This is a genomic window from Limnochorda sp., assembly GCF_047459355.1.
In the GTDB taxonomy this organism is placed as follows: Bacteria; Bacillota; Limnochordia; order Limnochordales; family Limnochordaceae; genus Limnochorda.
In genome coordinates, this window is record NZ_VSCV01000016.1 from 1 (window position 1) to 56394 (window position 56394).

The 56394-nt window shown below is 70.9% G+C and carries 51 protein-coding genes, 6 tRNA genes and 2 pseudogenes; 14 read left to right on the forward strand and 45 right to left on the reverse strand.

Annotation, left to right across the window (positions count from 1 at the left end):
- Positions 1-92: 92 nt before the first annotated feature.
- A pseudogene (locus FWJ67_RS06975) lies at positions 93-899 on the forward strand (EamA family transporter); the annotation flags it as partial.
- Between the two features lie 54 nt (positions 900-953).
- Here FWJ67_RS06975 and yunB read toward each other — a convergent pair.
- The gene (yunB, locus tag FWJ67_RS06980) at positions 954-1667 is read right to left on the reverse strand and encodes a sporulation protein YunB (RefSeq protein WP_304171662.1); all 714 of its coding nucleotides are present in this window, start codon (positions 1665-1667) and stop codon (positions 954-956) included.
- A 52-nt stretch (positions 1668-1719) separates the two neighbouring features.
- Positions 1720-2952 carry a tyrosine--tRNA ligase gene (gene tyrS, locus FWJ67_RS06985; RefSeq protein ID WP_304171660.1) on the reverse strand — a complete coding sequence of 411 codons (1233 nt, stop codon included), beginning with the start codon at positions 2950-2952 and terminating at the stop codon, positions 1720-1722.
- A gap of 155 nt (positions 2953-3107) precedes the next feature.
- Here tyrS and FWJ67_RS06990 point away from each other — a divergent pair, with 155 nt between their 5' ends.
- Entirely contained in the window at positions 3108-5249 is a 2142-nt protein-coding gene (locus FWJ67_RS06990; RefSeq protein WP_304171658.1) for a transglycosylase domain-containing protein, read from the forward strand.
- On the opposite strand, the gene FWJ67_RS06995 is transcribed toward FWJ67_RS06990, so the two are convergent.
- From FWJ67_RS06995 to FWJ67_RS07085, 19 genes are all read right to left on the reverse strand, one after another.
- Positions 5227-7614 (reverse strand): endonuclease MutS2, encoded by a 2388-nt coding sequence (locus FWJ67_RS06995; protein WP_414482657.1) that lies wholly within the window; start codon positions 7612-7614, stop codon positions 5227-5229. The genes FWJ67_RS06990 and FWJ67_RS06995 overlap by 23 nt on opposite strands.
- 88 nt (positions 7615-7702) lie before the next feature.
- Complete coding sequence (locus FWJ67_RS07000) at positions 7703-8431, reverse strand: N-acetylmuramoyl-L-alanine amidase family protein (protein WP_304171653.1); 729 nt, start codon at positions 8429-8431, stop codon at positions 7703-7705.
- 149 nt (positions 8432-8580) lie between these two features.
- Positions 8581-10314, reverse strand: coding sequence for a DNA polymerase/3'-5' exonuclease PolX (polX, locus tag FWJ67_RS07005; protein WP_414482658.1), 1734 nt, complete (start codon positions 10312-10314; stop codon positions 8581-8583).
- Between the two features lie 24 nt (positions 10315-10338).
- A complete protein-coding gene (locus FWJ67_RS07010; RefSeq protein ID WP_414481994.1) occupies positions 10339-10827 on the reverse strand; it encodes a CvpA family protein in 489 nt (162 codons plus the stop codon).
- Positions 10824-13259 (reverse strand): phenylalanine--tRNA ligase subunit beta, encoded by a 2436-nt coding sequence (gene pheT / locus FWJ67_RS07015; RefSeq protein ID WP_304171647.1) that lies wholly within the window; start codon positions 13257-13259, stop codon positions 10824-10826. The genes FWJ67_RS07010 and pheT overlap by 4 nt, the downstream gene beginning before the upstream one ends.
- Positions 13256-14335: a phenylalanine--tRNA ligase subunit alpha gene (gene pheS, locus FWJ67_RS07020; RefSeq protein ID WP_369686537.1), complete on the reverse strand. Its 1080-nt coding sequence runs from the start codon at positions 14333-14335 to the stop codon at positions 13256-13258. Before pheS ends, pheT begins: the two co-directional genes overlap by 4 nt.
- Before the next feature lie 336 nt (positions 14336-14671).
- A complete protein-coding gene (locus tag FWJ67_RS07025; RefSeq protein ID WP_414482659.1) occupies positions 14672-14788 on the reverse strand; it encodes a YqzL family protein in 117 nt (38 codons plus the stop codon).
- Positions 14789-14861: 73 nt separating this feature from the next.
- Entirely contained in the window at positions 14862-15692 is an 831-nt protein-coding gene (locus tag FWJ67_RS07030) for a TrmH family RNA methyltransferase (protein ID WP_414481993.1), read from the reverse strand.
- A 78-nt stretch (positions 15693-15770) separates the two neighbouring features.
- Complete coding sequence (gene rplT, locus FWJ67_RS07035) at positions 15771-16133, reverse strand: 50S ribosomal protein L20 (protein ID WP_304171643.1); 363 nt, start codon at positions 16131-16133, stop codon at positions 15771-15773.
- A 92-nt stretch (positions 16134-16225) separates the two neighbouring features.
- Positions 16226-16429, reverse strand: coding sequence for a 50S ribosomal protein L35 (gene rpmI, locus FWJ67_RS07040; RefSeq protein WP_304171641.1), 204 nt, complete (start codon positions 16427-16429; stop codon positions 16226-16228).
- Between the two features lie 40 nt (positions 16430-16469).
- Positions 16470-17054, reverse strand: a complete 585-nt coding sequence (gene infC / locus FWJ67_RS07045; RefSeq protein ID WP_369686538.1) for a translation initiation factor IF-3 — start codon at positions 17052-17054, stop codon at positions 16470-16472.
- 148 nt (positions 17055-17202) lie between these two features.
- On the reverse strand, positions 17203-19122 hold the full coding sequence (gene thrS / locus FWJ67_RS07050) for a threonine--tRNA ligase (protein ID WP_414481992.1): 1920 nt from the start codon (positions 19120-19122) through the stop codon (positions 17203-17205).
- A gap of 384 nt (positions 19123-19506) precedes the next feature.
- Entirely contained in the window at positions 19507-20106 is a 600-nt protein-coding gene (locus FWJ67_RS07055; RefSeq protein WP_304171637.1) for a DUF445 domain-containing protein, read from the reverse strand.
- A 115-nt stretch (positions 20107-20221) separates the two neighbouring features.
- Positions 20222-20297: transfer RNA gene (locus tag FWJ67_RS07060), tRNA-Val, on the reverse strand.
- 4 nt (positions 20298-20301) lie between these two features.
- A tRNA-Cys gene (locus FWJ67_RS07065) sits at positions 20302-20377 on the reverse strand.
- Between the two features lie 40 nt (positions 20378-20417).
- Positions 20418-20493 (reverse strand) — tRNA-Gly (locus FWJ67_RS07070).
- Positions 20494-20497: 4 nt separating this feature from the next.
- Positions 20498-20573, reverse strand: a tRNA-Phe gene (locus FWJ67_RS07075).
- 5 nt (positions 20574-20578) lie between these two features.
- Positions 20579-20655, reverse strand: a tRNA-Asp gene (locus FWJ67_RS07080).
- Positions 20656-20763: 108 nt separating this feature from the next.
- Positions 20764-20840: transfer RNA gene (locus FWJ67_RS07085), tRNA-Val, on the reverse strand.
- Positions 20841-20957: 117 nt separating this feature from the next.
- On the opposite strand from FWJ67_RS07085, the gene FWJ67_RS07090 reads away from it, so the two are divergent.
- From FWJ67_RS07090 to FWJ67_RS07105, 4 genes are all read left to right on the forward strand, one after another.
- The gene (locus FWJ67_RS07090) at positions 20958-21746 is read left to right on the forward strand and encodes a Ku protein (protein WP_414481991.1); all 789 of its coding nucleotides are present in this window, start codon (positions 20958-20960) and stop codon (positions 21744-21746) included.
- Complete coding sequence (gene ligD, locus FWJ67_RS07095) at positions 21746-22705, forward strand: non-homologous end-joining DNA ligase (protein WP_304171633.1); 960 nt, start codon at positions 21746-21748, stop codon at positions 22703-22705. Before FWJ67_RS07090 ends, ligD (FWJ67_RS07095) begins: the two co-directional genes overlap by 1 nt.
- The gene (gene ligD, locus FWJ67_RS07100; protein ID WP_414481990.1) at positions 22698-23777 is read left to right on the forward strand and encodes a non-homologous end-joining DNA ligase; all 1080 of its coding nucleotides are present in this window, start codon (positions 22698-22700) and stop codon (positions 23775-23777) included. Before ligD (FWJ67_RS07095) ends, ligD (FWJ67_RS07100) begins: the two co-directional genes overlap by 8 nt.
- A gap of 262 nt (positions 23778-24039) precedes the next feature.
- Positions 24040-24549, forward strand: a complete 510-nt coding sequence (locus tag FWJ67_RS07105) for a flavin reductase family protein (protein WP_414481989.1) — start codon at positions 24040-24042, stop codon at positions 24547-24549.
- Here FWJ67_RS07105 and FWJ67_RS07110 read toward each other — a convergent pair.
- Positions 24530-25006, reverse strand: a complete 477-nt coding sequence (locus FWJ67_RS07110) for an Hsp20/alpha crystallin family protein (RefSeq protein WP_304171627.1) — start codon at positions 25004-25006, stop codon at positions 24530-24532. The two genes, FWJ67_RS07105 and FWJ67_RS07110, sit on opposite strands and share 20 nt — an antisense overlap.
- Before the next feature lie 212 nt (positions 25007-25218).
- Here FWJ67_RS07110 and FWJ67_RS07115 point away from each other — a divergent pair, with 212 nt between their 5' ends.
- Positions 25219-26439: an MFS transporter gene (locus FWJ67_RS07115; protein WP_414482660.1), complete on the forward strand. Its 1221-nt coding sequence runs from the start codon at positions 25219-25221 to the stop codon at positions 26437-26439.
- Between the two features lie 15 nt (positions 26440-26454).
- Here FWJ67_RS07115 and FWJ67_RS07120 read toward each other — a convergent pair.
- Together FWJ67_RS07120 and ytvI are read right to left on the reverse strand one after the other, a co-directional pair.
- Positions 26455-27522 (reverse strand): annotated as a pseudogene (locus FWJ67_RS07120) (A/G-specific adenine glycosylase); the annotation flags it as partial.
- Entirely contained in the window at positions 27519-28598 is a 1080-nt protein-coding gene (gene ytvI, locus FWJ67_RS07125) for a sporulation integral membrane protein YtvI (RefSeq protein ID WP_304171623.1), read from the reverse strand. The pseudogene FWJ67_RS07120 and the gene ytvI, both read right to left, overlap by 4 nt.
- Before the next feature lie 135 nt (positions 28599-28733).
- Here ytvI and FWJ67_RS07130 point away from each other — a divergent pair, with 135 nt between their 5' ends.
- The gene (locus FWJ67_RS07130; protein WP_414482661.1) at positions 28734-29819 is read left to right on the forward strand and encodes a 6-phosphofructokinase; all 1086 of its coding nucleotides are present in this window, start codon (positions 28734-28736) and stop codon (positions 29817-29819) included.
- Positions 29820-29997: 178 nt separating this feature from the next.
- Positions 29998-30792 (forward strand): cell wall hydrolase, encoded by a 795-nt coding sequence (locus FWJ67_RS07135; RefSeq protein WP_414481986.1) that lies wholly within the window; start codon positions 29998-30000, stop codon positions 30790-30792.
- 38 nt (positions 30793-30830) lie between these two features.
- Here the strand turns inward: FWJ67_RS07135 and fbp are convergent, their stop codons facing one another.
- The 4 genes from fbp to FWJ67_RS07155 all read right to left on the reverse strand — a co-directional run bounded on the left by fbp (position 30831) and on the right by FWJ67_RS07155 (position 37072).
- The gene (fbp, locus tag FWJ67_RS07140) at positions 30831-31982 is read right to left on the reverse strand and encodes a fructose-1,6-bisphosphate aldolase/phosphatase (protein ID WP_304171617.1); all 1152 of its coding nucleotides are present in this window, start codon (positions 31980-31982) and stop codon (positions 30831-30833) included.
- 234 nt (positions 31983-32216) lie between these two features.
- Positions 32217-34163, reverse strand: a complete 1947-nt coding sequence (locus tag FWJ67_RS07145) for a bifunctional homocysteine S-methyltransferase/methylenetetrahydrofolate reductase (protein ID WP_304171614.1) — start codon at positions 34161-34163, stop codon at positions 32217-32219.
- Positions 34160-34537 (reverse strand): RidA family protein, encoded by a 378-nt coding sequence (locus FWJ67_RS07150; protein ID WP_304171612.1) that lies wholly within the window; start codon positions 34535-34537, stop codon positions 34160-34162. Before FWJ67_RS07150 ends, FWJ67_RS07145 begins: the two co-directional genes overlap by 4 nt.
- Positions 34538-34690: 153 nt before the next feature.
- The gene (locus tag FWJ67_RS07155; RefSeq protein ID WP_414481985.1) at positions 34691-37072 is read right to left on the reverse strand and encodes a glycoside hydrolase family 31 protein; all 2382 of its coding nucleotides are present in this window, start codon (positions 37070-37072) and stop codon (positions 34691-34693) included.
- A gap of 376 nt (positions 37073-37448) precedes the next feature.
- Here FWJ67_RS07155 and FWJ67_RS07160 point away from each other — a divergent pair, with 376 nt between their 5' ends.
- Positions 37449-38717 (forward strand): MFS transporter, encoded by a 1269-nt coding sequence (locus FWJ67_RS07160; RefSeq protein WP_414482662.1) that lies wholly within the window; start codon positions 37449-37451, stop codon positions 38715-38717.
- Between the two features lie 85 nt (positions 38718-38802).
- Here FWJ67_RS07160 and FWJ67_RS07165 read toward each other — a convergent pair whose 3' ends face one another.
- From FWJ67_RS07165 to trxA, 3 genes are all read right to left on the reverse strand, one after another.
- Positions 38803-39039: a small, acid-soluble spore protein, alpha/beta type gene (locus FWJ67_RS07165; protein WP_304171605.1), complete on the reverse strand. Its 237-nt coding sequence runs from the start codon at positions 39037-39039 to the stop codon at positions 38803-38805.
- A 26-nt stretch (positions 39040-39065) separates the two neighbouring features.
- On the reverse strand, positions 39066-39380 hold the full coding sequence (locus FWJ67_RS07170; protein ID WP_304171603.1) for an alpha/beta-type small acid-soluble spore protein: 315 nt from the start codon (positions 39378-39380) through the stop codon (positions 39066-39068).
- A 94-nt stretch (positions 39381-39474) separates the two neighbouring features.
- Complete coding sequence (gene trxA, locus FWJ67_RS07175) at positions 39475-39804, reverse strand: thioredoxin (protein ID WP_304171602.1); 330 nt, start codon at positions 39802-39804, stop codon at positions 39475-39477.
- Between the two features lie 249 nt (positions 39805-40053).
- Between trxA and FWJ67_RS07180 the strand changes: the two genes are divergently transcribed.
- Entirely contained in the window at positions 40054-41034 is a 981-nt protein-coding gene (locus tag FWJ67_RS07180; protein WP_304171600.1) for an amidohydrolase family protein, read from the forward strand.
- Positions 41035-41079: 45 nt separating this feature from the next.
- Here FWJ67_RS07180 and trxB read toward each other — a convergent pair whose 3' ends face one another.
- From trxB to sleB, 10 genes are all read right to left on the reverse strand, one after another.
- Positions 41080-42039: a thioredoxin-disulfide reductase gene (gene trxB / locus FWJ67_RS07185; protein ID WP_304171598.1), complete on the reverse strand. Its 960-nt coding sequence runs from the start codon at positions 42037-42039 to the stop codon at positions 41080-41082.
- A 100-nt stretch (positions 42040-42139) separates the two neighbouring features.
- A complete protein-coding gene (locus FWJ67_RS07190; protein WP_304171595.1) occupies positions 42140-42787 on the reverse strand; it encodes a DivIVA domain-containing protein in 648 nt (215 codons plus the stop codon).
- A gap of 62 nt (positions 42788-42849) precedes the next feature.
- Positions 42850-43113 carry a YggT family protein gene (locus tag FWJ67_RS07195; protein ID WP_304171593.1) on the reverse strand — a complete coding sequence of 88 codons (264 nt, stop codon included), beginning with the start codon at positions 43111-43113 and terminating at the stop codon, positions 42850-42852.
- A gap of 1 nt (position 43114) precedes the next feature.
- Positions 43115-43972 carry a pyrroline-5-carboxylate reductase gene (gene proC, locus FWJ67_RS07200; RefSeq protein WP_304171591.1) on the reverse strand — a complete coding sequence of 286 codons (858 nt, stop codon included), beginning with the start codon at positions 43970-43972 and terminating at the stop codon, positions 43115-43117.
- 12 nt (positions 43973-43984) lie between these two features.
- Positions 43985-44413, reverse strand: coding sequence for a cell division protein SepF (locus tag FWJ67_RS07205; protein WP_304171589.1), 429 nt, complete (start codon positions 44411-44413; stop codon positions 43985-43987).
- 4 nt (positions 44414-44417) lie between these two features.
- Entirely contained in the window at positions 44418-45116 is a 699-nt protein-coding gene (locus tag FWJ67_RS07210) for a YggS family pyridoxal phosphate-dependent enzyme (RefSeq protein WP_304171587.1), read from the reverse strand.
- 38 nt (positions 45117-45154) lie between these two features.
- A complete protein-coding gene (locus FWJ67_RS07215) occupies positions 45155-46396 on the reverse strand; it encodes an HlyD family efflux transporter periplasmic adaptor subunit (protein ID WP_414481983.1) in 1242 nt (413 codons plus the stop codon).
- Positions 46393-47220: an undecaprenyl-diphosphate phosphatase gene (locus FWJ67_RS07220; RefSeq protein WP_304171584.1), complete on the reverse strand. Its 828-nt coding sequence runs from the start codon at positions 47218-47220 to the stop codon at positions 46393-46395. The genes FWJ67_RS07215 and FWJ67_RS07220 overlap by 4 nt, the downstream gene beginning before the upstream one ends.
- Positions 47221-47303: 83 nt before the next feature.
- Positions 47304-48680 carry a germination protein YpeB gene (gene ypeB, locus FWJ67_RS07225; protein ID WP_414481982.1) on the reverse strand — a complete coding sequence of 459 codons (1377 nt, stop codon included), beginning with the start codon at positions 48678-48680 and terminating at the stop codon, positions 47304-47306.
- Between the two features lie 45 nt (positions 48681-48725).
- Entirely contained in the window at positions 48726-49442 is a 717-nt protein-coding gene (gene sleB / locus FWJ67_RS07230) for a spore cortex-lytic enzyme (protein ID WP_414481981.1), read from the reverse strand.
- Between the two features lie 225 nt (positions 49443-49667).
- Here sleB and FWJ67_RS07235 point away from each other — a divergent pair, with 225 nt between their 5' ends.
- Positions 49668-50318 (forward strand): hypothetical protein, encoded by a 651-nt coding sequence (locus FWJ67_RS07235; RefSeq protein WP_414481980.1) that lies wholly within the window; start codon positions 49668-49670, stop codon positions 50316-50318.
- Between the two features lie 258 nt (positions 50319-50576).
- Positions 50577-52778 carry an endo-1,4-beta-xylanase gene (locus FWJ67_RS07240; RefSeq protein WP_304171576.1) on the forward strand — a complete coding sequence of 734 codons (2202 nt, stop codon included), beginning with the start codon at positions 50577-50579 and terminating at the stop codon, positions 52776-52778.
- A 99-nt stretch (positions 52779-52877) separates the two neighbouring features.
- On the opposite strand, the gene FWJ67_RS07245 is transcribed toward FWJ67_RS07240, so the two are convergent.
- Positions 52878-53693 carry a CAP domain-containing protein gene (locus tag FWJ67_RS07245; RefSeq protein ID WP_414481979.1) on the reverse strand — a complete coding sequence of 272 codons (816 nt, stop codon included), beginning with the start codon at positions 53691-53693 and terminating at the stop codon, positions 52878-52880.
- Between the two features lie 156 nt (positions 53694-53849).
- Between FWJ67_RS07245 and FWJ67_RS07250 the strand changes: the two genes are divergently transcribed.
- A complete protein-coding gene (locus tag FWJ67_RS07250) occupies positions 53850-54698 on the forward strand; it encodes a hypothetical protein (protein ID WP_304171572.1) in 849 nt (282 codons plus the stop codon).
- A gap of 2 nt (positions 54699-54700) precedes the next feature.
- Here FWJ67_RS07250 and FWJ67_RS07255 read toward each other — a convergent pair whose 3' ends face one another.
- From FWJ67_RS07255 to FWJ67_RS07265, 3 genes are all read right to left on the reverse strand, one after another.
- Entirely contained in the window at positions 54701-55093 is a 393-nt protein-coding gene (locus FWJ67_RS07255; RefSeq protein ID WP_304171570.1) for a hypothetical protein, read from the reverse strand.
- 63 nt (positions 55094-55156) lie between these two features.
- Complete coding sequence (locus FWJ67_RS07260; protein WP_304171568.1) at positions 55157-55384, reverse strand: YlzJ-like family protein; 228 nt, start codon at positions 55382-55384, stop codon at positions 55157-55159.
- A gap of 4 nt (positions 55385-55388) precedes the next feature.
- Positions 55389-56180 carry a ClpP family protease gene (locus FWJ67_RS07265; RefSeq protein WP_414481978.1) on the reverse strand — a complete coding sequence of 264 codons (792 nt, stop codon included), beginning with the start codon at positions 56178-56180 and terminating at the stop codon, positions 55389-55391.
- Between the last annotated feature and the right edge of the window lie 214 nt (positions 56181-56394).

The window sequence follows — 56394 nt, forward strand, 5'->3', positions numbered from 1 at the left end:
CCGCGACCGAGCTCCCAAGAGAGGCGCCGCCCCTCCCCCGCCGGAATAGAGGGTCCAAGGGGGACCACGAGCGTGGAGGCACCCACTGGCCGATGAGCACCCGCGACGTGACCTTGGCCCTCCTGGCCGTCGCCGTGTGGGGGGCCAACTTCACCGTCATCCGGTTGGGGCTGGACGACGTGCCGCCGCTCCTTCTGGCCGCCCTCCGGTACCTGGTGGCCGCCTTCCCCGCGGTGCTGGTGGTCCCCCCGCCGGCCCTGCCGCCCGGCGTCTGGGTCACCTTCGGCCTGACCAACGGCTTCGGCCAGTTCGCCTGCCTCTTTACCGCGATCCACCTGGGCCTGCCCGCGGGCCTGGCCTCGGTCGTCCTCCAGGTGCAGGCCCTGTTCACCACGCTCCTGGCCGGGCTCCTGCTCCGGGAGCCCGTGGGCCGGCGCCAGGCTGCGGGGCTCGCCCTGGCCGCGAGCGGCTTGGGGCTGGTGGCAACCCAGCCCGGCGCCGGCAGCGGGCCCATCCCCCCGCTGGCGTGGGCCCTGGCGGGGGGCGCCGCCCTCTGCTGGGCCGTCTCCAACATCCTCATCCGCCGGGCGACGGGCCCGGCCGCAGCCGCGGGCGAGGCGATGGTCCGCCTGGTGGTCTGGTCCAGCCTGGTGCCGCCGTTGCCCTTGCTGGCCCTGGCCGTCGCCTTGGGCGGCCCCGAGATCCTGGTGGAGACCCTCCACGCCTTCGACCTCCGCCTGGCTGCCGTGGTCCTCTACCTGGCCTACGGGGCGACCCTCTTCGCTTCCGGCGCGTGGAACCGTCTCCTGGCCCGCTACCCCGCCTCCCAGGTGGCGCCCCTCTCCCTCTTGGTGCCGGTGGCCGGACTGGTGACGGCCGCGCTGGTCCTGGGGGAGCGGCTCACCCCCGCCCAGGCTCTGGGATGCAGCCTCACCCTGACGGGCCTCGCCCTCTCAACGGTCGGGCGGGTGGTCCCAGCGCAAGCCCCCCGGAGGCAGGGTTCGGGGATCGCCCGACCAGTCCATATAAACGAAGGGGACCTGGCCCACCACCAGCTGCTCCACCAGCGGGACCTGGCTGACCACCGTCACCCGGGGCGCGTAGAAGGGGATGACCACCTGGACGTGGACCGTCACCTCCAGGAGGATCCGGTGGAGGGTCTGGTTGATCCCCGCGGCCTGGAAGGTGGCCCGGGGCGTCACCTCCACTGAGCCGGCGGGCACCACCCGGACGCCCACCCGGGGTCCCGCCGCGGCCAGAAAGTCCAGGCCGAGGATCTGACCCAGGGGCACGGGCAGCTGGGCGGCGGCCGCCGCCTCCAACTGGTCGTGGATGTGGAGCGCGGCCTCGGAAGCGATGCGGGTGATGGCGCCGGTGGCGTAGGTGATCCCTTGCAGGCGTCCGCTGCCGTCGTAGAGGGGTTGGCTGAGGGGCGTCCCGGCGAGGGAAGGGGCGACCCGATCCCGGACCGCGACGGCCACCGCCCGGGAGGCCAGGTTCTCGGCCACCGTCTGGGCCCAGGCCCGGATGGGCCCCTGGAGCTGGCGGTCCACCACCCAGGAGGCAACCACCATGCCCAGGACCAGCAGGGTGACGAAGAGGCTGAGGACCACCCGGGCCCGAAAGCCCGGCGCGGCTGGGGCCGGCGGCCCGCCCGCGCCATCCATCCGCGCCCACCCCCTGATGGGATGGTACGAAGGGGGCGGGCCAAACCTGACCCTATCCCTGGTAGCGGAGGCGGACGAAGCGCCGGCGGCCCACCTGGAGGACCATCCCGTCCCGGACGATCACGTTCTCGTTGGCGTCGGTGACCGTCTCGCCATCCAGCCGGACCGCGCCCTGGCGGATGAGCCGCCGGGCCTCGCTGTTGGAGGACGCGAGCCCCGCCTGGACCACCAGAGCCACAGGCCAGATCTCCCCGCCGGGCGCGTCCTGGGCCGCCACGTGGACCTCGGGCATCTCATCGGGGAGCTCCCGCCGGCTGAAGACCTGCTCGAAGTGGGCCTCGGCCGCCCGGGCCGCCTCCTCCCCGTGGAGGCGCTTCACCACCTCCCGGGCCAGGCGCATCTTGGCCTCCTTGGGGTGGAGGCTCCCCTCTTCGACCGCCGCCTGCCAGGCCCGGACCTGGTCCATGGGAACCTCGGTGAGGAGCTCCAGGTACGGCCAGATGAGGGGGTCCGGGATGGACATCAGCTTCCCGTACTGGTCCTCGGGGGTGCCGTCCCAGGGGATGGTGTTCCCCAGGCTCTTGCTCATCTTCTCCCGGCCGTCGGTGCCCAGCAGGAGGGGGTTGCAGACCCCCACCTGGGGCGCCATCCCCTTGGCCCGCTGGAGATCCCGGCCCACCGCGATGTTGAACTTCTGGTCAATGCCGCCCAGCTCCACATCGGCCCGGACCATCACCGAGTCGTACCCCTGCATCAAGGGGTAGACCATCTCGTGGAGGCTGATGGGGAGCTGGCCCTTGTACCGCTTCTGGAAGTCCTCCCGTTCCAGCATGCGGGCCAGGGTCATCTGGGACAAGAGCCAGAGGACGTCCCGGAAGGACATGGAGCCGAACCACTGGCCGTTCCAACGGACCTCGGTCCGCTCCGGGTCGAGGATCTGGAACAGGAGCCGGGTGTAATCCCGGGCGTTCTCCAGCACCTCTTCGTGGGAGAGCGGAGGCCGGGCCTCGTTCCGGCCCGTGGGGTCGCCCACGGTGGCGGTGTAGTCGCCGATGATCAAGACGGCCTGGTGGCCCAAATCTTGAAAGAGCTTCAGTTTCAAAACGGGGATCAAGTGGCCCAGGTGGAGATCCCTGGCGGTGGGGTCGATCCCCAGCTTCACCCGGAGCGGGCGGCCCGTCCGGTGGCTCTCCTTCAGCTTCTCCAAGAGCTCCTCTTCGGGAAAGATCTCCTCGGTGCCCCGCCGGATGGCTTCCAGCGCCTCTTCGGGGCTGATCCGTCTCACGTCCACTGCCTCCGCCTCCCTGGCCCCGATTATAGCCCTGGGCTCCCTGAGGGAGCAAGGAACGGAAAGGCCGAGGAAAAAGGGTTCCATCCGTTTCGGGGCTTGGAAAGGGTGTGGTATAATACGGGCAACGTCACAGCGCGGAGGGAAGGAGCTTGCCCCAGCCATCCGAGCGCCGTCCCCGACGGCCTCTCATCGTTCTCCTCACCACCTTCGCGCTCTGCCTGTTGATCGGGCTGGGCGGCGGCGGCTTCACCGCGTACCTGGCCAGCGCCCCCAGCCTTGATGAGATCACCTTCGATCCCCAAACGGTCACCTACTTTTACGACCGCTACGGTGACGAAATCGCCGTCCGCTACCGGCAGCGCCGGATCCCGGTCACCATCGACCAGGTGCCCCAGAGCCTCCTGGACGCGGTGATCGCCATCGAAGACCAGCAGTTTTACAACCACCACGGCATCAACATCGCCGCCATCCTCCGGGCGGCCATCGTCGATCTGCGGGCAGGGGCCAAGCTTCAGGGCGGCAGCACCATCACCCAGCAGCTGGCCAAGAACGCCTTCCTCACCCACGAGAAGACCTTCACCCGTAAACTGCGGGAGGTTCTCTGGGCCATCCAGATCGAGCGGAAGTACTCTAAGGAAGAGATCCTGGAGGCGTACCTGAATGAGATCTACTGGGGGCCGGGGATCTACGGCGTGCAAGCGGCCAGCCGCTACTACTTCGGAAAGGACGTCTCCCAGCTCACCCTGCCCGAGTCGGCCCTCCTGGCGGCCATCATCCGGAACCCGGGGCTCTACTCGCCCTACACCCGGCCTGAGTCGGCGCTGGCCCGGCGGAACCTGGTCCTCGAGGTGATGGCCGAGGAGGGCTACATCACCGAGCAGGAGGCGGAGGCGGCCAAGGCGGAGCCCCTGCAGGTGATCCCCGCCTCGGCGCGCCCCGCGCCCTCCGAGGGGCGGGAGTCGGACCGGTGGTTCATCCAGTACGTGATGCGGGAGCTGGTGGAGAAGTACGGCTTCACCTACGAGGAGATCTACCAGGGCGGGCTCAAGGTGTACACCACCCTCGACCCGGCCTGGCAGCAGGCGGCCGAGCAGGCCATGACCTACCTGGACAGCCTCTCCAACCAGCGGAACGAGCAGGGCCTGCGGATGCCCCAGGCGGCCCTGGTCGCCCTGGACCCGGCCACGGGGGCCATCCGGGCCATGATCGGCGGCCGGGATGACGACGAGTTCAACCGGGCGGTTCAGGCCTACCGCCAGCCCGGCTCGGCCAACAAAGTCTTCGTCTACGCCAGCGCCATCGACTCCCGGCGGTTCACCCCCGCCACCGTCCTGGTGGACGAGCCGGTGGAGTACCCCTACCAGTTCGTCGAGGGGACGAGCGCCTTCGAAGCCGAGGGCGAGGAGGAGGTCCCCGTCTGGCGCCCCCGGAACAACGACGGGACCTTCCGGGGACCCGTCACCCTCCGGGACGGCCTGGTGGACTCGGTCAACATCATCGCCATCAAGCTAATGGAGCAGGTGGGCATCGCCCCCGTCATCCGCATGGCGGAGCGGATGGGGATTACCTCCATCACCCCTCAGGACCGGCACCTGGGCTTCGCCATCGGTGGCATGACCCGGGGCGTCACCCCCTTGGAGATGGCCGAGGCCTACGCGGTGCTGGCCAACCAGGGGATCCGGACGGAGCCCTACGCGGTTGAGCGGGTGACGGACGCCTCCGGGCTGGTCCTCTGGGAGACCACGCCCCAGCGGGAGATCGTCCTGGACGCGGCCACCGCCTATCTGGTGACGGATATGCTGCGGGATGCGGTGGAGCGGGGCACAGGGCGGAACGCGGCCATCCCTGGGCGGGACGTGGCGGGCAAGACAGGGACCAGCAACGACTTCACCGACGCCTGGTTCATCGGCTACACGCCCGAGTTGGTGGCCGCGGTCTGGATCGGCAACGACGCCGCCGCCCAGCCCATGGTCTACGAGACGGCCGACGGCGGCACCATCCGCATCGGCTCGGCCGGGGCCGCCCACCTGTGGGGCCGCTTCGCCCGGAACGCGCTGGCCAACGTGCCCGCCTCCACCTTCGCCCGGCCCCCAGGTCTGGTGGACGGGATCCCCATCGACATCCGGACGGGCGGCTTGGTGAGCGACGGCTGCGCCGGCATCCCCCGGGATGAGATCCGCTCCGAGCTCTTCATCGCCGGCACCCAGCCCACCGACCCCTCGCCCCGGTGCCAGCCGGCGTCGCCCTTCCACTTCCTGTGGGACTGGTTCAACCGAGTTCTACCACGGTGACTCCGTCGCCGCCCTCGTCGGGAGGGGCCAGGTGGTGCTCCCGGACGTGGGGCACCTCGTCCAGCCGGCGCCGGATCTCCTCCCGGAGCGCCCCCGTCCCCTTGCCGTGGATGAGGCGCACCCGGGTGAGGCCCGCCAGGAGGCAGTCGTCCAGGTACTTCTCCACCCGGCTCCACGCCTCGTCCACCCGCAGCCCCCGCAGGTCCAGCTCCGTCTTGATGGTCTGGGCCTTGGCCTGGCCCAGGCTCCCCCGCCGCCCAGCCCGCACCGGTTCCTTCACCGCGGGCCGTTCGGGCGCGCCGGGCAGGACCCGGAGCCGCTCCACCCCCACCCGGACCCGGAGCCGCCCCACCTGCACCTCGGCCTCCCCGCCCCCCTCGGGCAGGCTGAGGAGCACCCCTTCCTGCCCCAACCCAGCCACCCGGACCCGGACCCCCGGCGCCAAGGGGGGCGTCTCGCCGGCGGGCTCCGGCGGGGGCGCGGCTTGGGCCGGCGCCTCAGCGCCTTGGACCGCCTCCAGCGTCGCGAGGAGCCGGTCTCGGGCCTGGCGGGCCTCCTCCGCCGCCGCCTCGTCCCGCAGGCGGCGGAGCTCGCCCAGGGTCTGGTCCGCGGTCCGGCGGGCCTCCCGCAAGAGCCGCTCCGCCTCCTGGCGGGCTTCGGCCAGGAGGCGCTCCCGCTCCTCCTCCAGCTCCAGGAGCAGCCGCTCGTACTGGGCCCGCAAGGCTTCCGCCTGGCGGCGGGCGGCGGCCGTCCGGCTCTCGTGCTCCTGGGCCGCCCGGCGGCTGGTCTCCATCTGGATGATCAGCTCGTCAGCCCGGTGGGCGTGGGCGGGCCGGCGCTGGCGGGCCCGCTCGATCACCTCCGGCGGCGTGCCCAAACGGGCCGCGATCTCCAGCGCGTTGGAGCGGCCGGGCAGCCCGATCTGAAGGCGGTAGGTGGGCTGGAGGGTCTCCGCGTCGAACTCGACGCTGGCGTTCTCCACACCCTCGGTCAGGTAGGCGTACCCTTTGAGCTGGCTGTAGTGGGTGGTGGCCACCACCCGGGCCCCCCGCTGGCGGAGGTGCTCGAGGATGGCTTCGGCCAGGGCTGCCCCCTCGTCGGGGTCGGTGCCTGCCCCCACCTCATCGAGGAGAACCAGATCCTCGGGCCCCGCCTCTTCCAGCATGGGGATGACCCGGCGCATGTGGGAGGAGAAGGTGGAGAGGTTCTGCTCAATGGACTGCTCGTCGCCGATGTCGGCATAGATGGCCCGGAAGACGGGCAGCTCCGCCTGGCGGGCGGGCACCTGCAGGCCGCTCTGGCACATGAGGGCCAAGAGGCCCACGGTCTTCAGGGCCACCGTCTTCCCGCCCGTGTTGGGCCCGGTGATGACCAGGACGTGAAAGGCATCGCCCAGCCAAAGATCGATGGGGACCACCGGGGGCGCGAGCAGGGGGTGGCGGGCCCCGCCGAGCCGGAGGCGCCCCTCCCCGTTGAGGACGGGCTCCACAGCGTTCATCTCGAAACCCAGCCGGGCCCGGGCGAAGATCAGGTCGAGCTGGGCCAGACTCTCCACCGCAGGGGCCAAGGCGGCCCCATCCTCGGCAATGCGGCGGCTCAGACTGGTCAGGATCCGGCGGATCTCCTCGGCCTCCGCCGCCTCCAGCCGCCGGAGGCGGTTGTTCAGCTCCACCACCGCGAGGGGCTCGATGAAGAGGGTGTTGCCGCTGGCCGACTGATCGTGCACCACCCCGGGGACGTCGGCCCGCCGCTCGGCCCGGACGGGGACCACATACCGCCCGTTCCGGACGGTGACCAGGCTCTCCTGGAGCACATCCTGCATCCGGTGGTCGTGGACCAGCCGCTCCAGGTGCTGGCGGATCCGGGCCTGAACCTCCCGCTGGCGCTGGCGGAGGCGGGCCAGCTCGTCGCTGGCCGAGTCGAGCACGTCGCCGTTCTCATCGACGCAGCGGTCGATGGCCCGCTCCAGCTCCGGCCGCCGGATGAGCCGCTCGGCCAGGGGCGCCAGAGGCTCCGGTGGTCCCGCCTCCTCCAGGAAGGCCCGCATCTGGGCGGAGGCGCCCAAGGTGGCCCGCACCCGGACAATCTCCTCAGGGAAGAGGACCGCCCCCCGGCTCGCCCGATCGACCAGGGGACGCACATCGGAAAGCCCGCCCAGAGGCGGCCGGAGTCCCTGGGCCAAGAGCTCGGTGGCCGCCCGGGTCTCCGCCTGGAGGCGGGCCACCCCCTCCCGATCGAAGAGGGGCTGGAGGGCCAGGCAGAGGGCCCGCCCCGGCTCAGACTGGGCCAGGGCGGCCAGCCGCTCCCGGATCCGGTCAAACTCCAAGATGCGCATGCTCTCCTGGCTGATCTGATCGCGCTCCATCGCTCGACCCCTCCTGCCCCGTCACCCGGCCCGGGCCGCGCGTCGCTCGGCACCCCAAGGCCGTTCCCGGCGCGGCCCAAGCCGCCCCTCAGCGGCCCAAAGCCTGGGCCACCCCGGCCGCGATCCCCCGGGCGATGCGGGCCTGGTACGCGGGATCGCTCAGCCGGTACGCCTCCTGAGGGTTGCTGACAAAACCCGTCTCCACGAGAATCGCCGGCCCCGGCGTGTTCCGCAGGACGTAGAAGCCGTTCTTGCGGACGCCCCGATCTTTGGCTCCCGTTGCGGCCACCAAGTTGGCCTGGACCTTTTGGGCCAGCGCCCGGGAGGCGGCGTCGTAGTAGTAGGTGGTCACCCCCTCCTGATCGGGGTCTTGGTTCCAATCGTTGTGGATGGAGATGAAGGCGTCGGCCTTGGCCGCCACCGCGGTGGCCACCCGGGCTTTCAGCTGGCCCAGCGGGTCGTTCTGGTAGGGCCCGCCGTCGGCCGGGTTCCGGTCGGTCGTCCGGGTCATGACCACCTCGGCGCCCAGGGCCTGGAGCTCCCGCCGCAGGGCCAGCCCAATGTTCAAGACGTTCTCCTTCTCGGGGGCGGGGCCCACCCCTTCCGCGCCCACATCCCCCCGGGCCGGATCGGTCCCCCCGTGGCCCGGATCGACGACGATCACCCGCCCGGCCAGGCTCCCCTGCCCGCGCCCCACCGGCTGGGAGAGCGGCTCATCCCCCCGCGAAAAGAGCAGAAGCGCCAGCAGGATCAGTGTAGCCAGTGGACTGGCGGCCAGCCGCTCCCGCCGGCCCCGTTCCCTTTGCACGTACCGCACGGCCCGTCCTCCCTTGCAGCCCTCAGCCACGCCTCTTTCCCGATTAGACGGGCCGTACCCCCATCCTTCCGGTACTTTCCGGCCCCCGAGCCACTTCCCGGGCGCCCAACCAGACCCCGGGCAAAGGCCACCCTGGCCGGGCCGGGGGCTTACCTCCGACGGGCCCGGTCCCGCCGGCTCCGGATCCACGCCAGGAGCCGTTCGGGCGGCCAGGCGTTGATCACCTGGTCGGCGGTCAAGCCTGCCCGGCGGGCCACCCCCACGCCGTACTCGGCGAAGGCCAGGTGGTCGGGGTGGTGCGCGTCGGTGTTGATGGCCAAGGGAACGCCCGCCCGGGCGGCCAGGCGGGCCCAGCGGCTGTCCAGGTCCAATCGTTCGGGCGAAGCGTTGATCTCCAGAGCGACCCCCCGCTCCGCGGCCAGCTCCACCAAAGCCTCGACGGGGACGGCCATGGCCTCCCGGCGCCCTAGGAGGCGCCCGGTGGGGTGGCCGATACAGTCCACCCAGGGGGAAGCGAGGGCCTTCCGGTACCGCTCCAGGAGGGTCTCCGGGTCCTGACTCATGTGGCTGTGGATGGAGGCGACGACGAAGTCAAGCTGGGCCAGGAGCTCATCGGGATAGTCCAGCTGGCCGTCGGCCAGGATGTCCACCTCCGTCCCCACCAGGACCTGGAAGCCATCCAGCTCCTGGTTCAGCCGCCGGATCCGCTCCACCTGGGCCAGCAACCGGTCGGGCTCCAGCCCCCCGGCCACCCGCACCGCCGGGGAGTGGTCGCAGATGGCCACGTAGGCGTACCCCCGAGCCCGGGCCGCCTCCACCATGGCCTCCAGGGAGGCCCGGCCGTCGGACCAGTCGGTGTGGATGTGGAGATCCCCCCGCAGGTCCTCCAGGGTGACGAGTCGGGGCAGGGCGCCCTGCTCGGCCAGCTCCAGCTCCTCCTGGCCTTCCCGCAGCTCCGGCGGGATCCAGGCCAGGCCCAGACGCTGGTAGAGCGCCTCTTCGGAGGCGACGGACTCGGGCGGGCCATCGCCTTGGGCGATGCCGTACTCGCTGATGGAGAGGCCCAAGCGGCGGGCCCGCTCCCGCAGGAGGAGGTGGTGCTCCTTGGAGCCGGTGAAGTGGTGGAGGGCGCTGGCGAAGTGGATCGGCGCCACCACCCGCAGGTCCACCTTCAAACCCGTGGGCAGGACCAAGGGCACCCGGGCCGTGCCGCCGCCCACCTCCTGGGCCAGCCCCCGCTCCCGCAGCGCGGCCACCAAGCCTTCGGCATCGCCGCTGGCCACCACCAGATCCGCGTCCTTCACCTCTTCCTTCCAGCGGCGGAGGCTGCCGGCGATGGCCACCCGCTCCACCTGGGGGAGGGCCTCCAGCTGGGCGGCAAGCCAGCGAGCCTGGGGCAAAACCTCCCCGATACCCCGACGGCCCTCCTGCCGCCGCAGGGCTTCAATCCCCGCCAGGATCCGCTCCTCCGCCCGGGGCCCGAAGCCCCGCAGGCCTCGGAGCCGCCCCTCCCGGGCGGCCGCCTCCAACGCCTCCAGGCTGGCCACCCCCGCCTCTCGGAAGAGGCGGTCGGCCAGCTTGGGGCCCACCCCCGGCACCCGCAAGAGCTCCCGCACCTCCGCGGGGTACTCAGACAAGAGGGCCTGGTGGTCGGCCACCTGGCCCGTGGCCACGAACTCCCGGGCCTTGGCCGCCAGGGCCTTGCCGAAGCCGGGCACCCGATCGATCTCGCCGGAACGGACCACCTCGCCCAGCTCCTCGGGCAGCTGCTCCAGCTGCTCGGCCGCCCGGCGGTAGGCCCGGATCTTGTAGACGCTCTCGCCCTTCACCTCCAGGAGGTCGGCCATCTCCCGGAAGATGGCGGCGAGCTGCAAGTTCTGCACCCGTCTCCCTCCTTCCGGCCACCGTTAGAGGACGGGCGAGCCCGAGAGGAACCGGTAGAGGACGGGCAGGAAGCGGAAGGTGAGCCCCGCCAGGTCCGAACCGCCCAGCAGGCCCGCCACCTCCGCTCCCGGCCAGGTGAGCAGGAGGGCGACGATGGCCGCGAAGAGAAGCCACCCTTCCACCAGACCGAGGAGTCCCCCGCCGGCCACGTCGACCACCATGGTGCCCGTGGTGGTGGGCTTCCCCCAGAGCCGGGAGGCCAGGGCAGCCACCAGGGCCACACCGACCAGGAGCAGGACCAGGAAAGCGGCCGCCTCCCAAACCCAGAGGGGAATGGTGCTCCCCATCATCCGGGCGAGCCCGCGGCCCAGGGGGATCCGCAGCTTGAAGGCGGCCACCACCGCCAGCAGGATGCCCCCCAGGCCCCGGAGCTCCCGGGCCAGCCCCCGGATCATCCCCCGGAGCACGGCCAGGGCCAGAATGGCCAGACCCACCCCGTCCATGGGGTTCATGCGCTGCTCCCTCCTGACCGGACGCGGATCCCCAGGGCCCCCAAGGCGCCCAGGATCGCCTCCACCTGAGCGTTCACCTCCGCGTCGGTCAAGGTCCGGCCGGCTCGGAAGCTGAGCCGGTAGGCCAGGCTCACCTGGTCCGGCCCCACCTGCTCACCCACGTACCGGTCGAAGAGCTCCAGGCTCTCCAGGAAGGGCCCCGCCGCCTCCCGGATGGCCGCCTCGACCCGGCCGGCGGGAACCGCCTTGGGGACCAGCAGGGCCAGGTCCCGCTGGACGCTGGGGAAGGCCGAGGGCACCCGAGCATGGGGCGAACGCTGCAGACCGGCCACCAAGGGCGCGAGGCTCACCTCCGCCACCAAGACCGGCCGCCGCCACCGGTCGGCCAGGTCGAAGGCCGCCTGAACCCGGGGATGGAGCGCGCCGAAGCGTCCGATGGCCGCCCCCTCCACCACCCACCGGGCCGACTGGCCCGGGTGGTAGGGGAAGCCCCCGTCGGGCTCCAGGGTGAGGGGCAGGCCCGCCAGATCGGCGACCAACTCCATGAGGCCCTTCAGATCGAAGAAGTGGAGATCCCGCCGGCCCTGCCAGGAGCGCACCGGATGGCGGCCCGTGAGGACCAGGCCCAGCCGCTCCTCCTCAGGCTGGTTCCGGGAGAAGACCCGGCCCAGCTCGAAGAGGGCAACGGAGGCTTCCTCGCTGTACTGGAACCGGTTCAGGTTCAGCCGGGCCACCGGCAGGAGGCTGGCCAGCAAGGTGGTCCGCATCACCGACTGCTCCCGGGAGAGGGGGTTCTCCAGGTGGAGCCAGGCCTCCTCGGGCTCCCCCAGGTGCCTCAGGTCCTGGGGGTCGACGAAGCTGTAGGTGATGGCCTCGCTGAGACCCGCCCCCACCAGCAGGTCCCGGAGCCGGTCCCGCGCGTGGAAGACGGGCCCCAGGCCGCCCACCTGCCGGCTGGCGGGGAGGGTGGGCTCGATCCGATCGTAGCCGTAGACCCGGGCCACCTCCTCCACCAGGTCGGCCTCTCGCTCGATGTCGGTCCGGCCGACGGGGGCCAGGGCCCGCAGGCCCTCGGCCGTCGCCTCCACCCGGAAGTCCAGAGCCCGCAGGGCCTGGGCCATGGTCTCGGTGGAGAGCTGGGTCCCCAGGAGGTGGTTGGCCCGCTCCGTGGCGAGGGAGACCCAGACCTTGGGCCGGGGCTCGGGGTAGACGTCGATCCGGCCCTTGGCCACCGTTCCCCCGGCCAGCTCGGCCAGGAGGGCAGCCGCCCGGTCCAGGGCGAGAGGCACCAGCTCCGGGTCGAGCCCCTTCTCGAAGCGCAGGGAGGACTCGGAGCGGAGGCCCAGCTGGCGGGAGGTGCGCCGGATGGACGGGCCGTGGAAGGTGGCCGCCTCCAAGATTACATCCCGGGTGCCGGCGTGGACCTCCGCCTCCTCCCCGCCCATGACGCCCGCGACCACCAAAGGCTTGCTGGGGCTGGCGATGAGGAGCATCTCCGGCGTCAGGGCCCGCTGCACCCCGTCCAAGGTGACCAGCCTCTCCCCGGGCCGGGCCCGCCGGATGACCAGGGTCGCCTTGCCCGAGGCACCCTCCCGGACCCGGTCAGCGTCGAAGGCGTGGAGGGGCTGGCCCATCTCCAGCATGACGTAGTTGGTCACGTCCACCACGTTGTTGATGGGCCGCATGCCCGCCTGGAGGAGCCGCTCCTGCATCCAGCGGGGCGAGGGGCCGATGGTCACCCCCTCCACCCAACGGGCGGCGTACCGCAGGCAGAGGTCGGGCGCCTCCACGGAGACGGCCACCCGCTCCTCCACCGGCACCTCCCCTTCGGGGCAGCCCGCGGGCGGGAGACGGAGGGACTTTCCGCTGGCCGCGCTCCACTCCCGGGCCAGCCCCAGGATGCTCAGGTAGTCGGGCCGGTTGGCGTAGGTCTCAAACTCCAAGACCTGCCCCGCCAGGGGAACCACCTCAGCCAAAGGCCGGCCCACCGGGGCCTCCTCCGGCAGGATCCAGAGGCCGTCCCCGTCAGGCCCGGCGCCCAGCTCCGCCTGGGAGCAGAGCATCCCCTCGGAGCGGACGCCCCGGACGGTCCGGGTCTCGATGAGAAAGGCCTCCTCCTGGCCCTCGGGCCCGGGGAGCCGGGTGCCCGGGGCCGCGTAGGGCACCCGGGTGCCGGCTCGGGTGTTGGGCGCGCCGCTGACCACCTGGCGGACGCCCTCCCCCGTCTCCACCTGGCAGACCCACAGGCGATCGGCATCGGGATGGGGCTGGACCTCCCGGATGAGGGCGACGGTCACCGCCTCCAGAACGCCTGCCGGCGGCCGGTGGATGGCCTCCACCGTGGGGCCGAGCGCCGTCATCCGCCGGGCCACCACCTCCAGGGGCTCGTCCACATCCACGTAGGCGGCCAGCCACTCCAATGGGACCTTCATGCTCCGACCTCCTCCTGCAGGGTTGGGCTTCCGGGCTGGGGCGGCTCCACCAGATAGGCAGGGAAGGACGCCAGGAAGCGCTGGTCGTTCTCGAAGAAGAGGCGGATGTCGGAGACCGCGTACTTCAACATGGCGACCCGCTCCACCCCCATGCCGAAGGCGAAGCCGCTCACCTCCTGGGGATCGTACCCCACCATCTCCAAGACCCGGGGGTGGACCATCCCGCACCCCAGGATCTCGATCCAGCCCTCGCCGCCGCAGAGCCGGCAGCCCGCACCGTCGCAGACCCAGCAGGCTACATCCATCTCGGCGCTGGGCTCGGTGAAGGGGAAGTAGCTGGGTCGGAAGCGGACCTTCCGGTCCTGGCCGAAGATGGCCCGGACAAAGGCGATCAGGGTCCCTTTCAGGTCGCCCAGGGTGACGCGCCGGTCGACCAGGAGCCCCTCCACCTGGTGGAACATGGGCGAGTGGGTGGCGTCCGCATCCCGCCGGTAGACCCGGCCCGGGACCACCACCCGCACCGGGGGCCGGCAGGCCTCCATGGTGTGAATCTGGCCCGGGGAGGTGTGGGTCCGGAGCAAGAGCTCCCCCTGGAGGTAGAAGGTGTCCTGCATGTCCCGGGCGGGGTGGTCCGGTGGGATGTTGAGGGCTTCGAAGTTGTAGTAGTCCGTCTCCACCTCAGGCCCTTCCACCGCCTCGTACCCCAGGCCGGTAAAGAAACGGAGAATCTCATCCATGGCCAGGCTGACCGGGTGCCGGTGGCCCAAGGCGGGCCGCCAGCCGGGCAGGGTGACGTCCAGCCGCTCGGCTGCTAGCCGCCGCTCTTCCTCCGCTTGGGCCAGCTCCCTTCTCCGGGCCTCGAGGGCCTCCTCCACCCGCCGCTTGGCCTCGTTCACCTGCGCCCCCCGCCGGGGCCGCTCCTCGGGGGGCAGCTCCCCCATCTGGCGCAAGAGCTGGGTCAGCTTCCCCTTCCGGCCCAGGTAGGCGACCCGCACCTGCTCCAACTCGGGCAGGCTCTGGGCCCGGGCCACCTGCTCGAGGGCCTCCTCCTGGACTGACCCGACTTCCAGGTCCACGGCACTCCCTCCTCGCTCCACCTCGGCATCATAGAAAAAGGCCACCCTCCGTCCAAGGACGGAAGATGGCTTCCGCGGTACCACCCTGGTTAGCCGCATGCACGCGGCTCCCTCGTACGGGGCCGGCCCCACCTTCCGGGCCTGGCCCCTACCCGCGTAACGGGCGGGCTTCCGGGACCGCCTACCCAACCCGGGCTCCCCGACCCCGGGCCTTCAGCGGCCGGCTCAGGAGTGAACTTCATCCGGTGTTCCCCAGGGGGCTCTCAGTCGACGGCCCACCCTCCCTGGCGAGGAGCCGCTCCGGACTACTCTCTCCTTCATCGCCTGCCAGCACGGTCAGTTGACCATCGCCCTGGATTGCCGGTACAGCAGATAGGCGACGATGGACCCGGTCCGTTCGAAGAGCCTCCAAAAGAAATCGGCCGCGAGCACCCGGCATCCACCCTTCCTCACCCGCTGTGGACGGCCCCATTATAGCATGGGCCGCGAAGGGCGAGCAAGGAAGGCGGCGGGCCGCTCCTCGGGCTTACCGGGGCCCTGAGGGGGGCAAGAAGCCCCGCTGGCGGCACCGCTCGTACAGGAGCATGGCGCCGGCCATGGCGACGTTGAGGGAGTCGACCCCGCCCACCATGGGGATGGTGAGGGCTTGGGCCCGGGCCCGGATGGCTGCCGACGCCCCTCGGGCCTCACTGCCCAAGACCAGGGCGGTGGGCCCCCGCAGGTCTACCCGGTGGGGCGGCTCTCCGCCCGCGGCCTCGGCCACCCAGAGTTGAACCCCCCGGCGGGCAAGGTCCTCGGCCAGATCCCCGGGATCCCCGTGCCAGGTGTGACGGAGCCGGAAGAGCGCGCCGGCGGAGGCCCGGATCGCCTTCCCCTGGTAGGGGTCCGCCGTTCCCGGCAGGAAGATGGCGCCGTCGGCCCCGGCCGCCCAGGCGGCCCGGAGCAGGGTCCCCACATTCCCCGGCTCCTGGACCCCGTCCAAGATGAGGAGGAAGGGCTCCGGGACCTCCAGGACCTCATCCAGGCTCCAGAAGCGCCGCCGGACCACCGCCACCAACCCCTGGGGCGTGGCCGTTTCGGCCAGGCTCCGGAGGACCGGCTCCGTCACCGGGTGGAGGGGGACGCCCGCCCGGCGGAGGGCCTCCCTCAGGCCTCCGTCCATGACCGCCTCCACGTAGAAGCACCGCTCGATGGACGCGCCCTGGCGGAGGGCCTCCTCCACCAGGCGCCGGCCCTCAATGAGGCAGGCCCGGGCTTTCCGCCGGCCGTGGGGCGTCTGCAGGGCCCGGGCCGCCCGGACCACGGGATTGTGGGGGCTGGTCAGCAGGGGTCCCTCCGTGGGCGTGGCCGTTCCCACCTTTCCTTCATCCAGACAAAAAGAAACCCCGGGCCAGAACGGTCCGGAGCTCTCTTTCCCCTCAGCGTGGCGGAAGGGTTAGGCCTGGGCCCGGGCGGCCTTGGCCGTCTCCACCAGCTGGCTGAAGGTCGCCGCGTCGTTCACTGCCAAGTCGGCCAGGATCTTCCGGTCCACTTCAACGCCCGCCTTCCGCAGGCCGTCCATAAACTGGCTGTAGGTGAGGCCGTTCATCCGGGCGGCGGCGTTGATCCGAGCGATCCAGAGACGCCGGAAATCCCGCTTCCGGGTCCGCCGGTCGCGGTAGGCGTACTGGAGGGACTTCATCACCTGCTCTTTGGCCACGCGGTAGAGCGTGCTCTTCCGCCCCCAGTACCCCTTGGCCTGCTTCAGGATCCGCTTCCGGCGACGACGTGTCGTCGGCCCTCCCTTGACCCGTGCCATCCTCGTTCCCCTTCCTGCGGTCCATGCCGGCGCGTTGAAGGCCGTCCTTCATCCGAAGGCTGGCCCTCCCGCGCCTTGCCTCAAAAGGTGCCTCAGTGGTAGGGCAAAAGCTTCTTCACCCGTTGCGCGTCGCGGCCTTCGACCATGCCGGGCGTGCGCAGGGCCCGCTTCCGATCCATGGGCTTGTGGCCCAACAGGTGACTCCGGAACGCCTTCTTATGCCGCACCTTTCCCTTGGCGGTGATGCGGAACCGCTTGGCGGCGCCCCGATGGGTCTTCATCTTGACTTTGGCCATGGTGAACCTCCTCGCCCGGCCGCTCCTCCGATGGCTGCAGCTACTGCTGCACCGTCACGCTGGATTGGGCGCTCGCGCCGGACTTGGCGCTGGACTTCTGGGCAGGGGCGGTGCTGGGCTTGGGGGCCAGAATCATGATCATCTGCCGCCCTTCCAGGCGGGGCTGCAGCTCCACCTGGCCGTGCTCGCTCAACTGTTCCGCCAGCTGGTCGAGCATCTTCTTGACCAGGTCCGAATGGACAATCTCCCGACCCCGGAAACGCACACTCACCTTCACCTTGTCGCCTGCCTGGAGAAAGCGCTGGGCGTTGCGGCTCTTGACAGCAAAATCATGCTCCTCGATCTTCGGGCTCATCCGGACCTCTTTGATGGTCACCGTCTTCTGCCGCTTGCGGTTCTCCCGCTCGCGCTTTTGCTGCTCATACCGGTAGCGCCCGAAGTCCATGATCCGGCAGACGGGCGGCTTCGCGTTGGGAGCCACCTCGACCAGGTCCAAGTTCTGCTCCTCCGCCAGCCGCAGCGCCTCGCGAAGGCTCATGATGCCCAACTGGGCTCCGTCCGGTCCGACGAGACGCACCTCACGGGCGCGAATCTGCCGGTTCACGCGCAACTCCCTGCTGCTGATAGACCGTCACCACCCCTGAACAATCTCAACGCCCTCCCGGCGAGCCGCACAGTGGCGACCTGCCTGAGTATACCACAGGGCGTAAACAAGCGTCAACGAAGGGAGAGGGCGCCTGCAGGGCCCCCTTCCCCCACAGCCTCTTCAACCTTCAGCGCCGGGCCGCAACCTCCTCCCGCCAGGTGGCCACCAGTTCTTCCAGGGACTGGGTGACCTGCTCCCGCTCGCCCCGGCGGCGGACGGTCACCTGGCCCGTCTCCGCCTCCCGGCCGCCCACCACCAGCATGTAGGGCACCTTCTGCACCTCAGCCTGCCGGATCCGGTAGCCCAGCTTCTCATCCCGATCGTCCAGTTCCACCCGGAAGCCTGCCTCCCGGAGGCGCTCCCAGACCTGCCGGGCATAGGGAGCGTGGGCCTCGGCCACGGGCAGGACCACCCCCTGAACAGGGGCGAGCCAGAGCGGGAAGGCGCCGGCGTAGTGCTCGATGAGAATCCCGATGAACCGTTCCAAGGAGCCGTAGATGGCCCGGTGGATCATGACGGGACGGTGGCGGTTCCCATCGGGCCCCACGTACTCCAGCTCAAAGCGCTCGGGCATGGCAAAGTCCACCTGAATGGTGCCGCACTGCCAGGTCCGGCCGAGGGAGTCCCGCAGGTGGAAGTCGATCTTGGGCCCGTAGAAGGCGCCGTCCCCTTCGTTCACCCGGTACTGGCGGCCTTGGCGCTCCAGGGCCTGCCGCAGGGCGCCGGTCGCCTGCTCCCACATCTCGTCGGTGCCGATGGAGTTCTCCGGCCGGGTGGAGAGCTCCAGCTGGTAGCTGAAGCCGAAGAGGGAGTAGATCCGGTCCATTAGCTCCAGGACGCCCTCCACCTCCTCCTGGATCTGGTCGGGACGGACGAAGAGGTGGGCGTCGTCCTGGGTGAACGCCCGGACCCGCAAGAGCCCGTGGAGCACCCCGGACAGCTCGTGGCGGTGGACCAGCCCCAGCTCACAGAAGCGGAGGGGCAGATCCCGGTAGCTCTTCACCCCTTCCCGGTAGAGCAGGATATGGCCCGGGCAGTTCATGGGCTTGACCGCGAAGGGCCGCTCATCGATCTGGGTGAAGTACATGTTCTCCCGGTAGTGGTCCCAGTGGCCCGAGCGGAGCCAGAGCTCCTGGCTCAGGAGGATGGGGGTGCGGATCTCCTGGTACCCCCGCCGGATGTGCTCCTGCCGCCAGAGGGCCTCCAGCTCGTTGCGGATCACCATCCCCTTGGGGTGGAAGAAGGGGAAGCCGGGCGCCTCCTCCATTAGGCTGAAGAGCCCCAGCTCCCGCCCCAGCCGGCGGTGGTCCCGGCGCTCCGCCTCTTCCAGAAGCTGCAGGTACGCCTCCAGCCCCTCCTGGGTGGGGAAGGCCGTCCCGTAGAGCCGCTGGAGCTGCTTGTTCTGGGCATCGCCCCGCCAGTAGGCGCCGGCCACGTTGAGCAGCTTGAAGGCACCCAGGCGGCCCGTGGAGACCACGTGGGGCCCCCGGCACAGGTCGACGAACTCACCCTGCCGGTAGAGGGAGACGGTGGGGTCGTCGATCTCCGCCAGGATCTCCAGCTTGTACGACTCACCCAACTCCTGGAAGAGCCGGCGGGCCTCGTCGGTGGCCACCACCTCCCGGCGGATGGGCAGATCCTCTGCCACGATGCGGCGCATCTCTTCCTCCAGCTTCTCCAGATCCTCGGGGGTGAGCCGCCGTTCCAGGTCGATGTCGTAATAGAAGCCGTTCTCCACCGGCGGTCCGATGGCCAGCTGGGCCTCAGGGTAGAGGCGCTTGATCGCCTGGGCCATCAGGTGGGCCGTCGAGTGGCGGATCACCTCCAGCCCCTGGTCGCTGGCCGCGTCGACCCACCCCAGGCGCCCGTCCGTCTCCAGAGGCCTGTCCAGATCGATGAGCTCCCCATCCCAGGTGGCGCAGACCAGCTCGTCCACGGGCATGCCCGTCTCCTGGGCCACCTGCCGGGGGGTGACCCCGGCCGGGAAGGCCCGGACCGAGCCGTCAGCCAGGGTGAGTTGGACCGTTGCCGCCTGCTGCTCTGCCATCTCCTGACACCTCCACCCTTCTCCGGCACTGCACAGGACCCGTGAGAAAGAAAAAACTCCCGCCCCCAAAGGACGAGAGTTGACTCCCGCGGTTCCACCTTCGTTGGTGCAGGTGCCCCTGCACCCCCTCGCTGCGGGGTTATCGGCCCGCCGCCGCCCGACTTCGCCCGCCCCTCACGCGGGATCGCCGGGAGGCTCCGAGGTGGTCTTCGGTCCCGTCGGCCGGGGTGCCTTCCAGCCACGGGCACCCTCTCTGGGCGGCCGGGATCGGGCCTACTCGCCTCTTCATCGCCACGAAGGTGATTCAATCTTGGTCGGCATTATAGGTGCAGGCCTCCCTGTCTGTCAAGGGAGGGCCGCTGGGCCTTGTCGGAAGGGAACGCCTCACCCCACCACCGCCAGCAGGGCCGCCTGGCCCAGGCCCAAAAGCCCGCCCAGGATCGCCCCCAGGTACTCGATCCAGCGGAACTCCTGCCCCACCACCCGCCAGACCAGCTGCTCCAGCTGGTCCGTGGGGAGCTGGGCCACCTGGCGCTCCACCAGGGGGGCAAGCTTCACCCGCTCCCGCAGGTCCTCGCTCAGCCGGGCCCCCAGCTGATCCAGCATCATGGCCGTCTCCCGCGCGACGGCCGCCCGCAGGTACCCGGCCACCGCCTCCCGCAGGGCCTGGGGGAGGTAGCGGGGCCAGCTGGCGGCCACCCGCTGGTCCACCTGGGCCAGCACCTGGTCCAGGATCGCCTCCTGGTAGCGATCCACCCCCACCAGGGCCAGAAGCTCGTCCATGGGCAAGAGATCCCGTTCCACCACCTGGGCGATGCTCCGGGCCAGATCGGCCTGGCGCTTGGGCAGGAGACCCTGGATGGTGAGGCCCAGAAGGGGGATGCGGCGGGGCTCCCGGGGCCGGAAGATCATGCGGACCGCGAGGAGGTTGGTCATCCAGCCGATGAAGGCGCCGGCCAGGGGCAGGAGGATCCACGAAATCACGGCGGTGTCCCCTCTCCCCAGGGCGCTCGGTGCCTCCACCGGAGGCTAGCTCCTTTCGGAGGCTGGTTCGATCAGAGGCCGAATAGGAGAAAGGCACCGCAGCATGCGGTGCCTTTGGTGGGAAGGCAGGGACTCGAACCCTGGGCCCCGTGCACGTCAAGCACGTGCTCTACCAGCTGAGCTACCTTCCCACGATGGAGGCGGCACCCGGATTCGAACCGGGGAATAGGGGTTTTGCAGACCCCCGCCTTAGCCACTTGGCTATGCCGCCCCGTATCCTCCGGAAACTTGCCGCCCCGAGGAAGAAAGTTTGGAGCGGGCGACGGGACTCGAACCCGCGACCCCAACCATGGCAAGGTTGTGCTCTACCAACTGAGCTACGCCCGCTCGCTGGTGCCAAGGGCCGGAATCGAACCGGCGACACCGTGATTTTCAGTCACGTGCTCTACCAACTGAGCTACCTTGGCAGGACTGGCGGAACCGACGGGATTCGAACCCGCGATCTCCGGCGTGACAGGCCGGCGTGTTAACCAGCTACACCACGGCTCCATGCGCTTACTGCCAAGCCAGCGATGCCGATTATAGCATGGGTTGCTCGCCAGGTCAACGGGGTCTTTTGCTTCCCGTTGCCGGCCCCGTCGGCCGGTGGGCTGGCGCTGGTGCGGGGTGCAGGACTCGAACCTGCGGCTTCCACCTTGTAAGGGTGGCGCTCTGACCAGCTGAGCTAACCCCGCCCGTTCCGGCCGTCGGCTGCTGGCGTCATCAATTATACGGGTTGGAACGCTGTTCGTCCAGCCCCTTCCTGCGCGGTCCCCACGCGGGCGGGCAGACTAGCCGGGGGAGGGACGCCCATGCGGAGCATCTGGAAAGGCGCCATCAGCTTCGGCCTGCTCCACATCCCGGTCAAGCTCTACCCGGCCGCCCAGGAGTCCCGGCCCCGGTTCCGCCTCCTCCACCGGCTCTGCCACACGCCCATCACCTCCCGGCGGTACTGCCCCCACTGCCAGCAGGAGCTGGAGAACGAGGCCATCATCCGGGGGTACGAGTTCAGCCCCGGCTCCTTTGTCACCGTGGAGGACCAGGAGCTGGAGGCGCTCCCCCTCCCCTCGGCCCACACCATCCGGCTACTGAGCTTCGTCCCCCTGGCGGAGCTGGACCCCCTCTACTACCAAAAGGGGTACTACGTGGAGCCGGCCGAAGGCGGGGCCCGGGCCTACGGCCTCCTTTCCCAGGTGCTGGAAGAGTCCCAGCGGGCGGGCCTGGCCCGGGTCCTCCTCCGCTCCCGGGAGTGGCTGGCCGCGGTGGCCAGCCGCGGGGGCCTCTTGCGCCTCCACACCCTCTGGGAGGCGGCGGAGATCCGCTCGCCCCAGAGCCTGGCCCTGCCCGGCGAGATCCGGGTGGAGCCCCAGGAGCGAGCCCTGGCCCGCCAGCTGGTGGATCAGATGACCCAGCCCTTCCAGCCCGACCGGTTCCCCAACCAATGGCAGGCGGCTTTCCAAGAGCTTCTGGAGCGGAAGCTGCGGGGCGAGGCCCCCGTCCGTCCCGCCGCGCCCCAGGAGGAGCCGGCCGTCTCCGACCTCCTGGCCGCCCTGGAGAAGAGCCTCCAAGAGCTGGAGCCCCAGCCGGTGAGCCCCTCCTGATGAGCGCCCTGCCGCCGCTGAAGCCCATGCTGGCCCTTCCCGGCAAGGTTCCGGAGAGTGGGGAGTACCTCTACGAGGTGAAGTGGGATGGCTTCCGCTGTCTGGCCTACGTGGACGGCGCCACCCGCCTCCTCAGCCGCCGGGGCCGGAGCCTCACCCAGGCCTTTCCCGAGCTGGGCGGGCTGGAGCGGCTCCTGCCCAAGGGCCAGCCCCTCATCCTGGACGGGGAGCTGATCATCCTGGAGGACGGGCGGCCCGCCATCAGCCGCCTGCAGGAGCGCCTGGCCGCGGGCCGGCCCCGGCCCGGCGCGCCGGAGGCCCGGCTGGTCGCCTTCGACCTCCTCTACCTGGAGGGCCGGCCGCTCTTGGACCTGCCCCTGACCGCCCGGCGGGCGCGGCTGGAGGCCCTCCTCGGCTCCCTGCCGGCTTCTGGCCGGCTGGAGCTCTCCCCCGTGCTGGCCGGAGCGGGGCCCGCCCTCTTCCAGGCCGTGCGGGCCCATGGGCTGGAGGGGCTGATGGCCAAGCGCCGGGCCAGCCCCTACCGGCCGGGCCGGCGCTCGCCCGACTGGCTCAAGATCCGGGCCCGGCCCACCCGGGAGGCGGTGGTCTTGGGGTACACCGTCCGGGGCGATCAGGTCCGGTCCCTGGCCCTGGGCCTCCCCCACCAGGGGGGCTGGCGCTACGCCGGCCACGTGGCCAGCGGCTTGAGCCCCAAGCTGGGCCGGATCCTCCGGCCCCTGCTGGAGCGGCTCCGCACCCCCCAGCCTCCGGTTCCCCTCCCCCTGCCCCGGGGCCGGATCTTCAGCCCTCCCGCCGAGGCCGAGACCCTCTGGGTCCGGCCGGTGCTGGTGGTGGAGGTGGAATACCTGGAGCTGACCCGGACCGGCCTCTTCCGCCATGCCAGCCTCAAGGGCTTCCGGCCCGACAAGAGCCCCCAGGAGGTGGGCCAGGATGGCTAAGGCTGTGGAGCTGGAGGTGGCCGGCCGGCCCGTCCGGCTCACCAACCCGGCCAAGCCCCTTTGGCCGGGCACCCACCCCGCCACCCGCGGCGGCATCACCAAGCTGGAGCTGGCCCGCTACTACGCCGCCGTCGCCCCGGCCCTCCTCCCCCACTTGGACGGACGGCCCCTCACCCTCACCCGCTTCCCCGACGGGATTGGGGGGAAGGCCTTCTACCAAAAGCGCCTGCCCAAGCACGCGCCTTCCTGGCTCCAGCGTTCCCCGGTGGCCCATGGGGAGGGGGAGCCCATCCCCTACCTGGTGGCCCGTTCGGCCGCCGACCTGGTCTGGCTGGCCCAGATGGCCGCCCTGGAACTCCACCCCTGGCACGCGCGGGCCGAGGCGCCCGACTTCCCCGACCGGCTCGTCTTCGACCTGGATCCCGCCCCACCCAGCGGGCTGGCCGAGAGCCGCCGGGTCGCCCTCCTCCTCCGCCGGGCTCTGGACGAGCTGGGCTTGGAAGGGTTCCCTAAGTACTCGGGGGCGAGCGGCCTCCACGTGGTGCTGGCTCTAGAGCCCCGGAGGTACACCTACCAGGTGACGGCGGGCTTCGTGGAGGCCCTGGGCCGCCTCCTGGTCCGCCTTGCCCCCGACCGGATCACCCAGGAGCGGCTCATCCGCCGCCGGACGGGTCGGGTGTACATCGACCACGGGCAGAACCTGCGGGGGAAGACGGTGGTGGCCCCCTACAGCCCCCGTCCTTTGCCGGGCGCGCCCGTCTCCACCCCCGTCACCTGGGAGGAGCTGGCCGACGGAGGCTCGGGGCCCATCCCCTTGCGGACGATGCCGGCCCGGCTCCAGGAGGTGGGGGACCTGTGGCGGCCCCTCCTCACCAGGCCCCAGGCCCTGGAGCACGCCCTTCAAATCCTGGCCCCCCACCTGCTGGCCGAGATAGCGCCCCGGGACGGGGGAGCGGCTCAGGCCGACGCGGGGTACGCCAGGACCACCCGGAGCTGGAGGTCCACCAGCTCAAAGGTCCGCTCCTCCACGGTGACAAAGCGGTGGATCCGGCCGCCCTCCACCCGGGTCTGAGCCTCCCGGCGGTAACAGCGGAAGAGACCTGGCCCCAGCCGGACCTCTTCATCGAAGACGGGCACGGGCTTCACCTGCCTCCCTGGTCTGGGGGCTCCGCTCATCCTTATGCCGCGGGGAGGGCCTGGGGACCTCAAGGTGACGGGCGTGGGTCCGCGAAGGGTTGACGGGCGGAGGGTTCGCCGCTTTGGGGAGCGAGTACCCGCTCCCGCGAGCCCGTGATAGAATGGGCGGTGTGACCCAGAAAGGAGCCGCTGCTGTCGTGGAACCTCGTCTTTTCCGCCAGGTTCTTGGACGGTTCGCCACCGGGGTGACCGTGGTGACGACGGGCACCCTGGAGGACTTCCATGGCATGACGGCCAACGCGTTCGCGTCCGTCTCCCTGGACCCGCCCCTGGTGTTGGTGGTGGTCGGCCGGAAGGCCCGGACCTGCCAGCGGATCCCCCAGTTCCGCGCCTTTGGCGTGAACATTCTGAAGGCAGACCAGGCCTTCCTCTCCGACTGGTTCGCCGGCCGGTTCGGAAGCCAGGATGAACTGAGCCCGGACCTGCAGCTCTACACCGCCGCCACCGGCACCCCCCTGTTGGAGGGGACGGCAGCCCAGCTGGACTGCCGCCTCTACCAGAGCCACCCGGCGGGCGACCACATCATCTTCGTAGGGGAGGTGCGCCACCTCCGGATGGAGGAGGAGGTGGTGGAGCCGCTCCTCTTCTTCGCCAGCCGCTACCACCGGCTGGGGGAGCCGCTGACGGTCACGCCTCCTCGATCGTGATCTGCCGCCCCTCCTTGCCAGGCACCTTGGGGAGGATCACCTCCAAGACGCCGTTCTTCAAGACGGCCCGCACCCGGTCCCCATCCGCATCGGGCGGCAGGGGCAGCACCCGGCGGAAGCGGCCCGCGTACCGTTCGGCCCGCACGTACTGCTCCCGTTCCTCCCGCACCTCGGCCTGGCGTTCGCCGCTGATGACCAGCCGGTCATCGAAGACCTGGACGCTCAGGTCCTCCCGGCGGATGCCCGGCAGGTCCAGCCGGATGACGTAGGCGTCCTCCTGCTCCACCACGTCCGCATCGGGCCGCCAGCCCCGGAAGAAGAGATCGTGCCGGTCTTCCAGGGGCGCCATCATCTGATCGAACATCTGCTCGATCTCTTCCCGCCAGCGTTCCAGGTCCATCCAGGGCCGGCCCCACCGGCGGCCCCTCCGCCGCGGGTCCCAAGGGGTGAGTGCCACACCCATCGCCTCCTTGCCAAACGTCCCAGGGGCGCTCAGGGGCCCCTCTTCGATCTTACGCCCGGTCCGGCCGGGGCACAAGCAGCCAGGACTGGCCAGCGAGGCGGCCGTGGACTATAGTGGTGCCTGGCAATGGATGGCACCGGTGCCGGGCAGGCCCGGCCGGCGATGTGGGGGGACGCGTGGTGGAGGCTCACCCTCGGGGGGAACAGATGGCTTTCGAGGAGGCCCAGCGGGGTTCCTGGATCCGGACCGCCTACCTGGGCTACCTGACCATCGGCTTGATCAGCACCCTGTTCGGGCCGCTCCTGGTCGGCTTCCAGCAGGCCCTGGGCCTCAGCCACACCCAGGCGGGCCTTTTTGTCACCAGCCAGTTCGTGGGCTCCATGCTGGGCACCCTGGTGGGCGGGGCCGCCTCGGATCGGTACGGCCGGCGCCCCCTCCTGGCTCTGGCCGCCGGCCTGGTGGTGGCCGGGGCCCTGGGGGTGGCCTTCCTTCCCAGCTACCCCCTGCTCCTCGGGGCCTTCCTCCTCCTGGGCATGGGCTCGGGCGCCATCAACGGCAGCGCCAACGCCCTGGTGAGTGACCTGGCCGCCCGCCAGCGGGCGGCCGCCCTCAACCGCTTGAACGTCAACTTCAGCATGGGGGCGTTGCTGGGCCCCTTCCTGGTCGCCCGCCTCTTTGCCGCGGGTCGAAGCCCGGTGCGGCCCCTGGCCTACGGTCTGGTGGCGGGCCTGGGCCTCCTCTTCGGCCTCCGCTGCCTCGCTCACCCACCCCTCCCCCTCGCCGCCGGCCTTTCCGAATCCCAGGCCGGGGAGGCGGCGGGCGGATCCCGCCTGCGGCAGCTGCTGACCGATGGGACCCTCTGGCTGATGGGGGCCGTCCTCATGATCTATGTGGCTCTAGAGTCAAGCGTCGCCACCTGGTGGCCCGCCTACCTTCAGGAGCACCTGCAGGCCACCGAGGCGGCGGGCGGCGACGTGGTGACCGCCTTCTTCGTCGCAGTGGTGGCGGGGCGCTGGATCACCTCGGTGGTGGTGGACCGCTGGGGGGCCTTGCGCACCCTTCAGGTGGAGGCGCTTCTGGCCGCCCTCCTCTTCCCCCTGGCCCTGGCCGGGGGCAGCCTCGCCGGCGCCGGAAGCATCGCGCTGACGGGTCTGGCGGCGGCCGGTCTCTTCGCCACCACCCTGGCCCTGGCCGCCGACCGGCACCCGGACCAGTCCGGGGCCCTCTCAGGGCTCCTCATCGCCATGGCCAGCGCCGGCTCCAGCCTCTTCCCCCTGTGGATCGGCTTCGCCGGCGACCGGTGGGGCCTGCGGGCGGGCCTCTTCACCCTGGAGGGGCTCCTCATCCTCCTGGTCCTCATCAGCCGCCTCCTGGGCCGCCAGCTCCATAGCCGGCCGGTGGGCGGCCGCCACGGGCAGGGCCGCTAAGCGGCCGGCCTCCACCCAGGCGAACCCCCCGCCCACCGGCAGGGCGGGCCCGCCTGGGCCCGCCTGCCTGAGGCGGACCTCCCACAGCTCCACCCGCCAGAGGCGGTGGGAGAAGCGATGGGTGTAGCGGAGGCGCCGCCCCAAGACCCGGACGGGCAGGCCCACCCACCCCTGGAGCTCCCGGGCCAGGCAGTCGGGGCCCACGGGCTGGCCGGCCGGGAGCTCCACCCCCGGCAGCTCCCAGAACCCGGCCAAGAGCCCCTCCGCGGGGCGCTGGCGGACCAAGACCCGGCCCCCGTGGCGGAGGAGCCCCAAGAGGAGCACCCGTTCCTGCACGGGGCTCCGCCGGCCCGGCGCGGGGATCTGGGCGGCCAGGCCCTGGACTCCGGCCTGGCAGAGGGAGGCGACGGGGCAGGCGGAGCAGCGGGCCCGCGCGCCCGGGAGGCAAAGGAGGGAGCCCAGATCCATGATGGCCTGGTTCCACTCGCCCGGGGCCTGGGTGGGCACCAGCCACCCAGCCAGGGCCTCCACCTGGCGCCAGCTGGCCGGATCGTCCCGGGAGCCCCTCTGGCCGCTCCACCGGCTCAGGACCCGGAAGGCATTGCCGTCCACGGCGGGCAGGGGCACGCCGAAGGCGATGCTGAGGACCGCCCCGGCCGTATACGCCCCCACCCCCGGGAGGCGGCGGAAGCGCTCGGGATCGGCGGGCACCTGGCCCCCTTCCCCAACCAGCTCCCGGGCCGCCTGGTGGAAGAGGCGGGCCCGGCGGTAGAAGCCCAGCCCTTCCCACGCTTTGAGGACCTCGTCTTCGTGGGCGGCGGCCAGGGCGGCCAGATCGGGGAACCGCTGGAGAAACCGGTGGTAGTAGGGAATGACCCGCTCCACCTGGGTCTGCTGGAGCATCACCTCCGAGAGCCAGATCCGGTAGGGATCCCGGGTCTCCCGCCAGGGCAGAGCCCGGCCGTGCTCCCGGTACCAAGCGAGCAGGGTGGTGTGGAGGGCCTCGCGCCAGCGGGCCGGTTCCGCCTGCCGGCGGGCCAGCTCCGGCAGGGATCCCGAGGGGTGGCTCTCGGGGATCATCATGAGGGAGCCGACCCCTCAGGCCGTTCGTCTCTGCCCGCGGCCGCCTCCCGGAACCAGGGGATCAGCCCCGACTCCCAGGCGGCCTTGCCCAGGATGATGATGATGGGGGCCAGCAGAAGCCCAGGCAGCCCGAAGAGGGTGGTGGCCACATAGAGGGTGCCCAGGGTGAGGAGGGGATGGATGCCCATGGAGCCGCCCACCACCCGGGGCTCCACCAGCTGGCGGATGGCGCTCACCCCGCCGTAGACCGCGAGCAGCCCCAGCCCCAAGCCCACCCGGTCGGTGAGGAGCAGGTAGAGGGCCCAGGGGACGTAGAGCAAGCCCGGCCCCACCAGGGGCATCACATCCAAGAGCCCCCCGACCAGCCCCAGGATGAGCCACTGGTCGATCCCCAGGAGCAGGAGGCCCACCAGGGAGATGAAGGTGCTGATGAGGATGAGGATCACCTGAGCCCGCACGTAGCGGAGCGCATCGGTCCAGAGGCGGGCGGGCATCCCCCGGACGAGTTCCCGCTTCTGGGGAGGAATGAGCTGGACGACCGCCCCCTTCACCTGTTCCCAGTCCCGGGTGACAAAATAGGTAGCGATGAGCGCCACCACCAGCACGCCCAGGAAGACCGGCACCGCGGTCAGCATGCCCAAGACGGCCTGCCCCGCGGCCAGGAGCGCGCCCTCCAGGGCCCCCACCAGGGTCTGGACGTTTTCCCGGGCAAAATCCAGGGCTTCCGGCGGCAGGAGGCCGTACCACTCGGTGATCCGCTCGATGAGGGCCTCCCCGTGGCGGCGGAGGCTGTCCAGGTGCTGGGGAAGGGCCGCCAGCCCGTCGCTCACCTGGGCGGCCAGGAGGAGGGTGGCGCCCACCAGGAGCCCGCCCAGCAGGAGGAGAACTAAGAGGAGGCTAGCAAGGACGGCGAGGGACCGGGGCAGCCGGAGGCCGCGGCGGATCCAGCCTGCCAGGGGATGGAGAAAGGGACTGGCCAGGGCCGCCAGCAGGAAGGGGGCCACCGCCAGCACGAGGCGGTTCCCGAAGAGGTACCAGGCCCCCAGAGCCAGCACCAGAATCCAGACGGACCGCACGGCCATCCCCCCAGTTCACGACTCGTCCCAGAAGGTTCGTTCCGGCCCGGTCGGAGCCCTGCCGCGGACCGAGCAGAGGAGATTGGGCGGTTACCGAGAACTGTACCACGACTCTAGCGGGGTGGGGTGAAAGCGATGCCTCGACTGGCCATTCTCAGTGCGGGTGGCGACTGCCCCGGCATCAACGCGGTGATCCGGGCCGTGGTCCGGACGGCCAACCAGCAGGGCTGGGAGGTCGTCGGGATCCGGAACGGGTACCGGGGCGCGGTGGAGAACGACTACATCGTGCTGGGCCCCAACGAGATCGCGGGGCTCCTTCCCCGGGGCGGCACCATGCTGGGCACCGACAACCGGTACGACCCCGCCTCCTTCCCCGTGGAGGAGGACGGGCGCATCGTCCGGAAGGACATGTCCGCCCAGGTGATGGCCAACCTGGAGAAGCTGGGGGTGGAAGGGCTCATCGCCATCGGGGGCGACGGCACCATGGCCGTCACCCGCGGGCTGGCCGAACGGGTGGGGCTGAAGGCCATCTGTGTGCCCAAGACCATCGACAACGACCTGCCCTCCACCGACCAGACCTTCGGCTTCGACACTGCCGTGCAGACCGCGACCGATGCGCTGGACAAGCTCCACACCACTGCCGAATCGCACCACCGGGTGATGGTCCTGGAGGTGATGGGCCGGTACGCCGGCTGGATCGCCCTCTACACCGGCATCGCCGGCGGCGCCGACGTCATCCTCATCCCCGAGATCCCCTGGGATCCGGACGTGGTGGCTCAGACCATCCTGGAGCGCCGGGCCCGGGGACGGATGTTCAGCATCGTGGTGGTGGCCGAAGGGGCCCTGACGCCTGAGGGCGAGCGGGTGGTCCAGCGGACCGTCCCCGACAGCCACGAGCAGGTCCGCCTGGGCGGCATCGGCCAGGTGGTGGGCGAGCTCATCGAGGAGAAGACGGGCATCGAGACCCGGGTGACGGTCCTGGGGCACATCCAGCGGGGTGGCAGCCCGTCCCCCTACGACCGCCTTCTGGCCACCCAGCTGGGGGCGTACGCGGCCCAGCTGGCCCTGGAGGGCAAGTACGGCCAGCTGGTGGCCCTCCGCCAGGGGAAGATCCAGGCGGTCCCCCTGGATCAGGTGGAGACGGGGATCCGGACCGTGCCCGTCGACGGTCCCGAGGTGATGGCCGCCCGGGCCATCGGCATCAGCTTCGGCGACCGGTAAGGCCTCGTCCTTCTTCCCGACCCGCCGGGGGCCCGGACCCGGCGGGTCGGCGCGCTCTGGTCCGGCCTCTTGCCAATCACTCCCACAGGTAAGGCCTGCACGCCGTGTCTAAGTCTTCCTGGGCTCCCAGCGCGTCCCTGACGCGCTCGCTTGAGAACGCCCTTGAAGGAGGATTTGGATGGACGTGCGTCGCCTTCTCCTGGTGCCGGTCCTGCTCGCCGTCTTGGCCTTCAGCGGGCCGGCGGCCGCCCAAGGGTATGTGGTCCAGCCCGGGGATTCCCTCTACACCATCGCCCAGCGGTTTGGCACCACGGTGGACAAGCTCCGGGCGGCCAACAACCTCTGGCACACCAGCGAGATCTGGGCCGGAACCTGGCTCCGCCTGCCGGCGGGTCTGAGCCACACCTACACCGTCCAAGCAGGGGACTCCCTCTACCTGATCGCCCAGCGGCTGGGGACCACCGTTACCCAGCTCCGGCAGGCCAACAACCTGTGGGGCACCGACCTCATCCTGGTGGGTCAGGTGCTGGCCGTGCCCAGATCGGGTGCGGGGTCCAACCCGGGCGGCGGCTCCCCACCCCCTGGTTCCGGCATCCACCTCTCGCCCAGCGACCTGGACCTGTTGGCCCGGCTGGTGACGGCGGAGGCGGAGGGTGAAAGTTACGAGGGCCAGGTGGCCGTGGCCGCGACCGTCCTCAACCGGCTGCGGGACCCCCGCTACCCCGACACCGTCTCTGGGGTCATCTTCCAGTACGTCAACGGCCTTCCCCAGTTCAGCCCGGTGGCCAACGGGCGGATCTACCTGCCGGCCACCGAGACGGCCCGGCAGGCGGTGCTGGACGCGCTCAAAGGCTGGGATCCCACCAACGGAGCCCTGGGCTTTTACAACCCGGCCAAGACCAGCAACCAGTGGGTGCGCCAGCAGCCCGTCACCGCGGCCATCGGCAACCATCTCTTCTTCCGCATCCCCTAGGGCTTCTCCCCGGGAAGCCGCGGCTGGGGCGGGCGCGCTCAGCGCCCGCCCCGGCGCGCCAGCCCGCCCCGGGCGGCGGCCCGGGCCGGCCCGGCCTGGTCGGCAGGCTGGAACCGGTCTTGCACCCGGGCCATGATCTGGGGCATGGAGGTATACTCCATCTCATCCAGGGGGAGCCGGTGGGGCTCGAAGGGTCCCTGGCTCCGCATCATCTCCGCCATCTCCAAAGCGACCCGCCGGGCCCGGTCGAAGGCCACATCGCCCAGAAGGTCCCGCGGGCCCACCAACCGGCCCCGGTTGAGCTGGAAGCCGTAACAGGTGACCCGGGGCGGGCCGTCAAAGCGGCTGACGGCCCTGTCCTGGAAGCTCACGGGGAGGAGCGGGCCCACATGACTCCCCCGCATCCACCCGCCCACCAAGGGGGGCCGGGCGAAGGCCTCCAGGATCTCCCCCACGGCAGGGAAGCCGCTCTGGGCCCGGATGATCATCACCGGGTCGTCCTTCCCCACGTACCGCCCCGCGATCAGGGAGAGCTTCTGGGTGGAGGTGACGGCCACCACCTCCCCGTCCCGGGCCCGCAGCACCCGCCGGACCACGTAATGGCTGGGCGCGCCCAGGAAGAGGAGGAGATCGTAGCTCTCCTCGGGGGTGGTGAAGTGGGCCACCCGGTCGGCCTTCAGGTCCAGAATCTCGAAGACGAACCCGTCGTGCATCTGGGGATCGATGACCAGCCCGGGCGTGTTGAAGGGGTCGGCAAAGATCCGGTACAGGGGGAGGTTCCACGCCCCTGGTTCGGTCTTGTCGGCCAGAAAGACCAAGACCGGTTCACTGGGGCGCTCCTCCAGCTCCAGCTCCGCCACCCCCGGGCCCAACCCCTTGAGGGTGCCCGCGAAAGCGTCGGCCAGGAGGTCCTGCCCTGCGCCGTACAGTTTGAGCTTCTTGGCCACCTCGGTGGTCTGGCGGAAGACCTCCCAGGCCAGCTGGTGGATGGCCTCATCCTCCCGGCCCCGGCCATGGCTCATGATCAAGGCGATGTCGTCGCCCACCTGCCCCACGTGGAAGTCGAGGAGCAGGCCTTCCTCTTGCTTGGTCCGCAAGAGGGCCTCCGCCGTCGCCACCAGGTCCGGATGGGTGGCCGAGTGGCCCACAAAGCCTCCCGTGTCAGCCTTGATCACACTCAAGGTCGTCACCGGTCGCCCTCCTCTAACCGTTGCGCGCCCCCGCCTCCCCCTCAGGCCATATGCCCGCGCCGCCGGGATCATGTGTCCACAGCGCGCCGGGTCGGGGGCATCCCACCGGGGCCGGGAGGGCCAGCGGCGGAAGAGGCCCCAAGCCGCACCGGCTCCCAGACCCCCGAACCACCGGACGCCCGGCCGGCCCCAGCAGGCCGGCCGGGCGTCTTCCATCCTTGCCACCAAGGCTCGTCAGGAGGGGGGCGGGTCCGCAGGGAGGGCCCACCCGGCCTGCTGGCGCAGGGCGCGGATGAGGCCGGCCACCTGCTCCACCCGGCCGAAGGAGGGGACCACGTAGCACCCCTGGATCAGGGGCCGGGCCTCCTCCAGCACCTGGGCGGCCAGCTCGATCCCCACCTCGGCCCCCCGGTCTCCGGCCCGGGCCAGGGCCTCCCGGACCGGCTTGGGGATGGAGATCCCCGGCACCTCGTTGTGCAGGTATTCGGCGTGCTTGGCGCTCTGGAGGGGCATCACCCCCAGGACGATGGGGACCGGGCAGCCCCCGAGCCGATCCAGGATCCGCAGCAGCGGGGCCACCTCGTAGAGGGGCTGGGTCATGACGAAGTGCGCCCCCGCCTCCAGCTTCTCCCGGAAACGGCGGAGCTCCCGGTCCAAGTCGGGGGCGTTGGGGCTGAGGGCGACGGCGATGGTGAAGGCGGGCGCGACGCCGATGGGGTTCCCCACCAGGTCGTGGCCCCGGTTGAGGGTCTGAAGGATCCGGACCAGGCCGATGGAGTCCACGTCGTAGACCGCGCTGGCGTGGGGGTAGTTGCCCACGGTGGGCGGATCCCCCGTGACAGCCAGGATGTGGCGGATGCCTAAGGCCCAGGCCCCCAAGAGATCGGCCTGGATCCCCATCAGGTTCCGGTCTCGGGTGGTGAAGTGGATGATGGCGGGGAGGGCCGTCGCCTCCTGGACCAGGCGGGCTGCGGCCAGGGAGGCCATGCGCACCCGGGCCATGGGGGAGTCGGCCACGTTGAAGCAGGTGACGCCGGCCTCCCGGAGGATCTGGGCGTTCTGCAAGAGCTTGGTGACGCTCACGCCCCGGGGCGGGTCCAGCTCCACGCTGATCAGGTCCCCCCGGGCCAGGGCGGCCAGAATCGGGCTGGCCGTCTCCCCTTCCGGCGGGGCCTCGGTCTCGGGCGGGGGGACCACCCGAACGGGCGGCGGGTGGGCCTCCACCGGCTCGGCCCGGCCGCCGGGTAGGGCCCCGCTGGGCTGGAGGGCATCCAGCTGGGCCCGCAAGGCCCGGATGTGCTCGGGGGTGGTGCCGCAGCAGCCCCCCACCAGCCGGACCCCCTGCTGGAGCATGGCGGGCAGGAGGCTGGCCAGGTAGGCAGGCGAGGCGCTGTAGAGAAGCCGCCCATCCACCCGGGCGGGAAGGCCCGCGTTGGGCAGGGCGGAGAGGGGGATCCCCCGGGCTCGTAGGGGCTCCAGCCAGCCCAGGGCCTCCACCACCGGGCCCGGCCCCGCCCCGCAGTTGATCCCCACCACATCCGGGGCCGCCTCGCCCAGCTCCTCCACCAGCCGCACCAGGGCCTGGGCCTGACCCGTCGCCACCGGCTCCAAACCCCCGGAGAAGGTGACCTGGGCCACCACGGGGAGGGCCGCCAGGCTCCGGGCCGCCTCCACCGCCAGGCGCAGCTCCTCCACATCCAGCATGGTCTCCACCATGAACAGGTCCACCCCGCCGGCCAGGAGCGCCTCCATCTGCCGGAGGAAGGCGTCCCGGACCTGGATGCGCCCCGAGGGGCCGAGGGCCTCCAGGGGGCAGCCCACGGGGCCGACCGCCCCGGCCACCAGCACGGGCCGGCCCGCGATCTCCCGGGCGCTGCGGGCGAGCTTGGCCCCCTGCAGGTTGACCCGCCAGACCTCCTCCTCCAGGCCGTACGCCCGCAGGCGGAAGGGGTTGGCCCCGAAGGTGTTGGTCTCGATCAGGTCGGCCCCGGCCGCGATGTAGGCCAGGTGGACCTCCTCCACCACCCGGGGCTGGCTCAGGTTGAGCCCGTCCAGGTTCCCCCGGGGGCCGCCCACCCGCTGGTAGAGCTGGGTCCCCACGCCCCCGTCGGCCAGCACCACCCGCTCCGCCAGAGCCTGGCGGAAGCGGGCCCGGGGGCTGTCGGCGCCGCGGGCGGTCACAGGCGAGCCACCGCCTCGACCTCCACCAGGGCCCCCTTGGGCAGGGCGGCCACGCCCACGGTGGCCCGGGCGGGCTTGTGGGTGAAGAAGCGGGCGTACACCTGGTTGACGGCGTCAAAGTGGCTCAAGTCGGTGAGGAAAAGGGTGACCTTCACCACGTTCTCCAGCCGGCCCCCGGCCGCCTCCACCACCGCCTGCAGGTTCCGGAAGGCCCGCTCGGCCTGGGCGGTCACCCCCCCGTCCACCAGCTGGCCCGTCGCCGGATCCAAGGGGATCTGGCCCGAGACGAAGAGCCACTCCCCTGCCCGGACGGCCTGGGAGTAGGGCCCGATGGCCGCCGGCGCGTCCGGGGTCGCGATCCTCTCCCACTCCACACCGCTCACCTCCGCGGTCGGTCCTCCCCGAGCCCGGCGGCCGGCGCGCCAGAGACCGGCCCGGGGCCCGAGGGCTTGCGGCAAAGGTTCGGGCCCCAGGGGCCCAACCCTGCTGGCCGGTGCCGGTCTCTGGGATTCGGTGGGAAAGGTCCCTTACCAGGCGATCTCCAGCCGGTGGGCGCCTTCCTGGGAAAGGGCCACCCGGAGAAGGTTCCGCTCCCGATCCACCAGGGTGGCCGTCGGGACGGCCCGGCCGTCGAGGCGCACCTGCCGGGGAGGTTCCGCCAGGAAGGGGAGCTCCACCTGGATCACCTCCCGGTCGGGCCGGTAGGGCCCTTGGGGCTCGCCCACCTCCAGGAGCAGCCGGTCCGTCTCGACGGTCACCTGGAGGCTCCGCCGGCTGCTCACGCCCTGCTCGTAGGCCAGGCTCGCGCCGTCGTCCTCGTAGAGGGTGCCCTGCCAGCGGGACGGCCTGGTGCCGGGGAAGAGGCGCAGGATGAGCCGGGCCCACCCCGCCTCGCCCGTGTGCTGGATGACCGGGCCCAAGGGAAGGGCGGCGCCGGCCCGGACAAAGAGGGGGATCCGCTCCAGGGGGGCCTCCACCACCTGGTGGGCCCCGCCCTCATAGCAGGTCCCCGTCCAGAAGTCGACCCACTCCCCCTGGGGCAGGTAGACCAGCCGCTCCCGGGCCCCCGGCTGGAGCACCGGCGCCACCAGGAGGTCCGCTCCCACGAAGAAGGCATCCTCGGTCCGGGCGGCTACGGGATCGTCGGGCGCGTGCCAGACCAGGGGCCGCATGATGGGCCAGCCCCGGGTGTGGGCCTCCCAGAAGCGGGTGTACAGGTAGGGCAGGAGCTGGTAGCGGAGCTCCAGAGCCTCCCGGGCCAGGGCTTCCACCTCGGGGCCGAAGGTCCAGGGCTCCTGCCGCCGGAAGGTCTTGGCGCTGTGATTCCGGCAGAAGGGATAGAAGGCGCCCAGCTGCATCCACCGGACCATCAGCTCGGGCGTGGCGTCCTCGGAGAAGCCGCCGATGTCGGGGCCCACGAAAGCCACCCCCGAGAGCCCCAAGTTGAGGAGCATGGGGATGGACATGGCCAAGTGTTCCCACCAGCTGGAGTTGTCGCCCGTCCAGACGGCCGCGTACCGCTGGATGCCCGCGAAGCCGGACCGGGTGAGGAGGAAGGGCCGCTCCTCAGGGCGGAGGCGCCGGAGCCCTTCGTAGGTCGCCTTCCCCATCAAGAGGCCGTACAGGTTGTGGACCTCCCGGTGCTGGCGGACCTCCCCCTGGTCCGTCCGGTGGACGGCCGTCTCGGGCAGGGTCCGGTCCTCATCCCGGGCATCGAAGATGACCGGCTCGTTCATGTCGTTCCAGATCCCGGCCACCCCTCGATCGAGGAGGGCCCGGTGGGCGTCACCCCACCACCGCCGGGTCCGCTCCTGGAGGAAGTCAGGAAAGTGGACCTCGCCGGGCCAGACCTGGCCTGTGACGGGCTCCCCCGACGGCGCCTCGACGTAGAGGCCCGCCTCCAGCCCTTCCTGGAAGAAGGCATAGGAAGGGTCCTTCTTCACCCCCGGGTCGACGATGGTCACCACCCGGAAGCCCTGCTCCTTCAGGCGGGCGCAGAGGGCCTCGGGGTCCGGGAAGCGGTCGGGATGCCAGGTGAAGACCCGGAAGCCGTCCATGTAGTCGATGTCCAGGTGGATCACGTCGCAGGGGAGGCGGCGCTCCCGGAAGGTGCGGGCCACCTCCGCCACCTCCTGCTGGGTGAGGTACCCCCAGCGGCTCTGGTGGTACCCCAGGCTCCACCGGGGTGGCAGGGGCATCCGGCCCGTCAGCTGGGTGTACCGCTCCAAGACCTGGGGGAAGGTGGGACCCGCCAGGAGGTAGTAGACGAGCCGGCCGCCCTCGGCCCAGATATGGTAGCGGCCGCTTCCGTCCGAGTCCATGTCGAAGTGGCTGCGGAAGGTGTTCTCCAGGAAGAAGCCATGGACCCGGCCCTCCTTCCAGACCAGGTAGAAGGGGATGGCCTGGTAGAGCGGGTCGGTGGTGGGCAGGTGGGGCAGGACGTCCCGGGCCCACATGGTCCACCGGCGGCCCCGCTTGTCCAGGTGCCCCGTCTTCTCCCCCAGACCGTAGACCCGCTCCCCGGGTTGGGCCTGCCGGAAGGTGTGGACCGTCTCGTACCGCCACCCCATGCCCAGCTCGGGGTCGTCCCGGTCGATCACCCGCCCCTCCCCATCGCGGAAGGTGAGGCGGATGGGATCCGTCTCGATCTCCACCCGGACGGCCTCGGTGGCCAAGATGAGCCGGCCGTCCTGCTCCTCTTGGGTGACGGCTGGTGGGGGAAACTCCGTCTCGCTTCGGCTGAAAGGGAGGGGTTCGGGGAGGTCGGGTCGGGGGATCAGCTCCACCCGGATCAGGTCGGGGGCCAGGCAACGGATCTCGAGCCGGGCCGGGGGCGCCTCCAGCACCACGCCGGTCGAGGTCCACCGGACCGACTGGGCCCGTCCGAGGGCCCGGTAGGCGGGGTCCATGGCACCAACCGCTCCTTCCCTGGAAAGAGTGCAAACGTTTTCGCTACGGCCATTCTAGCACACGGTCGCCCCACCCGCAACGAGAAGCGACGCGCCGCGGGGGCGGCCTTCTGGCGCCCCCGCGACAGACCCGAATGGGCGAGCCGATGTGGGGGAGTCCACCGGGGGACTTCCCCGCATCCGGGCCTGAACGCCCCGCCGGGTGGCGGTGGCGTCCGCCCCTAGCCTCGCGCAGGGCACGCGGCCGGCAACCGGGGAAGTGGCGGTGGAACGCGAAGCAATTGGATGCGGAGGTTCTCAAACCGCGGGCGCCGAAGGGAAGGGAGGCCCCGGCCTGCGCCGGGGCTGCCCCATGATGGGCAGGATCCGAAAGGAGGTGGCGGCACCCTTGGCCCGGTGGTCCTACGGGCCGGTGCTCAGGAGTTTTACGCCCACAGCCCGGGCATTTCTTGCCTACACCCTCTTCAACAGCATCGGCTTCGACATGCTCAACCTCGTCTTCAACCTCTACCTCCACAGCCTGGGCCACGGCCGGGACCTGATCGGCCTGGTCAACGGGGTGCCCTCCATCGCCGTCTTGCTGGTGGGGCTTCCCATCGGCATTTGGGCTGACCGGATCGGGTACCGGCCCTTCCTGGTGGCGGGCGCCTTCCTCAACGTGGTGGCCCTGGGCGGGATGGCCTTGTGGCCCGCCCCCGCCGCCCTGATCGGCTTCTCCATCCTCCGGGGCCTGGCCTGGGCCTGCACCTGGGTCCTCGGGCCGCCGCTGTTGATGGCGGAGAGCACGCCCCAGAACCGGGTCCATCTCTTCGCCGTCCACTCGGCCATCATGATGGGGTCGGGTTTCATCGGGAGCCTCTTGGCCGGCTCCCTGCCCGAAGCTTTGGCCGCCCGCTGGCAGGTGGGTCCCAGCAGCCCGGGGCCCCTGCGGGCCACCTTCGGGGTGGCCATCGCCTTCATGGCGGCCGCTGCTCTGCCCACCCTCCTCATCCGAAGCCAGGCGCCTTTGGGCCACCGCTCCCCCTTGCCCCAGACCCGGGCGGAGGCCCGCCTCTTCCTCCGCCTCCTGCTCCCTTCGGCCCTCATCGCCTTCGGCGCGGGCGCGATGGTGGTCTTCTTCCAGCTTTTCTTCAACCTCCGCTTCGGCATGGACCCGGGGGAGATAGGGATCCTCTTCGCGCTGGGTTCGGTGGCCACGGCCCTGGCGACCCTCGTGACCCCTCGCTTGAGCCAGCGCCTGGGCAAGGTCCGGACAGTGGTGGTGACCGAGCTGGCCTCCATCCCCTTCCTCCTGCTCCTGGCCTACTCCCGCCACCTGCCCTTGGTCATCGGGGCCTACTACATGCGCCAGGTCCTGATGAACATGGCCTCACCCGTTTCCAGCGCCTTTCTCCTGGAGCAGGTGCGGCCCGAGCAGCGGGCGACCCTCACCAGCCTCCACGCTATGCTGGGGTCCTTGGGACGGGGGGGTCTGGGGCCGGTGGTGAGCGGCTGGATGCAGGTACGGTGGGACTTCACGGGGGCCTTCACCCTCACCACCGTGGCCTACGTGTTGGGGACGTCCCTCTTCTACCTCTTTTTCCGGAACGTGCCTGAGCCCGAGCGGGTGCGGGCCAAGGCTCCGACGGAGGCTCCCTCGCCTTGAGCTGGGGCGGCCCAGGTGGACTCCCTCGGGGCCTAGGGTCCTGGCCCTGAGGCGCTCGGGCGGGGACGCCTCGAGGGGGGGACGCCTAGATAGGGGGCTCCTCCGGCTGGGGTTCGCTCACCCAGCGGAGGGCTGACTCCCGAAGGGCCTCCTCCCGCTGGGCGAGCAATCGACGGACCGCCGGCCCGCCGAGGCTCCCGGCGAGCCGGGCGGGCGTGCTCCGGATCGGTTCGTCCTGCACCTGCACTGTGAGCTCGGACGCCACCTCGTGTTGGAGTTGACGGAGCGCCTCCCGGATCTTACGGGTCTCCTCGGGGGCCAAGCGGTCTCCCTCCCTGGACAGGGGCGTTACTGGTTCAGGTTCGCCCCCTGCTGCTGCGCTGGGGCCGTCACGTTGGAGAGCGGCTGCGAGAACGCCTGCTGGAAGCCAGCCCGGACATTGCCGGCCGCCTGGTCCACCAGGGACTGCTCGGCGGCAGCGATCATGCGCCGCACCATGTGCCCGCCCACCGCGCCACACTCGCGGGCGGAGATGTTGCCCCAGTATCCGGTCTTATATTCCGGGTTGATCCCCAGCTCGGTCGCGACCTCGTACTTGAACTGGTCCAGGGCCGCCGCCGCCTGGGGGATCAGCCGGTTGTTCCTCTTCTGCCCTTCGGCCACCTGTGTCCCTCCTTCGCTCGCCTGGCCCTAGTATGGGCGGCGGCGCGGAAGGACCATGCTAGTGCCTTTTCCCTCTGATGAGCGGCGATCGGCGTTAGAGATGGGCTTCGATCTGCTCAGGCAGGCCCTGGACCCGGGACCCCACGTGGCGGTGAACCTCCTGCCCGTTCTTGAAGAGGATCAGGGTGGGGATGCTCATGATCCCGTACCGCCCTGGGGTCTCGGGGTTGGCGTCCACGTCCATCTTGGCCACCCGGAGCCGCCCGGCATACTGGCTGGCCCACTGCTCCACCACGGGCGCGATGGCCCGGCAGGGCATGCACCAGTCAGCCCAAAAGTCGACCAGAACGGGAAGGTCGGACTGGAGTACCTTCTCTTCAAAATCGGCGTCGGTCACGTTCAGCACAGCGCCGTCCTGACTCATCCGTTCCCCTCCTTGCGCTTTCAACCCTCACAGGCGGAAACCGTTCGGAGACCGTTTCATTATACCAGTGGACAGCCCCGGCGCCCAGGCGGCCCACGAGTCCCGGCGGCTCAGGACCCCAGACGGCCCGGGCGCCCCGGCCCTGTCCTCGCCCCGAGGGGGCAACCGTGGTATAGTGAGAGCGAAGTTCACTCAGGTTCTGGGAGGTGCCCTGCCACGTCCCGTATGGTGCCTGAGGGGGAGGCCCTGGTGGAGCAGGCCCGTCATCAGGGCTTTCGCGTTCCCCCGCCAACCAAAGTGGCCATTCCGCTCATCGACGTGCACACCCACGCCTTCCCCGACCGGCCCACCCATGAGCTGGTGGAGGCGGCGGAGCTTTACCAGGTGGAGCGGCTGGTCGCCCTGGCCAGCCTGGAGCAGAGCGTGGAGGTGCAAAGCCAGTTTCCCCACATGGTCCTGCCGGGACCCATGCTCGATTTCACCCACTGGCAGGATCCGGACCGGTTCGCGGCGACCAACATCGCCGTGGTCCGGGAGGCGGCCCGGGCGGGCGCGCCCTTGATCAAGCTCTGGTTCGCCCCCCGGTTCCAGGACCGGGTCCCCATGAAGCTGGACGACGCCCGGCTGGACCCCATCTTCGAAGAGATCGGGCGCCAGAAGCTGGCGGTGCTGGTCCATGTGGCCGACCCGGACATCTGGTTTGCCAAGTACTACACCGACACGGCCCGCTACGGCACCAAGGCCGACCAGTACCCGCCCTTGGAGTACCGCCTCGAGCGGCACCCGGAGATCGTCTTCATCAGCGCCCACATGGGCGGGGATCCGGAGCACCTGGATCACCTGGCCGAGCTTATGGACCGCTACCCCAACTACCACGTGGACACCAGCGCCACCAAGTGGATCGTCCGGGAGCTGGGCCGTAAGCCCGCGGAGGCCCGGGACTTCTTCCAGGCCTACGCGGACCGCATCCTCTTTGGGTCTGACCAGGTGGTCTTCCGGGCAGAGGACGCCGAACCCCACCGGTACCGGATGCGGTACTGGATCCACCGGGCCTTCTGGGAGACGGACATCCGGGCCCCTTCGCCCCTGCCCGACGGGGACGCGGAGGGGGAGCCGCAGCTGAACGGCCTCGACCTGCCGGTGCCGGTCTTGGAGAAGGTCTACCGGGAGAACGCCCTCCGCCTCCTCCGTCTGCCTGCCGGCCCCAAAAAGGAAGCGACGGATCCCTGACGCTAGGGACCCGTCGCGCCCCGGCCCAGGCAGGCCCTTTCCCCGCTAGGCCTGCTCCAAGAGGTCAGCGGTGACCCAATCTTGGAAGGCGGTGCCCTCCAGGAAACGCTCCACGTCCAGGGCGGCCTGGCAGCCGGAGCCGGCGGCCGTGATGGCCTGGCGGTAAATGGGATCGGCCACGTCGCCCGCGGCGAAGACCCCCCGGGCGCTGGTCGCGGTGCCCTGGAAGGTGCGGATGTACCCCCGCTCGTCCATGGCCAGCTGCCCACGGAAGAGCTCGGTGTTGGGCTGGTGGCCGATGGCGATGAAGACGCCGTCGGCCGGGTGCTCCGCCAGCTCGCCCGTGACCACATCCCGCAGCCGCAGGGCCGTCACCCGCCCCGTTCCCTCGTCCAGGATCTCTTCCACCACTCGGTTGAAGAGGACCTCGATCTTGGGATGCTCCAGCACCCGCTGCTGCATGATCTTGGAGGCCCGGAGCTGGTCCCGCCGGTGAACGATCCGGACCCGCCGGGCGAAGCGGGTGAGGAAGAGGGCCTCCTCCATGGCCCAATCGCCGCCGCCCACCACGTAGAGCTCCTTGTCGGGGAAGAAGGCGCCGTCGCAGGTGGCGCAGGTGGAGACGCCCCGGCCCATCAGCCGCTCCTCGCCCGGCACCCCCAGCCGCTTGGCGGAAGCCCCGGTGGCGACGATCACCGCCCGGGCCTCATAGACCTCCCCCTGGGCCTCCACCCGCAAGGGGTAGGTGGTGAAGTCCACCCGATCCACCCGGGCGAACCGCATCTCCGCGCCGAAACGGGCGGCCTGGCGCTCCATGTTCTGCATCAACTCGGGCCCCAGAATCCCGTCGGGGAAACCGGGGAAGTTCTCCACCTGGGTGGTGGTGGTCAACTGGCCCCCCGGCTCGTCGCCCTGGAAGACCAGGGGGCGGAGCTGGGCCCGGGCCGTGTAGAGGGCCGCGGTGTACCCTGCGGGGCCACCGCCGATCACGATCACATCCCGCACTGGGATCCCTCCCCAGAGGTACCCTGGTCCCTTCTCGCTCTAGTATAGCGCGCCCCAACGCGCCGGGCCCGGTGGCCCGAGCGGCGGGCCCTCCCGCCGCTCAACCCCGGGTATACCTGAGGAAGGTCCGGCCGTCGTCCTCCTCGTCCCCTTCCTCGGGCTCCGGGGCCGTCACCGCGGGAAAGGCCCGGGTGTCGTCCTCATCGTCCTCGGCCGCCCCCCGCTCCGGCTCCCACGCCGGCTCATCGCTGTCGGGGCGCCGGTTCAGAGCCTCTCCCGGCGCCGGCGAGTCCAGGTAGGCTTCGGTGAGGCGCCGGAGCTGGCGGAGGAGCCGGTCGACCTCCTCCCGGAGTTCCCGGAGGCGGGTCTGCTCCCGGCTCACCCGCTCCCGGGCCTCCGCCTCGATCCGGGCCGCCCGCTGCCGGGCCTCCTCCACGATGAGGCGGGCCTCCCACTGGGCGTTGGCCCGGAGCTCATCGGCCGCCTGCCGGGCCAACGCGGCCGCCTCCCGCAGATCGGCCGACAGCTCGGCGCTCCCGCCCTTGGCCCCTTCGGGCAGGCCCTCGGCCCGCTCCCGGGCCGGCTCCGGCGCCCGTTCCCGCCCCGGCTCGGCCCCCCGCTCTACCCGCTCCCGGAGCCGCTCGTACTCCTCGATCAGGCGGCCGAGAAACTCGTCCACCTCTTGGGGGTCATACCCGCGGAAGACTTTCCTGAACTCGATGTGGCGCAACGCGCGCGGTGTGAGCATTCAGCCTGCCCCTCCTCCATCCCCCGAGCCACAGGCTCCCGGCTGGAGCAGGAGCCCACCCATCACAAGAGCACGGTCCACAAGAACCGGACCACCAGCTGGCGAGCCACCTCCAAGGCCAGGAAGACCAGCACCGGCGAGAAATCGATCATGCCCAAGGGGGGCAAGAGCCCCCGGAAGGGCCGCATCACCGGCTCGGTCATCCGGTAGAGCCAGCGCACCACCGGATTGTAGGGGTCGGCGTTGACCCACGAGGTGAAGATCCGGGCGAGAAGGATCAGCTCGTACAGCTGGAACAGACTGTTGACCAGGCGGATCAGGCCCACCCTACTCCCCCTCCTTGGCCTCGCCGTTGGCCGGCTCCTCCTCCCGGCCGCCGGCGGAGAGCTCCTGGGACCGGCGGGTGGCCGCCCGGACCGCCCCGGCCAGGGCCGCCCGGACCGCCCCCTCTTCCAGCACCTGGATCCCGGCGGCCGAGGTGCCGCCCGGCGAGGTGACCATCTCCCGCAAGAGGGCCGGGTGGAGTCCCCCCTCCAAGACCAGCCGGCCCGCCCCCACACAGGTCTGGGCGGCCAGCTTCACCGCCACCTCTCGGGGCAGCCCGCAGGCCACGCCCCCTTCGGCCAGGGCCTCGATGACCAGGGCCAAGAAGGCGGGTCCCGAGCCGGAGAGACCCGTCACCACATCGAGGAGGGGTTCAGGCAACAGGAAGACCTGGCCCACCGCGCCCAGGATCTGCCGGGCGAGCTCCGCTTCCTTCTCCCCCGCCCAGCGGCCCAGACTGAAGCCCGACGCCGCCTCCCCCACCAGGCAGGCCACGTTGGGCATGGCCCGGACCACCGGCACCCCATCGCCCAGGTGGCTCTCCAGGAACCGGATGCGGACCCCCGCCGCGATGGAGAGGATGAGGTGGTGGGGGGTGAGGTGGGGCCTGATCTCCTGAAGCACCCCTTCAATCTGCTGGGGCTTCACCGCCAGGATGAGCACCTCGCCGAACCGGGCCGCCTCTTCGTTGCTGGCCCCGGCCCGCACGCCGTAGCGGCGGGCCACCTCCTCCAGGCGGGAACGCCGGACATCAGCGGCCATGAGGGCCTGAGGCTCGACCAAACGGCGGGTGACCAGACTGCGCACCAGAGCCTCGCCCATGGCTCCGGCGCCGATGAGGCTGACGCGTCGCTCCAGCATGGGGTCCTCCTGTCACAGGCTCGTGAAGGGGGGCCGGTCCGTCTCCTCCCCCGGGAGCCAGTCGATGGTCACGTTGCTGGGTGTGAAGAGGAAGATCCAGTCGCCCACCTTCTGGAGGTGGCCGTCCAGGGCGAAGGCGGCGCCGCTCATGAAATCGATGATCCTCCGGGCCACGTCCCCTTGGGCCCGCTCCAGGGTGATCAGCACCGGACGGCGGCGCTTCAACTCCTCGGCCAGCGCCTCCACCTCGTCGAAGCTGGTCGGCTCGGCCACCACCACGTTCATCTGCTGGGCGCCGGCTCCCGGCAGGCTGACCAGCCGGCCCCGCCGCCGGATGGCGATCTCATCGGACACCGGGGCGGGTTCGGCCGCGGCGGCCGGTTCCTCCTCCTGCTCAATGCCCATGAACTTCAAGACCCGGTCAAGAAACCCTCGCTCCACGGGCTCACCTCCCCGGGGCCGCCGGGCGGGGTCCCACCAGCACGGTCCCCAGACGGATCATGGTCGCCCCTTCCTCCACCGCCACCTCAAAGTCGTTGCTCATCCCCATGGAGAGCCACGGCAGCTCCAGGCTGAAGCGGTCTTGCAGGGCGTCCCGGAGCTCCCGCAGGCGGCGGAAGACGGGCCGCACCTCTTCCGGATCGTGGGCCAAGGGGGCGACGGTCATCAAGCCTTCCACCCGCAGGCCCGGGAGCTGATCCAGCCGGGCGAAGAACTCGGGGACCCTCTCCGGGGCGAAGCCATGCTTCTGAGCCTCGCCGCCCACATTGACCTCCACCAGCACCGGCACCACCCGCTGGGCGGCCACCGCCCGGCGGCTCACCGCCTCCGCCACCTCCCAGCGGTCGATGGCGTCCAGCCAGTCAAAGAGCTCCAGGGCCCGCCGGACCTTGTTCCGTTGGAGGGGACCGACGAGCCGCCAGGTCGCGGGCCGCTGCACCTCGGGCTTCTTGGCCAGGGCCTCCTGCACCCGGTTCTCACCGATCTGGTCGATGCCGGCGGCCACCAGCTCCTCCACCCGGGAGGCGGGGTGGCCCTTGGTGACGGCCACGATGGTCACTTCGGCCGGGTCCCGCCCGGCCCGTTCCGCGGCCTGGGCCACCCGTTCCCGGACCTGCTCCACCCTGGCTGCAACCTCAGACACGGACGGACCCTCCTACCCGCTATGGGTTCCGTCCGGCCTCAGGGATCTCCTGCCGGGGCCGGGGCGGGCCGCTCGCCCAAGAGCCGGGGGTTGACCACCACCGAGCTCCCCAGGGGCAGGCCTTGGACCGCCGCCCACACGCCGTCGCTCCCCTTCACCTGGACCCGGGTGAAAAGCCGCCGCCCCCCCACCTCCACCAGCACCCCCGTCGCGCCCTCCCGGGCCACCAGGGCGCTCACCGGGACGACCGCCCCCTCCCACCGGTCCAGGATCAGGGCCCCCCGCACCTTTCGCTGGGTGAGGGCGGCCTCCGGCACCGCCTCCAGCTCGATGAGGAGGCCGGTCTCCTCACCGAAGAAGACCACCCGCCCGACCCGGCCAGCCACCGGCGGGCCGCCCTCGGGCTGGAAGAGGAGCCGTCGGCCTTCGGCCAGGCCGTGGCCGCTGGGCAGGAAGAGGTAGAGCCAGACCTGGTGGCTGTCGACCAGCCGCCCCACGGGCTGGCCCGCCACCACCCGGTCCCCCGCGGCGAAGCGGCGGGTACGGCTGTCCAGGGCCCGCACCGCCCGGGGGGTGAGCTCCTCCACCCGGCCCGGCTGGAGCCGCTCCTCCAGCCCGTCCACCCAGAGGTCAAACCGGCCCGCCTCGGGCGCCTGGATGACATCCGTCGCCGACTGGAGCCGGCGGAGCACGGCCCGCTGCCGCTCCTCCAGCCGCTCCTTCTCCGCCTCCAGGGCGACCCGCTGGGCGGCCAGCGCCTCCTCCTGCTCAGCCGCCCAGGCTTGGAGCCGGGAGCGGAGCTGGAGGAGGGACTCCAGCTCTGCCTGCCGGCCGAAACTGGCGGCGAACGCGATCTGGCTCTCCAGAGCCGCCTCCTGCTCCTCCCGCTCCCGCCGGAAGGCGGCCTCCGCCTGGCTCTGGGCCCGGAGGGCCTCATCTGTCCGGGCCAGCTCCTGGGCCAGAACCTCCAGCTCCTGGCTCAAGGCCGCCCGTTCCACCCGGTCCACCACCTCGGCCACCACCGCGCCCTTGGGCACATGCTGGCCGCCTTGGACCAGGGGCACCAGGTAGCCGCTGGCGCCCGCGGTGAGGACCCACTCCCGGCGGAGGACCCAGGCCTCCACCGGCAGCCTCCGCTCCACGACCGAGGCCTGGACGGGCACCGTTCGGACCAGGGCCTCCCGGACCAGCCGCCAGCCCGCCTGTCCCGCCCAGAGAAGGAGGGCTCCCAGCAGGCCGGCCAGGACCAGGGCCTGGACCCGCAGGGGCCGCCGCCTCATGTCAGAAGCACCCAGGCCCCCACGGCCCACGTGTAGAGGGTGAACCACCAGAGCCGCCCCCGCTGGACCAGCCGCAGGAGGGCGTGGATGGCCCCGTAGCCCGAGACCGCGGCCGCGGCGGCACCCACCAGGAGGGTCCCCTCCAAGGGGCTGCCCGTCTGGGCCAGGTCCACCAGGGTCAAGAGGAAGGCCCCCCCGATGGCGGGGATGGCCATGAGGAAGGCGAAGTTGGCCGCATCAGCCCGGTCCAGCCGGGCCAGCAGACCGAAGCTCAAGGTGGTCCCCGACCGGGAGAGGCCGGGGAGGATGGCCAAGGCCTGGCCGATCCCCATGAGGAGGGCCTGGCCCGCGGAAAGGCGGGCCGCCTGCTGGGGATCGACGGGAGCGGCCGCCGGCCGGGCCCGCCGCTCGGCCACCAAAAGGAGCCCGCCGGTGAGGAGGAGCATCCAGCCCACCAGCTCCACCGAGCCGAAGAGCCGGTCGATCTGGGGCTTGAGCAGAATGCCGGCCAGACCGGCCGGGACCGAGGCCAGGAGGAGCAGGCCCAAGAGCCTCAGGTCGTCGGCCGTCTCCCGGTCCCTGGGCCCGCCCCGCGAGAGCTGGGGAAGGGCCCAGACTCCCCGGATCAGCCGCAGGACGGTGGACCGGTAGGCCACCAGGAGGGCGAGCAGGGTCCCCACATGGGCAAAGACTTCAAAGGTGATCCCATCCGGCTGGACGCCCAGCAGGACCTGGACCAGAACCAGGTGACCCGAGCTGGAGACGGGGAGGAACTCGGTCAGGCCCTGGACCACGCCCAGGATCAACGCGTCCAGCAAGCTCATCGCGCGATCGCCTCCGGGAGGGAAGGTGGCGTACGCCCCACCACTTCCCCCCGGAGGCCGCCCTCCCCTGCTGGGCCTGGCGCCTAGCGGGCCACCTCACCCTCGGAGGTGGGCACCACCTGGAGAATCTCCTCGATCTGCCCCGAGGAGGCGTTGACGAAGATGATGAACTCCGTCTCGTCCACGGTCCCCCGGTACTCGTAGGTGAGCACTTCCCGGAGGCCTTCGGTGGGGATCAAGGCCAGCCGCCCCTCCCCCCGGGGCTCAAAGTCGGGCGGCAACCGGCGGCGGGCCTCTTCCTCCTCCAGCTCCGGCTTCTCCAGCTTCCGTTCCGTGTGGTTCATCAGGTAGCTCTGGGCATCGTACTGGAGGATCTCCCCGTTGTCCGCGGCCACCGTCACCTTGATCATGTCGGGGTAGATGAGCACCCCGTCCACCTTGGGGACCAGGGTGAAGGTGGTTCGGCCCTGGGAACCGATGGAGTCCACGGCCACCAGGTCCGTATCCTCCATCCGCTCCCGGGCGAAGGCCTCGGCCTTCTCCCGCATAGCCTCCCGATCCAGCCGGTTCTCCTCCACCCGCCGGGAGGAGTTCATCCAGACGACGGCCCCGCCCTGGCGGGCCACGTCCAGGGTGTAGACGGCCCCCGCCTCCCCCTCCCGCCGGACGGCCACATGGTAGCCGGGGATCCGCCCCTGAACCCGGTCGGTCACCTCCACCCGGTAGCCCTCCCGGTCGGCGGCCGGGAGGAAGCGCCGCACGATGGCCTCGGCCTCGGCCTCGCTCACCTCATCCCCCGAAAGCCCCCGGGGCTTCCGCTCGGTGATGTGGTCCGAGAAGGGCCCGTCGTAAGTCAGGGTGGGGACCTCCTCGAGGTGGGTCTCCACCCGGCCCAGACCGTCACCCAGGGCCCCGCCCACCGAGGCGGTCAGCCCCCGGGCCGCGGCCCGTTGGAGCTCCATCCAGCCCGAGGGGCCATCGGCCTGGGCCCGTTCGAAGACGCCGTGCAGCTCGCTGGCCAGCTTCCCCGCCTCCTGGCTCAGCTCGGCCAGCTGCCGCCGGGCCTCATCGTCGGGCACGGTCCCCCGCGCGATCTGGCGGACCAGGCTGTAGGCGTAATCCCCTGCCTGGGCCAGGAAGGTGCTGGTCCGCATCATCCGGCCCACGGGCAGGGGCAGCTGGCCGATGCTCGTTTGGGCCATGCCCGCATCCCGCCAAATCTCCGTCAGGAGCGGGATCTGATCGCCCGGACCGCTGGCCACCGCCACCTTGGCCAGGTTGGCCTCCATGTTGTCCACGCCGTCCAGGAGGAACTGGAAGGCCTGCTGGTACCGGGTTCCCACCGCCAAGGCCAGCTGGTCCCGCTCGGCGCGGAGGCTCAGGGCCCAGGCGCCCACCCCCAGGAGGGCGATCATCAGCAGTGCCGAGAGGCTGCGAAACCGCTTCTCCCCGTTCTCCACCGTCGCTCCCCTTCCCCTTCAGCCGTTCCCCCCACGGATGCCTCCTTACAGGGCAAAGACGTGGGCCCCCACCTGGCGGACCACGGGCCGGGACCAGATCCACGCGCTGACGGGCTTGGACGGGTTCCAGAAGAAGAGGGACCCGTACGTGGGATCCCAGCCGTTCAGCGCGTCCCGGGCCGCCTGCCAAGCCAGGGCCGAGGGCGTCCGCCGCCAGATGAGCCCGTTGGTCACCGACTCGAAGGCATGGGGCTGGAAGATGACCCCGGCGATGGTGTTGGGGAACTTGGGGCTCTTCACCCGGTTGAGCACCACCGCGGCGATGGCCACCATCCCCTCGTAGGGCTCGCCCTGCCCTTCCGCCTCGATGAGGCGGGCCAGGAGGGTCAGGTCGTCGCTTCGGGCCGCCACCGGCGTGGCCGCCCGCTGGGCTTGGGCCCGCCAGCCCAGACCCAGGGCCGACCAGGTGGCCGGGCCGACGATCCCGTCCACCCGGAGGCCGTTGCGGGCTTGGAAGCGGCGGACCGCCTGGGAGGTGCTGTTGCCGAAGATGCCGTCGATGGGCCCCCGGTAGTAGCCCCACTCCTGCAGGCGCCACTGGAGGACCCGGACTTGCTGCCCCCGGGAGCCCCAGTAGAGGGTGGGCCGTTGGGCCAGCGCGGCCGGCGCCGCCGCGGCCAGAACGGCCAGGAGGACCAAGGTGAGGATCCCGGTGGGAACCCACCGCCGGGGCGTGCCACCCCGGAGAGGAACCGTCTGCATGCCACGTCACCCGCCCTTTCCAGCCGTAGGCTTTCCCCGGCCCCAGGCCCCTTATGCCCTCGGGATCGACGGCCCTCGGCATCCAGCGGGGCCTGGTCCCGGCGGACCAGGCCCCGGGCAACCCGCGCCGAGGTAGCACCACCCCAGCACCGGCCCAATAGGATGTACTGGCCAAGCGGAGCCGTCCTCCTGAGCTCCTGGCAGATGGAAAGGGGGGAAACGTTCATGGCTCAGCGTGTCAAGGGCGCCACCCTCTCCTACTGGCAGCGCCAGACCGAGCAGGTGATGGCCCCCATCGCACCCATGGCCGGGGGTGAGGAACCCTTCAAGCGGGAGTGCGTCATGGTGGAGAAGGTGTACGATGAGTGCACCGTGAGCGAGTGCCCCACCGTCACCTTCACCCGCCTCGCCGGCATCCCCACCGGGGTGGTGGACTGCCGGGTGATCGACTCGGAGATCCGCGACACCTCCATCCCCAGCGACGGCACCGTCGAGTTCACCATCAAGTGGAAGATGGAGGTCGTCTACTCCGTCGAAAACCAGACCCGCACCGTCGTCGAGACCTTCGCCCTGACCAAGCGGGTCCGCCTCCCCGGCGCCCGGGTGGGCATGTCCGTCAGGACCTTCCACCTGGTCCAGTGCCTCAACTGCCGGCCCGTCACGAGCAACGATGCGGTCTACATCGAGTGCGAGGTCGGCATCTTCGTGGTGGTGAAGGCGACCTTCATGGTCCAGCTCGAGGTGGAGCGGGCCCGGTTCTGCCCGCAGCCACCCGAGTGTGTCCAGATCTCCCCCATCGGGTGTCCCGAATGGGCCGACCTGGTGGAATCGGGGCAGCTCTGGCCACCCTTCCCGCCCCAGCTGGACCACCACTGACCGCAACGAGGGAGCACGCCCTCGGCGGCTCCCTCGTCACCGGTCCCCTCCTCGGGGGCCACCGGCCGAAGCGGGCCCAGCCCCGAGCCCGTCCCGTCACCCGCCCGAGTTTGTTCGTCTTCCCAACCAACTTCTTTCCCTTCTGTGCTACAATACCCAGGGGCGAGTGACGCGCTTTTCTGTGATTGACGCTTCTATGCGTCGCGTGCGACTGGCCGGAGTGATCAACCAACACCCCTCAAGGAGGTTCGGATCGGGATGACGAGAACGGCTCGGACAGGCCTCGCCTCTCTCCTGGCCCTGGCCCTGATCCTCCCGCTCCTGGGGCTCTCCTCGCCCGCGGTCGGGCAGAGCGCGCCTCACCTGGAGTTCACCACCGTCACCTTCGAGGATGGGACCCTCAGCGGGGTGGAAGGTCGGGGCGAGGTGGAACGGCTGACGGTCACCGATGAAGCCAACCGGACCGAAGGCGGCCGGTACGCCCTCAAGGTGGAGGGCCGCTCCCAGGGCTGGCACGGCCCCTCCCTCCGGGTGGAGCCGTACCTGGAGCCGGGCCAGGAGTACCTGGCCTCGGTCTGGGTGCGGCTCATTGAGCCCGCCCAGGCCCGGCTCCAGCTCTCCACCCAGATCGGCCAGGGGAGCGCGGCCAGCTACGTCAACCTGACGAGCCTGGTGGTCACCCCCGACGACGGCTGGGTCCTCCTGGAGGCGCCCTACCGGTACACAAGCCTGGGCGATGGCTACGTCACCCTGTACGTCGAAAGCCCCGACAGCCCCACCGCCTCCTTTTACATCGACGACATCCACCTGGAGCCCACCGGCTCGGGCCCCATCACCTTCGACCGGAACCTCACCCCCCTCAAGGAGGTCTACGGGGACCTCTTCCTCATCGGGAACGTGGTCTCACCCGCGGACCTGGGGACCATCAAGTTCGACTTTTTGACCCACCACTACCACGTGGCCACCGCCGAAAACGCCATGAAGCCCGAAGCCCTCCAGGAGGTGAAGGGCGAGTTCACCTTCGACACGGCCGACCGGATGGTGGATGCGGTGCTGGCCGCGGGTCTGAAGATGCACGGCCACACCCTGGCCTGGCACCAGCAGACGCCCGTCTGGATGCACACCGACCCGGAGACGGGCCGGCCCCTCCCCCGGGACGAGGCCCTGGCCAACTTGCGGGCCCACATCCGGACGGTGATGGAGCACTTCGGCGACCGGGTCATCTCCTGGGATGTGGTCAACGAAGCGATCGTCGACAACCCGCCCGATCCCGACGACTGGCGGGGCGCCCTCCGGCCCTCGGGCTGGTACCAGGCCATCGGCCCCGACTGGGTGGAGCAGGCCTTCCGGGCGGCCCGGGAGGTGCTGGATGAGCACCCCGAGTGGGCGATCGCCCTCTACTACAACGACTACAACCTGGACAACCAGGCCAAGGCCCGGGCCGTGGCCCGCATGGTGGAGGAGCTGAACAGGACGTACGCCGCGGAGACGGGCGGCCGGCGGCTGATCGACGGCATCGGCATGCAGGGCCACTACAGCATCACCACCAACCCGGCCAACGTCCGCCTCTCCCTGGAACGGTTCGCCGCCTTGGGCGTGGAGGTGAGCATCACCGAGCTGGACGTGACCGCCGGCGACGCCTTCCAGCTGACGGAGGAGGAGGCCTTAGCCCAGGCGGTCCTCTACGCCCAGCTCTTCCAGATCTTCAAGGAGCACGCCCCAACCATCGCCCGGGTCACCTTCTGGGGCCTGGATGACGGCTCCAGCTGGCGGGCCGATCGGAACCCCCTCCTCTTCGACCGGGCCCTCCAGCCCAAGTTGGCCTTCCACGCGGTGCGGGATCCGGAGCTCTTCCTGGCCGCCTATGAACCGCCGCCCAAACCCGAGGCCCGCCACGGCACAGCCACCTTCGGCACCCCGGTCATCGACGGCGAGGTGGACCCCATCTGGCACCAGACGCCCGCCCTGCCTCTGGACCGGTACCAGACGGCCTGGCACGGGGCGTCGGGCACGGCCCGGGTCCTCTGGGATCACGAGCACCTCTACGTGCTGGTGCAGGTGACCGACGAGCAGCTGGACCGGAGCGCCTCCAACCCGTGGGAGCAGGACTCCATCGAGGTCTTCATCGACGAGAACAACGCCAAGACCACCTCCTACGAGGCCGACGACGGCCAGTACCGGGTGAATTATGTCAACGAGCCGACCTTCAACCCGGCGGGGATCGGGGCGGGCTTCGCCTCCTCGGCCCGGGTGGAGGGGACGGCCTACACCGTCGAGGTGCAGATCCCCTTCCGGACCATCCGGCCCGAGGAAGGGACCACCATCGGCTTCGATGTCCAGATCAATGACGCCCGGGACGGCGTCCGGCAGAGCATCGCCACCTGGAACGACCTGACCGGGAACGGGTGGCAGGATCCGTCGGTCTTCGGCCACCTCACCCTGGTGACCGAGGCCCAGTGAGCACGAAGCGCCCGCCCTCGTCGGAGGGCGGGCGCTGCCGGGCCGTCGGGAGAGCCGCCTGCGGCGCGGCTCTCCTGACGGCGACAGGCTCCCGGCCGTTTACCGGGGCTGCATGAACATCTCGGCCACCCAAATCCGCCCGCCCTGGCGGACCACCCCGGCGCCCATGTGGGTGAAGCCGGCGCTCAGGATGTTGGCCCGGTGACCGGGGCTCTCCATGAAGGCCCGGTGGATGGTCTGGACCGAACCGCCCATGCCGATGTTCTCTCCCCAGTACTTGGGGTTGAGGCCGGCGGCCAGCATCTGGTCCCGCGCGGTGCCCAAGGTGGGCGAGACGTGGTCAAAGTAGCCGTTGACCGCCATATCCCGCGCCTTGGTCCGGGCCAGGCTGGTCAGGGTGCTGTGGGTCGCCAGCGGCGCCCGGCCGTGGGCCGCCCGCTCGGCGTTGGCCGCATCCACCAGGTACTGCTCCTCCGACGGGCTGGCGCCCGGCGTCCCCGTCGTGGGGGGCGTCGGGGGCGTCACCGGGTCGGGCGCGGGCTGGGGCGCCGGCTGGGGGCTGGGTGCGGGCCGGGAGGGGGTGACGGACCAACCCCAGCCGATGCTGCCCGACCAGGACCAGCTGCCACTGGAAGTGCCACCCGAGCCGCTCGAACCTCCGGTGTTGGACCCGCTCGAGCCGCTGGAGCCCGTGCCGGGCGTCCACGACCAGCCCCAGGAACCGTTGCCACCCGTGTTGGAGCCGGACCACCCGCCGCTTCCCGACGACGACTGCCAGCTTCCCCAACCGCCGCTCCCGTTCCAGGAGCCGTTCCACGACCAGCTCTGGGCCAGGGCCTCCTGGGCGCCGGCCACCACGAGCAAAGCCGCCAAGAGTGCAATGATGGTTCCGCGTCTCAGGTTCTGCAAGAGCATGCCTCCTCCAGGGTGCAAGGAGCACCAGGTACCGGGGAGTTAGACACGGCGACAGGCCCTTCCTCGCCAAGAAGCCTAGGGAAAGGCCTCCAGTTGGTGGTATGGGCGGGAAAAAGGTCATACGTTTGCGGTGAAGCAGGCGGGGAGGCGACCGATATGGCCGAGTTGGGGCGGGCTGAGGTGATCCTGGACGGGGTCGGCCGGCTGGAAGAGGCCCAAGAGCTGGTGGACGTCCGGCTGGAGGTCGTCGACCTCGTCTGGAACTGGGAAAGCCAAGGCTTGGTGGCCGAAGGGGCCGTCCGCACCTACATCTACTACCAAAAGGAAGACGGCACCATCGAGGGGGAGGGGGTGGAGATCCCCTTCCACGGCGTGGTCCTGCCGCCGGCCAGCGCGGCCCAGGCGGTGCGCGTCCGCCTGGAGGAGGTTCGGGAAGAGCACCAGTTTGACCCCCAGGACCGGTCCTTCAGCCAGAGCATCCACCTCTTCCTGGTGGCGGAACCTGCCCCAGAGGAACCGGACGCCGTTGAACCGGCCCCTGGGGAACCGGGCGTTCCGGAGCCACCCACGGAGGAGCCCCTGAAGCCGGCCCAGCCTTCGCCGGCCCCCGAGGTGGCCGCTCCACAGGAGGAGGCCGAGGTGGCGGTCCCCGTCGCCCGGGCTTCCGAGGTCCACGCCGCCGAGCCGGACGCCGAGGCGGTCCCCGCCCCCGAAGCACCCCTTCCGGCGGCCCAGAGCGAACCCTCCGGGCCGCCATCCAGGGAAGCGGAAGAACTAGCCCCCTCGGTCCCCGAGGCCGGCAAGGAGGGGGCCGACCACCCAACCCCGGCCCTCCCGCCCCGCCTCGAGCCGGCGGAAGCGCCGGCGGAGGCGCCCTTGGTGGCCGCCCATGCGGCACCGTCCGCCACGGGCGGCGGCGCCCCCTTCTCCGGTGCCCAACCATCGCCCGAGGCGCCGGCGGTCGACGATGGGGTCATCGTCTGGAAGCCCTTCCCGGACGAGTAGGCTCAGCGGCTGAGCCTGCTGGCGATCTCCCGCTGGATGAAGGTGGGCGTAAAGACGGAGGAGAAGCGGATCTCGCCGTCGATCATCACCACCGGCAACCGCCCCCGGCCCTGGCGCAGGAAGGCGTCCACCTCGGGGTACTGGCGGTACGCCTCGTCGTTGACGTCCACATACTGGAAGCGAACCCGGTCGCCGAACCGGCGGGCGAGCCCTCGCCCGAAGGAGAGGGCCACGTCAGCCTGGGAGCGGCCGTGGTGGCACCCGTAGCAGGCCCGCAGGTTCCGGGATCCGAAGACGATCACCTCCACCGGGCCTGCTTGGCGCCGGCGGCGGTGGAAGGTGGGGGTGACGAAGGGGCTCCAGCCCGGTGGCACGGTGCCAGTCCGTTGGGACATGGGACACCCTCCTCTGTTCCGAGTCTCACCCCTTCAGGCTATGTCCGCCCGACCTTTCCGGTCTCACGGGCCCGGCCCGGAGCTGAGCCAATAGGGCAGGGCTGCCCCCGGCTGCAGGTGGGGATCCAAGTAGTCGTTGGGATCGGTGGAGAGAAGGCGCTCCACCATCAGCTGGCCCCCTGCTCCGGGGACGGCCACCAGGGACCGCCCCTCCACCTGCAGCTCCACCCGGGGGGCGTCGGCCGCCGCCTCCTCCCAGACCAGCTCCAGCGGGTAGATGGTGTAGAACATGCCCTCACCCCTCGGCCTGGCCGTTGGTGAGCTCCGGCCCCAGCCCGATGCGCTCCCGCAGGATCTCCAAGGCCCGGGCCACGCCCCCCACCTCGTCAATCAGGTTGACCTCCACCGCCTCCCGGCCCACCAGCACCGTGCCCACATCCCGGACCAGCTCCCCGGTCCGGAACATGAGCTCCCGCAGCTTCCCCTCGGGGATCCGGGAGTTCTCGACGATGAACCGGATCACCCGGTCCTGCATCTTGTCCAGGTACTCATAGGTCTGGGGGACGCCGATCACCATCCCGTTGAGGCGGATGGGATGGAGGGTGATGCTGGCGGTGCTGGCGATGAGGGAGTAGTCGGCCGCCACCGCGATGGGCGCCCCGATGGAGTGGCCGCCCCCCAGGACCAAGGAGACGGTGGGCTTGGAAAGGGTGCGGATCATCTCGGCCAGGGCCAGACCCGCCTCGATGTCCCCGCCCACGGTGTTGAGGATGATGAGCACGCCCTTCACCGCCGGGTTCTGCTCAATGGCCACCAGCTGGGGAATGACGTGCTCGTACTTGGTCGTCTTGTTCTTGGCGGGTAAGACCAGGTGGCCCTCGATCTGGCCGATGATGGTCAGCACGTGGATGGGGCTCGTCCCCCGTGCCGGCCCGGTGGCCTGGCCCAGGCTGGCCAGGAGGGCCGAGGCATCCCGTCCCGAGGGTGGGGGCTCGGTCCCGCTGGCGGTCACCTGGCCGGGGCTGGCCGGTTCCGCGGGTTGGTCCTTGGGCCGCTGGTCTTCCCCCATTGCCTGCCCCTTGGGCATGGTTGGGCCACCCCCTCCCGGCTAGCATGCACGGGAAGGCACGCCCTTACCAACGCCGGGAGGGGTGTCGCTTTCAGTCATAATCGGGGTCGTCCTCCCCGTGCCAGCTGGCCGGCTGCAGGGTGTTGGGGTTGCTCTGGGCGTAGGCGAAGACCCGGCGCTCGCCCACCACCTCGCCCTCCACCTGGATGAAGACGGGGACCCGGACCGAGAG

Bases quoted from the DNA above. Each gene is read 5' to 3' on its own strand.
- yunB (WP_304171662.1), bottom strand. From the start codon at position 1,667: ATGGATGGCGCGGGCGGGCCGCCGGCCCCAGCCGCGCCGGGCTTTCGG.
- FWJ67_RS06995 (WP_414482657.1), bottom strand. From the start codon at position 7,614: ATGGAGCGCGATCAGATCAGCCAGGAGAGCATGCGCATCTTGGAGTTT.
- FWJ67_RS07010 (WP_414481994.1), bottom strand. From the start codon at position 10,827: ATGAACCCCATGGACGGGGTGGGTCTGGCCATTCTGGCCCTGGCCGTG.
- pheT (WP_304171647.1), bottom strand. From the start codon at position 13,259: ATGAAGGTCCCATTGGAGTGGCTGGCCGCCTACGTGGATGTGGACGAG.
- rplT (WP_304171643.1), bottom strand. From the start codon at position 16,133: ATGGCACGGGTCAAGGGAGGGCCGACGACACGTCGTCGCCGGAAGCGG.
- rpmI (WP_304171641.1), bottom strand. From the start codon at position 16,429: ATGGCCAAAGTCAAGATGAAGACCCATCGGGGCGCCGCCAAGCGGTTC.
- thrS (WP_414481992.1), bottom strand. From the start codon at position 19,122: ATGGCAGAGCAGCAGGCGGCAACGGTCCAACTCACCCTGGCTGACGGC.
- FWJ67_RS07090 (WP_414481991.1), top strand. From the start codon at position 20,958: ATGCGGAGCATCTGGAAAGGCGCCATCAGCTTCGGCCTGCTCCACATC.
- ligD (WP_304171633.1), top strand. From the start codon at position 21,746: ATGAGCGCCCTGCCGCCGCTGAAGCCCATGCTGGCCCTTCCCGGCAAG.
- ligD (WP_414481990.1), top strand. From the start codon at position 22,698: ATGGCTAAGGCTGTGGAGCTGGAGGTGGCCGGCCGGCCCGTCCGGCTC.
- FWJ67_RS07115 (WP_414482660.1), top strand. From the start codon at position 25,219: ATGGCTTTCGAGGAGGCCCAGCGGGGTTCCTGGATCCGGACCGCCTAC.
- FWJ67_RS07130 (WP_414482661.1), top strand. From the start codon at position 28,734: ATGCCTCGACTGGCCATTCTCAGTGCGGGTGGCGACTGCCCCGGCATC.
- FWJ67_RS07135 (WP_414481986.1), top strand. From the start codon at position 29,998: ATGGACGTGCGTCGCCTTCTCCTGGTGCCGGTCCTGCTCGCCGTCTTG.
- FWJ67_RS07155 (WP_414481985.1), bottom strand. From the start codon at position 37,072: ATGGACCCCGCCTACCGGGCCCTCGGACGGGCCCAGTCGGTCCGGTGG.
- trxA (WP_304171602.1), bottom strand. From the start codon at position 39,804: ATGAGTCAGGACGGCGCTGTGCTGAACGTGACCGACGCCGATTTTGAA.
- FWJ67_RS07190 (WP_304171595.1), bottom strand. From the start codon at position 42,787: ATGCTCACACCGCGCGCGTTGCGCCACATCGAGTTCAGGAAAGTCTTC.
- proC (WP_304171591.1), bottom strand. From the start codon at position 43,972: ATGCTGGAGCGACGCGTCAGCCTCATCGGCGCCGGAGCCATGGGCGAG.
- FWJ67_RS07215 (WP_414481983.1), bottom strand. From the start codon at position 46,396: ATGAGGCGGCGGCCCCTGCGGGTCCAGGCCCTGGTCCTGGCCGGCCTG.
- FWJ67_RS07220 (WP_304171584.1), bottom strand. From the start codon at position 47,220: ATGAGCTTGCTGGACGCGTTGATCCTGGGCGTGGTCCAGGGCCTGACC.
- sleB (WP_414481981.1), bottom strand. From the start codon at position 49,442: ATGCAGACGGTTCCTCTCCGGGGTGGCACGCCCCGGCGGTGGGTTCCC.
- FWJ67_RS07235 (WP_414481980.1), top strand. From the start codon at position 49,668: ATGGCTCAGCGTGTCAAGGGCGCCACCCTCTCCTACTGGCAGCGCCAG.
- FWJ67_RS07240 (WP_304171576.1), top strand. From the start codon at position 50,577: ATGACGAGAACGGCTCGGACAGGCCTCGCCTCTCTCCTGGCCCTGGCC.
- FWJ67_RS07245 (WP_414481979.1), bottom strand. From the start codon at position 53,693: ATGCTCTTGCAGAACCTGAGACGCGGAACCATCATTGCACTCTTGGCG.
- FWJ67_RS07250 (WP_304171572.1), top strand. From the start codon at position 53,850: ATGGCCGAGTTGGGGCGGGCTGAGGTGATCCTGGACGGGGTCGGCCGG.
- FWJ67_RS07255 (WP_304171570.1), bottom strand. From the start codon at position 55,093: ATGTCCCAACGGACTGGCACCGTGCCACCGGGCTGGAGCCCCTTCGTC.
- FWJ67_RS07260 (WP_304171568.1), bottom strand. From the start codon at position 55,384: ATGTTCTACACCATCTACCCGCTGGAGCTGGTCTGGGAGGAGGCGGCG.
- FWJ67_RS07265 (WP_414481978.1), bottom strand. From the start codon at position 56,180: ATGCCCAAGGGGCAGGCAATGGGGGAAGACCAGCGGCCCAAGGACCAA.